Here is a 57371-nt window from a genome sequence, read left to right as displayed (position 1 = left end):
CAGTCTATGAAGCGCGGCGCCTATGACTATATTCAAAAGCCCTTTATTCCTGAAGAGTTGCGTCAGCTCTTAGCTAAGTTGGAAAAAAGTCTTGCTGCCAGCGGGCAGCTCAAAGAGCTGAAGGGCATCATTGCCTCATCGAACCCGACCTTACAGTTTGAGTCAAATGAGCCTGATATGCAGGAGACTTTCCGTATTGCAACTAAGGCAGCTGCCTCTGAAGCAAATATTATGATACTTGGTTCCAGTGGGACCGGTAAGACGATGCTGGCACGGCACATCCATGCCAATAGTTTGCGTCGTGATAAGCCCTTTGTGACTGTTAATTGCCCCAGCTTGTCTAAAGAGTTGCTGGAAAGTGAGCTTTTTGGGCATACGAAAGGTTCCTTTACTGGTGCCACTAAGGATACTTGGGGAAAGGTTTCTGCAGCCGATGGGGGGACACTTTTTTTGGATGAGATTGGTGAAGTGGCACTAGAGATTCAGCCTAAACTATTACGGCTATTGCAAGACCGAGAGTTCGAGCGAGTCGGGGAGACTCGCACTCGTAAAGCGGATGTAAGGGTGTTGGCAGCGACGAATCGTGACCTCTCTCAGGAAGTCGCAGCGGGCAGCTTCAGGGAAGATCTTTATTATCGTTTGAATGTTATTGGACTGTCGATGCCTTCGCTGAGTGCGCGGCCCAGTGATATTTTACCGCTCACGCAGCGCTATGTTGATTTTTACGCTAAGCAACTTGGTCGTGGGAAAGTCGAGCTGTCGGCTGATGCACAGCAGGCGATAGTTGATTATTCCTGGCCTGGGAATCTGCGTGAGTTGAAGAATGTAATTGAGCGTTCATTGATTCTTAGCGAAGGGAGGGAACTGACCAAGGCTGATTTGCCAGTGGAGTTTCATGGTGAGTCTGAAAGTTCTTTCACTACTGGCAGTCTTATTAGTCTGGAAGAATTGGAAGCAGCTCATATCAAGCGAGTTGTCGCTAAAACCAGTAGTCTTGATGAAGCAGCTCATATCCTAGGGATTGATCCCGCCACACTTTATCGAAAACGTAAAAAACTTGGTATCTGTTAGGAATATGAAGTTCTCGCTTCGGTCCCGTATATATCTCGCGATATTACCACTCTTAATTCTGTTTCTCGGCATTATGTACTTCCTGATACTTGATGTGCAGGGACTCTATCGTGATACTCAGGATATTTCTTATACAAAACTGGAGGTCGGGAGAAATTTGGGTGAGGTGCAAAGTTCTTTGTCTGCTCTGGAGTTGATTCTGGATGCTGAGGGAGGCTATCAAGGGCATGATCGGGATAAGGTTAGTCTGAATCGACTGTCGACGCGAATTGGCAGAGGCTCGGAAAGAATCCAGGTTTCGGCGATCATGCAGGCTAAATTGGACCAACTGAAGTACGATGAGAGTAGCTTCGGTGCGAAGCTTCGAGAGATTTCTGCATTGGCCACTCAATTGTCTGATGGGCAGGGGGATCCTGAAATGCTTTATGCGTTGATCAAGGAAACGAGTGGAGTCGCTCAAGAGTTACGCCAATCGATTAATGCATCCTTGCTTGAAACTCAGGAACGAATCGAGGATCGAGTGGAAGTTGTCTATGCGGTCGTGATTGGAGGAATGCTGGTGGCCATCGCATTAACCCTGGCGATTTCGACTATCTTATGGAGGCGTATTATTCGGCCAATCGAAGAAATATCAGCTGGTATGGAAGATTTTAGAGCCGATAGTGAACGGTTTGAAATCGACTACAGTGAAAATGATGAATTGGGACAATTGGCACGTAGTTTAGAAGGTATGACTGCACGGTTAAAGGAATATCAGGAATTAACTAACGAAAAACTGATACGATCGACTAGTGCCATACGCTCGATTTTAGACCAATCACCCGATGCTTTTTTCATCTTCTCTAAAGATTTGCAGCCGACTTACTTTAGTCCTAATGCGAGCCACCTCTATTTGAATTCTGTTTTGAAGGATCAATTGCCTTCCGATGTGCAGGATCGCTTGAGCAGAACGTTCGAGCAAAATTTGCCGCAGCTTTCGAAAGAAATGAATGATGCGATCCGAATTAATGTCGATGGTGAGGAAAAGTGGTATCTGGTCCATGCCTTCCCGTTTGACGCACCAGATTCGACTGACTTCAGTTATAAATCCAATACGGCGCATTCCAGTATTGCTGCAATCTTCCAAGAGGCGACTGTTCTGAAGTTATCGGATAGTTTACGTAAGAACCTTTTGGCAACTGTGAGTCATGAATTAAAGACTCCTATTACGAGTGCCCGTATGAGTCTGTATCTGTTATTAGAGCAGCAGCTTGGTCCCCTTAACGCAGATCAACTTGAATTGGTCGAGACCGCTCGCGATGATGTGAATCGACAATTGTCTACTATTGAGCATTTGCTAGATCTCTCACGTGTTGAGGAGAACACCGATCAGCTTGAGCTCTCTGAGTTTTCGGTGTGTGATTTGGTCGCTGATTCGTTGCATGCGCATCAGGAGATTGCTTCTGCGCATGATGTGCAATTATTGTATACGCCGCCGCAGGTTCCCGTTCAGTTACACGCAGATCAGAAGAAAGTACGTATTGTGCTCAATAATCTGCTTGTGAATGCAATTAAATATTGCGGAGCAGGATTGACCGTCGAGGTTCGAGCTTTCCTTCATGATACATACTGCCGAGTTGAAGTGGTGGATCAGGGGCCTGGAATGGATGAGGAAACTGTAAGTACGATCTTCGATGCTTATACTCGTGGTAATGTTGCAGGCGCAATTAAGGGCACTGGTTTAGGGCTGAAGATCTCTAAAGATATCATCGATGCTCACCATGGAAGAATCGGGTGTCACAGTCAATTGGATGCGGGTAGTACCTTTTTCTTTGAACTACCTATTTGAGTCAGGTTAAGGAGCTCAATTACTTAGTTCAGCTACGAAGGAACTACGACGATTATAGCGGCTCATCGCTAAGCGCCACCACGGCGGCAACGATGCCTGAGGTGCAGTCCAAATTTCCTGGTGTAACTGACTAAGGATTGAAGAATCATTTAGAATGCGATTCTTTTCGTTGCGACTCAAGGCTTGTGCGCCTTCATTCATTAAACGTTGACCAAGATTGCGTAGCTTTTCACTGGTCTTGATTGGCTGATTTTTACGGCGAGGGAGAAAGTGGAGATGCAAGGCCAATATATAGGGGTCTAAGATGGTTTGTAAGAGTGCGAAATCCTCCCTGAGGGATTCAATTGGTAATGGAACCTTGGGTTGAGCATGTTCGGCGATAGATAATTGCTTAAAGATGTCTGAGGGCTCGATTTCATCAGGAATGGCCAGCAAAGTCTTACGCTTGAGCCATTGCGCAAAATCGTCGTGACTACTGGTGACAGAGAGAGGGATCGATAATAACCAGCCTATTAGCACCGGGCACATCCAGTAAAAGAGTCGAGGGTCGATGGCTGCCGCGAGTACTGCCCAACTGATTCCGACTAATGTGTGACCGATGTGAGCGCTGAAGGCCGATTTCCATGTCGTATAACTGAGGCCTCTGTTCTGCGCGTTCCATGTGACACGTTTGCCAGTTAAAGTTGCAAATACGAAGGCGCTATGAAAGAGCATCAGGCTTGGTGCTAATAAGGTGAAGAAAATAACTTCACCTAATATTGAAAGAAGTGAGCGTGCTCCCCCTCCGAAGCGTGCGCGAAAGTTGGGGTCAGAGATCACTTGAATTGCGGTAAATAGCTTTGGTAGAAATATGAGTGAAAAGGTAATCGATAGGATCGTGATGCCATGGATACTCAAGCTGTTGGGGGAGAAGTTGAATAAGGCTGGGCGCGTGAGTAAGCTCAAGCCACTGCTTTCCCAGCTATACGCAATCAAGGTGCTGAGACCGATGAATATTAGCCAAAGTGGTGCTGCCAAATAGGCATAAATCCCATTCAGCATATGGATGCGGTTCAAAAATGGAATTCTGGCAAAGAGTGCAATCCAAGCATGTTGAAGATTGCCCTGACACCAACGACGATCACGTTGTGCGAAATCGAGTAAGGTTTGTGGCAACTCTTCGTAGCTATCTTCGATGTCATAGGCGAGCCAGACCTCATAGCCAGCCTTGCGCATCAGGGCTGCTTCTACAAAGTCATGACTGAGTACGCGTCCGCCAAGTGCACTCCGACCAGGCAGTTCTGGTAGGGCGCATTTTTCAATGAATGGACGTACTCGAATGATTGCATTATGTCCCCAGTAATTACCATTGCCCTGTTGCCAAAAATTGAGTCCAGCCGAACTGATTTCGCCATGGATACGATTGGCAAATTGCTGAAAACGGGCGAAGAGTGTTTTGGCTCCAGTTAAACGGGGGGCGGTTTGAATAATACCGACCTTGGGGTTGGCTTCCATTAAACGAACAAGTTGGATCAGGCTCTCTGCTGACATTAGGCTGTCGGCATCAAAGCATACCATATGTTCAAAGTGTCGTCCCCATCGACGACAGAAATCACTCACATTACCACTCTTTTGATTGATATTTGAAGTTCGGTGTCGGTAGATCACTTTAGCTTTAGCATCTCGCTTGCGAGTGAGTTGTAGCCAATGCCGTTCTTCTTCTATCCAGCGATTGGGGCTGGTTGAGTCACTGAGGACGAAGAATGTGAAATGTTTAATCACGTCAGCTTCTTCAAGCGCTTGATACATCGCTTCAATGCCGCTAAAGAAACGGGTCGGGTCTTCGTTGTATATTGGAAATAGTAATGCCACTGGAGAATGAATTGATTCTCCATCTGTAGTTGCGTCAGGCAGCGTGTTTTTTATATTTAAAGGGTCGCGACCACGTAGGATAACCCAGAAGCCAAATAGTGATTGGCAAAAGCCGAAAGCTAGCCCAGAACTGAGTATTATATAGACACCGAGTAGTGTCCATTTTGCCGGGGATAGCCCTGTGCGATATAGCCAGTCTCCAAAGAGCATTGTCAATACGCACACGATGCAGGCGAATGTCATAAAAAACACGTATCTCCGAGCATGTGAGGAGGGTGTCGTTGGCTCAGTAGCAGTGTTCATTTTGCAAAAATATAAACTAAATATATAATACTCATTACAAGCGTGAGCTTTAATGTGTGTAGTAGCAGTGGATGTTGCTGTAGAAAGCGTTCAGTTGAATCGGTCACTTCGTCTATTGTGTCGAAGCGTAACGATGGAGCCCCCATTGATATTCGTCTTAAAGTGGGTTTCGACTGACTTTCGTAATGCATACGTATTGCTTGAAGCCGTGCCCCATCTGCTGGGCTGTTGCCTAGTATGATTTCAGGTGCGTCTTGTGGGATTCTTGCTGCTTGTAGTGCTAAATAAACATCTTCCACGTTTAGTGATTCGGTGGAAAGCTCTGCCTCGAGCAGTATTTTTTCAACGCCTGTCCGTATCCTTTCGAGAGTGATTGTTGCCGCTAGGCTTTCGAGTGCTTGCTCTGGGTGATTGTTATAATCTGCCAGTGCTTGATCTAATATGTGTAGACAGTATTGGCTACGCGACACAGAGTGACTGAATCCATAGGCGCGTAAGAGTGCGTCGATACGTCCATAAGCCTGGTCGGCATTCGCTGAGTGTTCGAGCTTATTTATGGTTTCCATGTATAGTTCCAGCGTTCAGAAACTTGATGACCCTCGCGTAGTAGCTGCGCTGACATCTGGTAAGGGCGATCCTGTGCACTGGCTCCGGATGTTTTGAAATTGGCAAAGACTCGTATACGATCCTCTGGTTGGCTATATTGAATGATGGGAGCTTCAATGGGTTCCGCACGGCCATAATCGAAGCCTACGCTTAAACTCTCAATTTCATCGAGTGCTATAGATTCGGGACGGCTGAACTCTATTATGAGCGTGGTTGAATGACCATCCAGTGTGCGTTGCCCAACTCTCGTTTCCATTACCTTTGCGAATGTATGTGCCGGATCTTTCGTTTGGAGTGTTATACGATAGGAAAATTCAAGTCCTTCAGTGGGTGCCTCTTGTAGGTCTGGCTTCCAAAAGGCAGTTACGTTGTCAGTTGCTTCTGTATCGGTTCCAAAAGTATAGAGTATGATCTCACCTGGCGACCATTTCCCTTTAGGCTCCACCCATGCGGAAGGACGAAGTTGATAGTGCGCTTCCAGATCTTTGTAATTCCTGAAATCGCGATCCCTCTGTAATAGTCCAAATCCTCGTAGCTTAGCGGTAGGCATACGGCGGATTGTCTGGCCTGGGAGATTTTCTATGGGAAACCAATCCCATTCGCTATTGGCATGAACGAGCATCCCATCTGAGTCATGTACTTCTGGCCGCCAGTCATGAAAGGCCGGGGCATTTGTATTTTCACCATGTACAAACATACTGGTTAGTGGAGCGATGCCGACTTCCGCCTCGCCGCCATCTCTGAAGAATAATCGTGTCCGAACATCAATCTCAGTCACGCCTTTGGAATGTACATCAAATTGATATGCTCCAGTCACTTTCTTTCCTTCCAGCAGTGCAAATAATGTTAGGTGCTTATCCTTTGGTTTTGGCTTCCTAATCCACAGTTTGGTGAAGCGTGGAAAATCTTCTTCGGCTCCAATTGTATTCATGGAAAGTCCTCTGAGTGAGAGTCCGAAATGATGGCCAGCTCCTAATGCGCGGAAATAGGAGGCACCAAGAAATACGATGAGTTCATCGTATATTTCTTCATTGTTTAAGGGATATTTGACTCGAATTCCTGAGTAGCCTTTGGGTTTTTTGAAAAAACCCGGGTCATAGCCACTGTTTCCGTAATCAAATGCTTCTTTCATAAAAGGGATCTCTTGCACATGTGTATTAGAGGTCTCGTAAATATTGATTTGATTATTGAAAAGGTGGCCTGGGTGGAAGAACTCTACACGAAATCTTGAATCCGCATTCCACCATAAGGCCTCCGAGGGACGAAAGCGAATGTCCCGATATTGGTCATAGCTGAGTGCTTTGAGATTCTCGGGTAGTTCCTCTGGCTCGCGTGGAGCTTGTTGAATGAGCGCCTGAGCTTCTTCGGCAACTGTGTCCAAGGTTATATGTTTGCGCTCTTGTTGCCCCGAAAGGGTGCCCAAGGTGCAGATGACTAAAAGTGTTAGGTGGACTTTCATAATAGTGGAGGGCTTACTTCTTAGGTTCGCTTGCTTGAAGGGTGGCAATGTAAGCGGCTACGTTGTGTATGTCATGTTCGTTATAGACGGCCATTGCCATGGGGCGCATCTCTTGGCCCAGTGTGTCATCGTCGTGTTGTCCGCGAATTCCTGCTTGAAAATTACGCAGTTGGCGTACGGTGTACCATGCCGGGAGAGCATTTAGACGCGGCGCTCCTTCAGCCTCGTTTCCTTCGGCATAATCACCGTGGCATCTTGCGCACGAAATGGTATAACGCTCCTTTCCGCTCTCCAAATCATACTGTTGATTGTCTAGTTGCACGGCTTGTGGGGCTGGGAAAGCTTCAATTTCATCCAGTACATTATTGCGTACCGCTTCATCTAACAGAAGTAATGACATCGCGCGCATGCTTGCTCCATATACATCGCGTGCATGCATGCCGCGTAGGCCGTCCTGGTAATTACTGATTTGTCGTTCTAAATACCAACGTGCTTGTCCTGCCAGTGACGGTGCGAATACCGATTGTTTCCCTTGAGCTGCGTCTCCGTGGCAAGGTAGGCAGGATGTATAGTTAATGTGTTCATGCGCGTGTGTCAGGATGCTGACGTCGCTACTGTGACTGAGCGAGTCTTGCAATTGTGTGGCCAGTTGTGCATCTGCCAGTGCAGTTGTGCATGGATAGCTTATGCTGACCGCCCCCAGCAGCATGTGTAAAAATGTGTATGTACTAAACCTTGTATTCATACGCAATGAATCGTATGTGGTCGTGGCGAATACGCCACGACCACAAATCATATTCTAATAAGAAAAGCGAGGTTGTGTTGCAGCGCGATACTCTTCTTGAGATATTTTTCGAACTTCTGAATTTTGAATCGTCACCTGATTTTCGCTTTCTTCGGTTTGGAATGTGACTGATCCACCGTCATTTTCATCGTAGTCCTGAGTGTAGTACACCGTGCCAGTCTGTGGGTCTTTGATTGCATAGTGAGTGGCGCATCCTGTTAGTAATACGAATGCGGCTAAGATGCTTAATGTTAATAGGGGATTCTTCATAGGTGTCCTTTCGTTTTTTATCAGATGTTTATATTTTAGTGTAGAGTTGTTAGTTCTAGCAAAAGCGTCCTAGCGAAAACTGTGCCATCCTGTCGTGACTGCATGTTGCGTGAGTGTTGCTTGGTATTGTGTTGCAATTTGCATTTAGGTGGTGGCGGGTTAGCTGCAATTTGCACGATATTTTCTGTGCTTCGCCATGCGCTATGATTTGATTTGATGGCTGGTTTTATCTGCATGAATTGCGTTCTATTATTCTTGTAAGCTACTTTTACATAGCTTGTTGCGTTTTTTTTATAAGTGTTTTGGGAGGCGTGTATGCGTCGTGCGTTTCCTCAGGTTGGCACGGTGTTTGTTATAGGTTAGTTCGAATCGTTTCTCATTGTCCGATTCTTTAATAGAACCTATATAACAAAGGAAAATACTATGTATCAGAAAATCATTACATTCGCTTCCGTGCTAGCGGTCACATCTATCGGTTTCGCTGAGACTCCTGATTTAGGTGCAGATTTTAAATTAACTACGAGTGATCGTATTCAAAATAAGGTTACAGTTTCCGGTTTAACTGGGGCCTCTGTTGTTGATAAATACGGTGAGACCATCGCGTCGATTAAGGATCTTGAAATCGATCCTACGAGTGGTGAAGTTTTTACCGCCTATTTAGAGGTTGGGGGTGTCATGGGAATTGGCAGTCAGTATATTGCGATTCCCTATACGCAGTTGACTTATGATCAAGCAAAAGCGCGATATAGTATGAAGGTTTCACGTAGTCAAATTCAAGCGCACATGAACGAACAGGAGCGTTCGATGGAAGCGCATCAGGACATGCATTCACAGATTAATCATGAGGATGTGCATGATGAGAAGAGTAGTTTTGCCATTATGTGGGAGCGTGTTAAAGGTAGCCTTGGTGTGAACGAGGATGAACTGGCTGAAGTGCAAGCAGATGTGCGTGGGAATATTCTTTATCTGGAAGGACGCGTGAGTGATGAAGCGGTAAAGAAGGATATTGGAACTGCTTTTGAGGCGTCAACTGAGCTGAAGGTTGTCAATAATATTAAGGTAAGTCAGTAATTGTCTTATTGTGCCTTTCTCTTACACTTCTGCAGGGCGCTTCGGCGCCCTGTTTTGTAGTGTGCATTCTGCGTCTAGGCTCTGCGAATATATGACTGATTCTAAGAAACGTAAGCACTTGAGCCCGCTGGATAAGTCGCGTGCCAAGGGGAATATGGGCATGCCGTCGACGCAAATTTACGAGGTCGTTCGTCGCGAAGGCATGGAAGAGCTTGCGCGGCCAGTATCGTCTCTATTCTGGTCCGGTATTGCAGCTGGAATCGTGTTAAGTCTTTCAATTTATTGTAAGGCCTTTCTTTACGGTAGCCTGGCGGGTAGTTCCTTGCAAGGGGTGTTGTCGAACTGTGGCTATACGGTCGGTTTTATTATCGTTATATTGGGGCGGCTCCAATTGTTTACTGAGAATACTATTTCAGTGGTTTTGCCGGTGCTTGGAAATCGAACACTCTCCAACTTCAAATGTACGGCTCGGCTGTGGGCAGTGGTTTTTATCGCTAATATACTGGGGGCCTGGTTATCAGCCTTTTTTGCTTTTCATGGAGCCATCCTGCCAGCAGAGCACATGGAGGCTGCATTAGCCATTTCGCATCATTTATTAGAGTATTCGGCGATTCAAACATTGCTCTACGGAATACCTGCGGGGTTTATGGTGGCTTCTATTGTATGGGTGTTACCAAGTGCAAAGGGCAATGAGTTTTGGGTGATTTTTATTGTGACGTACATGATTGCGCTGGGTGCCATGACGCACGTTGTGGCTGGTGCGACGGAGTGGTTCCTACTGGCACTAAACCACGAGCTCAGCTGGTTGGATGTGATCTTTAAGTGTATTCTACCTGCGCTGCTGGGAAATATTATTGGAGGCACTGGGCTTTTTGCCTTAATTAGCTATGCCCAAGTTAAGGATGAAATCTAGGTTGTTAGCATGGGGGCGCGCTGGTTGGATCCGCCTCGGTTAAGCCTAGAACTTCGAAAAGTCGCTGTTGAGTGAAGGGTTTTTCGAGGTAGCCGTCGAAGCCTTGCTGCAGAAAATGATCGTGTTGACCAGGCAGAGCGTGGGCGGTAAATGCATAAATCTTGGCCTTTCGCCCCGTCTCTGTTTGACGCAGTTTAGCTAATAATTCTTCACCAACGTCTTGGCCATTTAGATTAATATCTAGAAGTATGACTTCCTGCCCATTTAACTTATCAAAAAGCTCTTGTTCATCGGCTGCTAAATCGAGTTCGTAGCCACGCAGGGATATTTCGAGTATTCGTCGAGTATTTGGATAATCGTCGCAGGCTAATACACGTGGAATACTTGTTTTTGTGTCGCTGGGGATTTTGTTTTTGTGTGGCGCCTGAGTCCTTTGGGCCGGGGCTACGGAAGCTGCCGGGAGGATGACGGTAAAGCAGCTGCCCTTGCCCAGTGTACTGCTTAGGTGGATGTCGCCGCCCATGGCGAGTGCAAGTTGTCGACATATGCCTAAACCGAGACCGCTGCCCCCTAGGGCTGTATCGAGTTTCTCACGTTCTTGGCTAAATGGCTGAAAGATACGTGCTTGAAACTCTTGGCTGATCCCCCGGCCATTGTCAGTTACACTTATTTGGATCTGCCTCTGTGCATTTTTTTCTGCGCGCAGTAAGACAGTGCTATTCTCTGGTGAGAACTTGATCGCATTGTCGAGTAGGTTTGTGAGTATCCGGCCCAAGGCAGAGCGATCAGCGCGAACATAGAGTGACTGCAAGGTATCGACGTTGAGCTGCATCGATTTTTTTTGAGCTTTATGGCTAAACATACTGGCGACGTTGTGTAGCTCTGCGCTGATATCGACATCGACGATTTCAGGTTCTTCACGCACGCCTTCCATTTTTGCGAACTTTAGTACTGAATTTAAAGTTCGGAGTAGATGGGCACCTGCTGCTCTCATTTCTTCAACAATTTCCAGTGGTTCGCCGCTGAGCATACCAGCCAGTAGTTCGGTATAGCCATTGATCGCAGTTAAAGGCGTGCGTATATCATGGCTCATATCTGCCAAAAATGCGGTTTTGGCGCGATTAGCTGCTTCAGCTCGCTCCTTGGCTTGTCTTAGTTCGACCTCTTTTAGGTGGTCTAGCGTCACATCCTCGACGGTGCCTACCAATTTCTGCGCAATTGGGACGGCGTTCCTTTCTGAAAATACAACCACGCCAGTCGCGAAAATGATGCGTTCGGAACTGCCATCCCGCGGGCAGATGCGATATTCAGTTTGATAGTGTTGGCTGGCATTTGGTTTTAAAGCATTGGCGACTTTTTCTTGAACCATTTCCAAGTCGTCCGGATGCAGTAATGCCCAGAAGCCTTCAATGGTGAAGGGCTCTTCCTGGCGTAGAGTTAATATCTCTTTCGCACGTGCATCCATTTTCACTTCACCTGTGGAAATATTGTATTCGTGGATGCCTAGATCCGAGGCTTTGAGGGCTAAGTCCAAGCGTGCCAGTGCATCTTTTAAAGCTGTATCTTCGGGAGTTCCGGATAGATTAGGGTGCTGGTTCATACGACGGCATCAGGGAGGTGGGAGCGCCCTTGTTCGAGCAGCGCATGGGGCAATTCAGCATGGATATCGGTTTAGATTATACATCGGCTGAGGATGTAATCTTCAACCCTCTGGAAAATCATTTTGATTTTGGGAACTAGCAAGTCGTTTTTTCTAATTTTTGAGCCGTTTATTGTAACTCACTATTTTTTGACTTTATCATAGATCCTACGTCCTTTACTGCGGCGATTTGATGCTATTCCTGAGCCGAGGCTGCATGTTCATATACGTGACTCTCGCATCGTGCACTCTGCAATAAGGTGCTGCTTTCTTACGTGCATATTGCCGATATTATTTGGTTTGTTAGAAATTGTGTATTCTGTAAGTTGTTGTTTTTCAGGTGGAAACGCTTTGGTTGTGAGATTGGCATGAGAGATTCTATATCAAAGTCCTCTATAGCATCATTGAACTAATAAACCAAAAGAAAGGCATATATCATGTTATCATGGTCACTCACATTCCTCATCATTGCTCTTATCGCAGCCGTGCTCGGTTTCGGTGGAGTTGCCGGTGCCGCCGCTGGTATCGCTAAAGTTCTCTTCTTCGTATTCCTGATTCTCTTGATCGTTTCTGCGGTTGCTGGAGCGGTTCGGGGAAAGAAACCTATGTAAAATGCTTTTTCAGCGCGAAGATATATAAATAAAAAAAACAAATCATGAAAAAATTAATCAGCTTACTCGTCACACTTGGTGTTTTACTGGCAATGACTGCATGCAACACTGTAGATGGCCTCGGTGAGGACATCGAAGATGCGGGCGAAAGTATGCAAGACGCATCCAATTAGGATGCAGTGGATAGTTTATCCAAGGCGGGGCGCAGGCCCCGCCTTTTTTTATAAAGTAATCCGACTTGGCAAAGGCAGGCAGGTTTGATTCCCTCATTGGTTCTGATGAAAATTACTGCCCAAGATCTTGCTCTTATCGAGAAATACAATCGACCTGGACCACGTTATACCAGCTATCCACCTGCGAATCATTTTCGCGAATATACAGATTATAGCCCCTTAATGCGAGGCGTTGAAGAGGGGGATGCGCCTCTTTCCCTTTATTTTCACCTGCCCTTTTGTGAGACGCTTTGTTGGTTTTGCGGCTGCCATCAAATCACAACTCTGGATCGGGATCGAGGCAATGATTACCTCGATTTATTAGAGAAAGAGCTGGAGATTTTTGCCCAGTATCTGCCTGCTGGGCGCGAAGTGGTACAGATGCACTTCGGGGGAGGAACGCCCAATTTCTTTACCGCTGTGCAAATTGACCGCCTTGCTGGGATGATTGATCGACACTTTAGCTTTGCGGTAGATGCAGAAAAATCGGTTGAATTAGATCCCCGTCGCTTAGCTCCGGAGCATGTCGAAGCATTTGCGCGTATGGGGCTAACGCGTGCCTCCTTCGGTGTGCAAGATAGCAATCCAGAGGTGCAAGAGGTGATTCATCGTGTTCAACCGCAGGCGATGAATGTGGCAGCGATGGACATGCTGCGAGCGAATGGCTTTGACTCTGTTAATCTAGACTTGATCTATGGTTTGCCACTTCAGACCGTTGAGAGTTTTTCGGCTACATTGGACGAGGTCTTGCAGCTTAAGCCAGACCGCTTTGCTATATTTAATTATGCCCATGTACCTTGGATGCGTCCTGCGCAGAAATTGCTGGAAAAAGCAGGTCTGCCCGATGCGAAGACGAAGATGCAACTGTTGAAGTTGTGCATTGAGCGTCTCACTGCGGCAGGATATGTTTACATTGGCTTGGATCATTTCGCACTGCCCAGTGACGAGTTGGTTAAGGCGCAGCGGGAGCAGTCGCTGCAGCGCAACTTTCAGGGCTATAGCACGCGCGCTGGAGTGGAAATCTGTGGGTTCGGTATTTCGAGTATTTCTCAAGGCCGATTTGGTTTTCATCAAAATGTTAAAGACCTGGAGAGTTATCGTAGGTGCCTCGCTCAGGGAAAGTTGCCAATCACCAAGGGCTATGAACTTACCGCAGAAGATCGTATGCGGGCAGATGTGATTATGCGATTGATGTGTGATCTCTCGCTAGATTTTGGAGCGATGTCTGACAGGTGGAATGTCAATTTTAAGGTGCATTTTGCGGATGCCTTGGAGCAGTTAAAAGAATTTGCTGAAGATGGGCTTCTGGTGTGGACGGATCGCGGTTTTGCTGTGACGGAGCGGGGGCGGCTCTTTATTCGTAACCTGGCGATGTGCTTTGACGCCTATCTTCAGCCTACGGAGACGGGGCGTTACTCGAAGACTATATAAAAGGGTTTGTAAGTGAAGACAACGGGGGGCGTTGTAGCCGTGGCAACTTTAATTCAGTCGTGGCTGGCCGGTGTTATCGTATAGAATTGATGAAGGCTTGCGGACCGCCGGATACGTAGCCGCTAGTACGGTATTTTTTACCATTGGAATCCAATACGACGATGGTGGGGAATCCCCGAATTTTATACTTTTCAGCCAGTTCGGTATTCTGAGTTTTTAGATATGCGGGGATTTGGCTGCGTCTTGGGAAATCGAGTTTAACGAGTATATAATGGCTGTTGGCGTAATTGAGAAATGATTGCTGAGAAAAGACTTCTTTATCGAGTTTGATGCACCATCCGCACCAATCTGAGCCAGTGAAGTTGAGTAGGACCTGTTTGTTTTGTGCCTTGGCCATGGCGAGTGCTTGATCGTAGTCAGTGATCCAGTTCCTTGCTGCTGAATTTAATCCACCGTAAGGGGGCTGTTGTTTCTTTTCTTGCGCAATCAAGACGTCGCGTTGGCTAGGGCTCATCCATTTGCCCTTGTAGTTGATGAGTCCGGCAGCACGTTTCGCTTCGACGGAGTCCTGGGCTGAGTCGCGCTCTGCGAGCAATTGATTTAGCTGAGGACTGATCGAGCTGACTCTGCCATTTTTCAATTTTATTTGCGCTTTGCCATAGGTAAGAATCTGTCGATTGCCGGCGTTGATTTCACCGTCTGGTTGCCCCAGTTGGCTGATGACCTCGTTGTAACTAGCTCCCGGCTCGAGAGGTGTGGCATTGCTGATTGTTATGAGTGCGCAGAAAATCCCGAGTAAAAGTGAGCAGCGTAGGAAGTGCATTTCTTTAAATAATATTTTTTATGTAAGCCGTCAAGAATTGCTGGCATGCGCGCTGGGAGTAGTTTCGTAGCCTAGATCGTTTAAGTGAATTAGTGATCTGGTTGTCTAGTTAAAAAGGGGGGCTACTTTGCCTTGTAGACACTACTTTTCCCATCGTGTCCATGTGCCGCTGGGAACGGTGAAACTACTACTGGATCCCGTTAACAGCATTTCGCCGCAGTCTAGTTTGCCTTGGCCAAGTAGCTGCTGTATTAGGTTTTTCAGTACGATTGGAGTGAAGCCTGGTGTGTGGCTAGTTAAATACACAAAGCAGGGGCTTTCGCTCATGACTTTTTGCACTAATTGTAGTGTTTCTAACAGTGCATGTTCAATCTTATAGAGCTCGCCGCCTTTGCCGCGTCCGAACGAGGGCGGATCTAGTAGGATCGCGTCGTAGCGGCGGCCACGTTTAATTTCACGTGTAAGGAATTTATTGACATCGTCTACAATCCAACGAATTGGGTGCTCCGCGAGCCCATTGATTTTCGCGTTTTCGCGAGCCCATGCGACCATGCCTTTGGAGGCATCGACATGGCAGCAGTGTGCGCCACCTTGGGCGGCTGCGAGGGTGGCTCCGCCTGAGTAGGCGAAGAGATTTAAGAAGTTGAGTGGTTCACGGCGACGTTTTGTTTCATTGTTGAGTGTGTCGCGAATCCAGTCCCACATGGCTCGGGTCTCGGGGAAAACGCCTAGGTGACCAAAGTCGGTGGTTGAGAGTTTCATTTTTACGCCGTTGACTTCGGCGATCCATGAGTCGGGTAGCTTGTCACGTCCACGCCATTCGAGACCTTGCTTACGTGTGAAGAAGGCATCGGCCTGTTTCCATATTTGTTTGTTACTGGGATTCCAGACCGCCTGAGCACAAGGACGATCGAGTGTGATTTTACCAAAGCGTTCAAGTTTGCGTCCGTGGCCGCTGTCGAGGAGTTCATATTCGTTCATGGTAGAAGTAGGAAGTAGGGAGTGGGGAGTGGAAAGAAAAACTTCTTATTTTTCACTGCCTGCCTGTCATTTAGACATGGCTTGGACGAAGTGTTTGCGACACATGGCGACGTAGCGTTCATTGCCGCCGATTTCGATTTGTTTGCCTTCTCTGATTGGTTTGCCGTGGGCGTCGGTACGAAGATTCATGGTGGCTTTACGGCCGCAGTGGCAAATTGTTTTGAGTTCGATTAGATTATCAGCCCATCCCAGTAGAGCCGCGCTACCGGGAAAGAGGTTGCCCTTGAAGTCGGTGCGCAGGCCGTAGCAGAGCACGGGGATGCCGAAGTCGTCGGTGATTTGGGCGAGTTGTTCGACTTGCGCACGGGTGAGGAATTGTGCTTCATCGATCAGCACGCAGCCTAGAGTTTTGCTTTGATGGATGCCGTGGATACATGTAAATAAATCGTCCTCTGGCTGGAAAGGGGTGGCGTTTTTACTGAGGCCTATGCGTGAAGCAATTCTTCCGCGGCCAGCGCGTGCATCGATCGCTGGAGTAAGCAGTAGTGTCTTCATGCCACGTTCTTGGTAATTGTGGCTGGATTGCAGCAAGACCGTGCTTTTGCCCGCATTCATCGCGGAGTAGTAGAAGTAAAGCTTGGCCATGTTTACAGTCGTAATAAATTGGCAGCGATTCCGTAGCGTAGGTTGTAGAATGAATGAGTCAGACTGGAGCGGCCAGTGACTTCGAGTAGGACATCGATGGTGATCAATGCGGTTGGTATAATATCGGCACGGGCGGCGGGGAGGTGCGGGATGCTGAGCCGTTCGTGTAGCGAGAGTGGAGCGAGTTTATTTTTGAGCTGATTGAGTGTGCTGCGTTCTAGGCGTGGTGATGACTGCTGGATGTCACAGTCGGTTTGAGCAGCCAGCACTGCGCGACTCACTGTGTAGGCGCCACCTGTGGCGATCAAGGGGAGTTCGCTGCAGCTGAAGTCGAAGCCGCTGTTGTTTAGTTGTTCGGTGACGTGGTGGCGCATCGCACGTTCAATCTCTGCGGACAGTGGGGCTTCTTTGTCCGTGACGAAGCGCTCGGTTAAGCGCACGGCTCCTAGTTGGAGGGAGATGGCTTGCTGAATCTGGCCGTTCTCGAAGCGAATCAGTTCGAGGCTGCCACCGCCGATATCGCTTTGAATAAAGCGTTTCATGCCAGCGATGGCGGGATCACAACTGAGGCCTTGCCCGATATAGGTGGCTTCTTCGGTGCCGCTGAGGATGCGGATTCGTAAGCCTGTGGCTTTGAATACAGAGTTGACGAAGTCGTGGCCGTTGCTGGCATCGCGCACTGCACTGGTGGCAACGATGGCGATTTGACTGGGCTGGTAGCTCTGCGCGATGCGTTGCAGTTCGGCAATGGTTTCTGTGCCAGCTTGAATGGCTGTATCGCTTAAGCGGGGGACTGCGCGGCTGATGCCGGCGCTGATTCGCGTCTCGATCGTTTCGCTGAAAAGTGTTTCCAGGCTCTGGGGCGCAGCGCCTGCGCGGGCGACCAGTAACTTGATGGAGTTACTGCCTACATCGATGACTGCGACTGTTTCTGGCATACGATATGGCACATCGCTGGGCAGTGTGCGTCAAGATTGGATAGGAGCCGGGGAGCGTCTGGCTGTGATCGATGATTATGACTGGCATTCGCCAGGTCTGGACTTTCACGCGGCGAATCGTCAGCCTGTTGGCATGCGTCTATATTGTTTTTTGCTCATATTCTGTTTTGCGTGTGTAGGCCTGTCTGCGGATGAAACGCCCCTCCCGTTGGGCGCCGCGGATTTAGCGACTGATGCACGCCTAGAGGCCTTCAAAACACATACGCTCACATCTCAATTAGAGGTCGCGTTTCAGACCGAAGCTTTGAAACAGTTGGATTTGAAGTATGAGCTGGATCCGCCTTCCGATTTGGAAGTCTTACAGCACGAAAATGCGCAGCTTAAGCTTCGTGTTGCTGAGCTTGAGCGACGTCTGGCTATCGTCGAAGCGAAGCTAAGCGAGACCGAAGGGGAGTGAATACGCGAAGGCTCGTTTAGGCATTTTTGCGACCGGTCACCACTTCCATCAAAGCCTCCACGCATTCGATTTTGGCACTGGGAATCATCCCATGACCTAGGTTGAAGATGAAGCCTGGCTGCTTGCCCGCTTCGTCGAGCACGCGTTGCGCTTCGCGCTGAGTGATTTCGGGCGTGGTGGTGAGTGTGACGGGGTCGAGGTTTCCCTGCACGGCAGCGCCATGACCAATGCTTTGGCGCATGCGGCGGAGGTTCATCGTCCAATCGAGGCTGATGATTTTGGCTCCCGTGTGCATGAGGTCGGCCGCTTTGTGGCCCATGCCCTTGGCATAAAGAATTACGGGCACCCGGCCTTTGAGCTCGTTAATGATGTGATGGATCCAGCGCAGCGACCACGCCTCGTAATGAGTGGCGGGGCAGATGGCACCCCAGGAGTCGAAGATTTGCAGGGCATCCGCTCCGGCGTCGATTTGCATGTGCAAATATTCGACGATGCCGTCGGTCAATTTCTGCATCAATTGTTCAAAGAGCTCAGGCTGATCCCAGGCCAGTTGCTTAATTTTGATGAAGTCCTTGGCAGAGCCGCCTTCCACCATGTAGCAGGCGAGCGTCCATGGGGAACCGCAAAAGCCGAGCAGCGCGGTGTCTTCGCCGAGCTTCGAGCGTGTGAGTGTGAGCGCGTCGGCGACATATTTTAGCTTTTCGGCAATCTTAGTCGCATCCAACGCTTCGATCTTGGCCTTGGTGTCGAGCAGGTAGTCCATGCCGATGCCGCCTTGATCGCGGAAGTGGTAGCCTTGTCCCAGCGCTTCGGGAATGACGAGGATGTCGGAGAAAATAATGGCCGCATCCAGTGGGAAGCGGCGCAGTGGCTGCAGAGTGACTTCGGCGGCCAGCTCGGGCGTGCGCACCATGGTGACAAAGTCGTGCTGCGCTTTCAGCTCCCGGTATTCGGGCAGGTAACGGCCCGCCTGGCGCATCAGCCAGATCGGTGGACGGTCGACAGGTTGTAGATTGGCAGCGGCGAGAAAGCGTTGGCGTGGTGTCATGTGCAATTTAAATTTAGAATGAGGAAACTAGAATTAAGAATTAAGAATTGGGATACTGGGACGTGGTGAAGGCTGAGATTGGTTTTGAATATAAGTGAAAGCGGATCGCTCGACTTGGACAACGTATGTTTTTCCGGCTTTCCGGCTTTCAGGCTTTCATATCGGCCCAGTCTTGAGGCTTTAAATAGACATCGTAGAGCTCCGCCTCGGGGGTGCCGGGCTCGGGCTGCCAGTCGTAGTCCCAGCGCACGAGTGGGGGCAGTGACATCAGGATCGATTCGGTGCGGCCCTTGGACTGCAGTCCGAAGTGGGTGCCGCGGTCATAGACTAGGTTGAACTCGACGTAGCGCCCACGGCGGTAGAGCTGGAATTGGCGCTGAGCATCGCTAAATGGGCTGTCTTTGCGGCGCGCCACAATGGGCTGGTAGGCCGGCACGAAATGATCCCCCACGGATTGCATGAAAGCGAAGGCCTGCTCGAAGCCACCTTCGGAGTAGTCGTCAAAAAAGATGCCGCCGATGCCACGCGGCTCCTCGCGGTGAGGGAGGTAGAAATATTCGTCGCAGATCTGCTTAAATTTCGGGTAGAGTGTTTCGCCGAAGGGAGCGCAGGCTGCTCGCGCAGTTTGGTGCCAGTGGATCGCATCTTCGCGCACGCCGTAGTAAGGCGTCAGATCGAAGCCTCCGCCGAACCACCAGATTGGCTCGCCATCCTTTGGTTCCGCGTAGAAGTAGCGCACGTTCATGTGCGTCGTCGGCACCTGTGGATTGCGTGGGTGCACCACCAGTGATACGCCCATCGCACGAAAGCTGGCACCCGCGAGTTGTGGCCGCTTGGCGGTGGCGGAGGCGGGCAGTTGACTGCCCCGGACATCAGAAAAATTGATGCCTGCTTTTTCAAAAACCTTGCCCTCGGCCATCACGCGTGAGCGTCCACCGCCGCCCTCTTCGCGCGTCCAGCTATCTTCTAGAAAGCTAGCTTGGCCATCTTCGGCTGCTAGTGCGGCACAGATGCGATCTTGTAGATCGAGTAGGTAGGCGCGGACTTTTTCTGGTTGTGCGGTTTGCATTGCGGGCGAATGTTGGCTGAGTCGAAGGCATCCGACAAGCTCTGGAACAATAAAATGGCAAACTCTCATAAACTCCCTGATTCGGTGATTATCTTTGGCTGTGGCTATGTGGGCACGGCCTTGGCTCGCTACCTGCGCGCGCGCGGTGTGCGGGTTGGCGCGTTGACGCGTAACCCGGAGCAGGCGGCTGCGCTGCGTGAACTGAGTCTAGATGAAGTGCTCGTTGCCGAATTGGATGCCCACGAGTGGCACACACGAGTGGTCGGGCGCTATCAAGCGGTGGTGAATTGTGTCAGCTCGGGCGGTGGGGGGCTGGCAGGCTATCGTAAATCGTACCTTGCGGGGCAGCAGTCGATTTTGGACTGGGCCCGATCGCAGTCGATCGACAGTTATGTCTATACCAGCAGCACATCGGTGTACCCGCAGGATGGCGGAGTGACGGTGGATGAAGCGGTCGATACCAGTGGAGCACCGGCAACGGGGCAGGTGTTGTTGGAGTCTGAGGCTTTGTTGGCCGCTGCGGCTGATTTGCCGAATTGGTATGTGCTACGCCTGGCTGGCATCTATGGGCCAGGGCGCCACTATTTGTTGGATCAAGTCCGCATGGCCCGTGGCGAGATCCCGGCCCGTGGCGAGATCCCGGGCCGCGGCGATTACGCGCTCAATATGATTCATCGTGAGGACATTGTAGCCGCGATTGTTGCGGTCATCACTGGCAGCGCGCCTGCTGGCATTTATAACATCGCCGACGATACGCCCACGCTGAAGGCCGAGGTGCTGCACTATTTGGCAGAGCAGCTCGGTTTGCCGGCGCCTGTCTTTAATCCCGAGAATGTTTCTGAGCGTTTGCGACGCCGTGGCGGGCGGATGCCGCACCGATTTATCAGCAACAAAAAAGCCCGGAAGGCTTTGGACTGGTGTCCAAAGTTTCCGAGCTTTCGTGAAGGTTATGCTGAATTGTTGTGATTAGACGATCTCTTCGACGCCGACTTCAATTTGCTTGCCGTTAATCGTCAGGCCGTAGCGCTTTTGGGGGCCATTGCTGCTGGCTGCCGGTGCGGCGGTTGCAGGGGCTGCTTTGGGAGCTTCCGCAGGCATGGCCACTGGCTTGGGCTTGGGGCCTTCGCCTTTTAGATGCTTTTCCAGCTGTGGTGGGAACATGGCGTGGATGACGCAGTGCTCGTCGTCGCTAGGGAAGTTCTTAGCTTTGAGCTCCTTGCGTAGGTCGTCCATGTGCTTGTGCTGGGCGCCTGGGGCCTCCACGGGGCGGCAGCTGATCGGCTCTTTGCCCGCTTGCTTGGCAGCGATCTTTTGCACTTCGGGGTCCACCTCGGCAGGGCATTGACCATAGTAGCCCAGCGCGATGTCGGCAGCTTGCGGCGACATTTGCTTCCAGCGACCAAACTTGACGTTGAGGAAGGCTTGCATGCCAACGATTTGAGAGGTCGGTGTGACGAGTGGAATCCAGCCGAGTGCTTTACGCACGACAGGGATCTCACGGAAGACGTCTTCGAACTTATCTTCCATCTTCTGCTCTTTTAGTTGTGTGCGGAAGTTAGAGAGCATGCCGCCGGGCACTTGATATTCAAGCGTATCGACGTCGATCACCTCATTCTTGTGACTGGTGAACTCGCCCATCTCGGCGTAGACTTTCTCCAGGTGGGTGCGCACTTCCCGCAGCGACTTGCGTTGTTCGTCGGAAATTTGTGGGCAGCGCTCGTGGCCTTGCAAGATCGCGAGCATGCGCGTGGTGTCGGGCTGGCCAGTGCCGTTGGCGAAGGGCGAAACGGAGAGGTCGATGGCGTCTACACCAGCGTCGATGGCCGACATGTAGGTGTTGGTGCCGAGGCCGGCAGTGTCGTGGGTGTGGATCCAGACGGGGATTTTAACCTTCTTCTTGAGACCGTCGATGATGGCAAAGGCTTCCATTGGCGGGATTAGGCCGGCCATGTCTTTCAATACGATCGCATGGGCTCCCATCTTTTCGAGCTCGACCCCCATCTCGATGAATTTGGCGACTGTGTGCACGGGGCTGCTGGTGTAGCAAATCGTGCCGTGGGCCTGAGCCCCGGCCGCGCGGCAGGCGTCGATCGCGCACTTCATGTTGCGCGTGTCGTTGAGCGCGTCGAAAATGCGGAAAATGTTCATCCCGTGATCGGCGCTGGTCTTAATGAAGGCCGTCACCACATCGTCGGGGAAGTGGGCGTATTGCACAATATTCTGGCCGCGTAACAGCATCATGTGCGGCGTCTTGGGGCAGGCCTTTTTAAGTGCATCCAAACGGTCGAATGGGAATTCATCCAGGAAGCGCAGGCCGGAGTCGATTGTGGCGCCGCCCCAGGTTTCCAGAGCGCCAAAGCCCCAGTTGTCGAGTTGCTCACAAACTGGGAGCATTTGCTCGGTGCGCATACGGGTGGCGGCGAGGCTTTGGTGGCCGTCGCGCAGGACGTTGTTGTTAAGCTGAACTGATTTCATAATGTGAGATTATTAGATAAACTTTAATAATGAACTTGTGTTGATCAAGCCTTTTCTTTGAGATTCCCGTAACGATGAAAGCCAAACAGCCATTCCATGTAATGACGAAGCCCGCGGGGCCGTTATGCAATTTAGACTGCACCTACTGTTTTTATCTAGAAAAGGTGAAGCTTTTTCCGAAAAACCATCCGTTCAAGATGAGCGATGATTTATTAGAAGCTTATATCAAGGGCTACATTGAAGCGCAACCCGGGCCTGAAGTCAGTTTTGCCTGGCAGGGCGGGGAGCCGACTTTAGCAGGTTTAGCATTTTTCGAGAAGGTTGTGGCCCTGCAGGCACGTTATGGGCTCGGCAAAAAGATTGAGAATGCCTTTCAGACCAATGGCACGCGTTTGACTGACGCGTGGTGTGCTTTTCTCAAGGCGCATAACTTCCTAGTTGGGATCAGCATCGACGGTCCGGAGCACTTGCATGATGCCTATCGTGTCGATCGCAAGGGGCGTGGCACCTACCGTGAAGTCGTGCGTGGGATCGAGCTCTGTAAGAAGCACGGCGTCGAGTTTAACACGTTGACGGTGGTGAATGCCAAGAACGTGCAATATCCCTTAGAGGTCTATCGCTTCCTGCGCGAGATCGGTTCGCAATTTATACAGTTCATCCCGCTGGTTGAGCGCCGTGCCGACAGCGACTCCAGTCAACTCGGGCTAGGCCTGTCGCATCCGCCCGATCTATCAGCTGCCAGCACGCTGCAGTTTGAGCCGCAAGTGACCGAGTGGTCGGTGCCCTCGCGTGCCTTGGGCGACTTTTACAATAAGATCTTTGATCGCTGGGTGCGGCGCGATGTCGGCCGAGTCTACGTGCAGCTCTTTGATGTGACGCTCGGCAAGTGGGTGGGAGCGCCCGGCGGTGTGTGCATGTATGCGGAAACCTGTGGTTGCGCGCTCGCGATGGAGCACAATGGCGATCTTTACGCTTGTGATCACTACGTGTATCCGCGCTACCGACTCGGCAATGTGATGAACCAAAGTATCGCCTCGATGGTGGATAGTGACCAAATGCGTGAATTCGGCGAAGCCAAGCGCAGTCGCCTGCCCAAGCAGTGCCGTGAGTGTGAGGTGCGCTTCTGTTGTAATGGCGATTGCCCGAAACATCGCTTTGCGCGGACCAAGGACGGGGAATACGGAATCAGTTACCTCTGTGCAGGGCTCAAGCAATTTTTCAAGCATTCAGGGCCCGCGATGAAGCAGATGGCGGAGCTCTATCGACAGCAGCGTTCGCCGATGGAAATCATGAAGAAATAAAAAACTGCAAAAAAGGCCGAACGCGCTCTTGACAAGAAGGCTGTGAGAAAGAGCATGTCCGTTCTTTCGCAGAAAGGATCAAGAGATATTTCTCTGTATGGTGGCTATAGCTCAGTTGGTTAGAGCATCGGCTTGTGATGCCGAGGGTCGCGGGTTCGAATCCCGTTAGCCACCCCATTTTCGCTATAAGCCGTTGATTTTTAAACGGCTTATTTTTTTTATTAGACGGCGTGGTGCTTGCAAATGGCTACTTCATGTGAAAATCGCTTTGCAACTATACGGGAGAGTGCTTGTCTTCGAAGTATCTGTATGTATTTCGATTGGATTTTTCGGTATCGGCTGTTGGCTTTGTGTATTCTCCCGTTTTTTGGAGGGGCAGAGCTGTGGGCCCAGGTCCCGCTGACGGCAGATCGTATTGCAGAGGTCGATTCAGAGCAACAAATTGAATTGGAGTGGCGGATTGACAGTGCGGAGCGCGCGTTACAAGCAGGCTTGCCAGCTATGGCAGAATCAATTTTTCGTTCGCTACTCAGTTCTACGCTCGAACTGTCTCCTGCGCGTAAAGCGGTGCTACAGATGGGCTTAGCAAAGGCTTTGATAGGACAAGGCCGCTATGCTGCGGCGCGTGAGCAACTAGATGCTGTGCCAACAGCATTACAAGCGGGAGCACATTCGCTCTATCTCGCGATCGCGATTTATGGAGATGGGGGCGACGGAATGGATGTGGGGGCCTTCCGGGCTGCCTTGCAAAAGGTGGAGAAACCTGCCTTGGCGCCGTCGGATTTGCCATGGCTGGCTTTATTGCAAGGTCTGCGGGCGGAACTGGATGCGCAACCTGGGAAGGCGAATGAGGCATTTAAACGCGCTGCCGAATTGGCCGAGTTGCCGCTGTTGCGTTCTCATTTTGAAGGCTTGGTTTTACGACAGAAACTGCTGACCGCTCCGGCTGACGAGGCATTGGCTGCCGAGTTGCGGGCGAAGATGACTAAGCTCGATGGACAAGCTGCTGCATATCCCTATGTGCGTGAATATGCAGTGACGCTTTATCGTCTTGGGCGTATCGGAGAGGCTGTGGGCGCGATTGAGCGTGAGCTAGAGAATATCACGGCTGGCTATGGTGCCGGGGAGCGTGAGCAGTTGCGTTTGTTGAAGGGGATTATTTTGGGGGCTGATTCAGAGAGTGGACGTGCCGCATTGAAGCAGTTGATTCAAAATGGTAAAAATCGGGAAGCGATGGGAATTGCCCTGCAACTGTTGGCTCGTGCGCCAGAGCAAGAGGCGGATCTGCTGGATTTCTTAAAGGTGATTATTTCGCGTACCGAGCCGCATCCATTGCTGGGGCAGATCTACTACTTACGCAGTCAAATCGCGATGAAAGATCCTTCGATGATGGACATTGCAGAGAGTGATGCGGGGATCCTGTTGGAGCAGTTCCCGGGCTTGAGTGGAATTGCCAATGTGTATCGTTTGCTTGCCTACGCTGCTTTGGAGCGGCAACCCCCGCAGTATCGTGCGGCAGCTGATTTTTTAATCCAGCTGCGGGATCAATCAGAGGATTCGGAGGACCTGGTAGAGCTGAACCGTTTAATCGGCGACTGTTACTTTCTAAATCGAGATTTTGCTAATGCAGTCGATTTCTATTCGGCCGCGCGTAGCCGTGAATTGGGGGCCAGTCGCGATGGAGGGCTTTTTCTACGGTTGATTTCAGCTCAGCTGCGAGTCGGTGCAGTTGAGGCTGCTTTGCAGTTGATTGATGAGGCTGATTTTAGTGGCCGCGTATCGCTTTTGGATCGTTGGCGTGCGGAGTGGAATGTTGCGCAGGCGCTTCAGGTCAATGGCGAACTGGATCGAGCGCTGAAACGGGTTCGTTTACTACTTAAGGATTCGATGACTGCGTCGATTCCGCCCACGGCTTTGGATATCCGGCTACGTTGGCTGGAGGCCTACCTCTCTTTGGAGGCGCAAGAGATGGAAGGGCTTGAGGAGCGGGTATCACATCTACTGGCCCGCTTGGATTCATTACCCAAGGAGGGGACTAATGCATTGAGTGATCAGGATGCACTCTTGCTAAGAACAGAGATTCTGCTGTTGCAAGGCGATGTGCGTATGCGTGGTGGCCATGTCAGTGCTGGGATGGAGGTCTTGACTCAATTGCGGGATGGGTATGCTAACACTGCAGCCGCCCAGCGTTCCTATTTAATAGAGGCTGCATATCATGGTCTGGTGGGTGATTTTGTCGATGCGCAGGCTACGCTGACAAATTTAGCTCAGATTTATCCGGAGAGTCCGCTCGCTCCGCAGGCGTTGTTTGAGGCAGCCCTGTATTGTGAGCGCCGTGGTTCGGAGTTTTATCCGCAGGCGGTGATTTTACACAATGATTTAGCTGAGCGTTATGCATCGGACCCTTTGTTTTATTTTGCGCGTTTGAAACAGGGGAACTTACTGCGCTCGATGAATGATTTTGCTGGTGCGCAGATCTTATATGAGAATTTAATCAATGGCTTCCCGGCGCATGACTTGCGTTATTTGGCGGAGTTGTCGCGTGCCGATTGTATGTTGGCCTTGGCGGGGAATGAATCCAGCGCCCTGGCCGATGTTGTGGTGATCTTGGAGCGTTTGCTTGATTTACCAAATCTGCCGCTGGATTTTCAGGCAGAGGCGGCTCATAAGTGGGCATTTGCATTGGTTAAAAGAGGTTCATTGGAAAAGGCCAAAGAGGTGCTTTCACTGGGGGTCTCTCGTTTCTTGTTAGATGGACAGGAGGCCGAAGATTTAGGCCCAGCTGGCCGTTATTGGGTCGCACGGTCGATGTTACAGTTAGGAGAGATCTTCGAGGGTGAGGGCTTGCAAGTTGAGGCGCGCCGTGTGTATCGGACCTTGATTGCATACGATTTGCCCGGGCGCCATATCGCGCTATCTCGAGCCGATCGTCTGCTGGATGTTAAATAGTATATTAGGAGAATAGATCAGTTTAAAACATGGATTACTTTCAGAACAATTTCATCTTACAAGGCGGCCCCGTCATGTATCCACTGCTGTTTGTGAGTCTGCTCGGTTTTGTCATTTTTATAGAGCGTGCCTTGTATTTACACAAGGGGCAGATTGGCACTGAGGACTTTCTAAGTGGGATTAAAAATTTAGTGCGTAAGAAGCGTTTAGTGGAGGCTTTGACGCTTTGTGAAGATACGCCCGGGCCGATGGCGCGTATCGTGAAGTCAGCCTTATTGCATTATGGAGAATCGCGTGAGTCGATTCGAGCGGCCATTCAATCGGCTGCCATTGTTGAGATTCCGACACTGGAACGCCGTATTGGTACCCTTGCTGCGCTTGCACGCGTGGCCCCTCTGTTGGGTTTTTTGGGGACTTTGATTGCAGCTTTGCAGGCCTTGTATTCATTGGAATCGTTTAACGGTGATAGTGGAGTACTCAGTCGTCTGCTGGCAGAGGCGCTGGTGACATCGGCTTCTGGGCTGGCGATTTCTGTGATGGCGATGTTGGCCTACCACTTCTTGTCTGGTCGCGTGCGGGCCTTGGTGCATGACTTTGAATGGATGGGACATGATATACATGAGTTTTTGAGTACTGAGCCTCGTTTGGAGCAGGGCACGTCTAAGAATCAGAGCGAGTAAGATGGAAGCTCAGAAAATAGATAAAAAAGAGGTCGACGGGGCGAGTCACGGCTATACGGAACCGCTTGGCTTGATGGCGCAGTTACAGCGTCCCTCAATTAAGTTGGATGTGGTGCCAGTGCTGGATCTACTATTGATCACATTGCTTTTTAGTTTGCTGTTCACTCGTTTTGTCATGGTGCCGGGCGTGCGGGTCGATTTGCCTGATTCGGAAATGCAAATGCAGCCGAGTAACCTACCCGTGGCTGTGTTGACAATTGGTAATCGCGGTATGCTTTTTTTTGATGGTGCTGTTTTTGAACTTAGTTCAATCCAGCGGGGCTTTCAGCAGCACATTCAGAATACACCGGCTCAGGAGGTTGTTCTGTTGGTGAAGACAGAGGGGTCAATGGACCTGCAGCTCTTTTTAAAGCTATGTCGTATGGCTCAAGATGCTGGTTTTGTTCAAGTTCAAGTCGCCGGAGAGCGTGAAGCTTTGCCAAATTCAGGGGCGCCGTTGCCAGCTGTTCCCACCGGTCCTACTGCTGATTCTGGCTTTCTTTCTGTGATGTGATGCCTACTGGAAACATCCAGTCTAATCAACGATCAAAGCCTGCACGCCAGCTCGTCTCTCCTTTTCTGCGTATTTCCTTATTGTTGGGCGTGTGCGTGCATCTGGCTGGCTTTTTGGTGTTTCGTGTGATTTCAAACCCCATTCCAACTCGCGAAGAGCAGCGTCCTTTTGTGCAATACGTTTCGCCTGATACACTGTTATCCGGGGCGGAACTGGAAGAGCAGGTCGCTTTATTTGACTCAGCTCCACTCTTCGTGCCAGGCATTTGGAATGCAGCGCATAATTTGCAGCCGCCCTCGCGTGATCAGGGGCTTTTGCGCTTCCCCGCTTATGAGCCGAGTATCGACTTTTCGACTGCCTTGGTTGCCGATGGCTTGCAGGACGGACTGAACTATCCTGTGAGTGAGCCTATTGACCTCTTAGCGCTGCGCTATTGGGACTTGTTCCGTGACTTTGGAAAAGAAGCCGTAGTGCCTCAAAAATTACAAGTGAGTGGTGCTTTCGCAGAAGTGCGTACGCTTGCTGGAGCAGTGCTCTGTACGGTGCCATTTGAGCTCGAGCAGCTCTCGAGTCAGACGCTGCAGCCCGCTAGCTACTATTTGCGGGTAGAAGCCTCTGGGCGTATGTTGGGGCGTCCGACACTGGCAGCGAGCTCTGGTGACACTTCTTTTGATGCCAGCGCCTATACCTGGCTGCTGGAGGAGGGCTTTTCCGTGCGCTTGCCTGCTGGATTTTTCGAAGTCCGGGTATATCCCTAAATGGAGCTACGCCAGTGCAGCCTCATTTACGTGCGGCCGTTTCATTTTATTGCAGAGCCTGGATGTAATTCTTAGAACTGATGCTTAAGCGATGGTGCTTAGGTGAAGAACTTTTCAAGCTCTTCTTCGGTGCCCAGGTATTTGCCTTCGTTGAAAATCTGCGGTGCGGTTTCGTCACCAGAAATAGCTTTTAAGCCTGCGAGTGTGATATCCTTACCTACGATGATTTCTTCGAATGGGTGGTTTTCTTCGCGTAAACGCGCCTTCGCCTTCTCGCAGTAGGGGCAACCGATTTTAGTAAAAATCGCCATTGGCTCACGCACCTGTGCTTTCGGGGCCAAATATTTGAGCATGGTATCTGCATCGGAAACCTCGAAGGGGTCGCCGGGTTGGTCTGGCTCGATGAACATTTTCTCGATGATGCCATCTTTAACCAACATGGAGTAGCGCCATGAGCGTTTGCCGAACCCCAGATCCTTTTTATCCACAAGCATGCCCATTTGTTCTGAAAATTCGCCATTCCCGTCGGGGATCACAGTGATGTTTTCAGCTTCTTGATGCTCTTTCCAAGCATCCATAACGAAACAGTCGTTGACTGAAATACAAACGATATCGTCGATGCCATTCTCTTTGAATACACTGGCGAGTTGATTGTAGCGTGGTAAGTGGGTTGAGGAGCAAGTTGGCGTAAATGCACCTGGTAACGAGAATACTACAACATTCTTGCCAGAAAAAAGCGAGTCGCTGGTGATGTCTACCCATTCATCGTCACAACGTGTGCGGAACGTAACTTTAGGGATGGTGGAGCCTTCTTTATTTTGTAACATAATTGATCAGTATCTTTGTCGATTGATTTGAAGAAAGGCTGTGTGTAGGGCTTTTGTGTATAAGATCAAATGATGAATACAAAAATGCGAAATATATTGCTCTAGGATTTGAGTATGAAAACTTTAGCTTATGACTAAAAGCAGCCACAACAGAGACGCCGTGATGCTGGACCAGTTAGAGTCCTTGACCCAGTCCTGGACGGAGCGTCCGTCATGGGATGCCTATTTTATGGCGACGGCTTTATTAATGGCGTCACGTTCGAGTTGTGAGCGTTTGAATGTGGGCTGTGTCATTGTTTCCGGCGGTGCACAGAAAAATCGTATCGTCGCGGCGGGCTACAATGGCTTTTTACCTGGTGCCTCGCATACCTCTCGAATGCGAGATGGGCATGAGCAAGCAACTGTGCATGCGGAGCAAAATGCGATCAGTGATGCCGCACGCAGAGGGGTTTCTTTGGAGGGGGCAACTATTTATATTACCCACTTCCCCTGTATTAATTGCGCTAAGATTTTGGCGGCTGCAGGGATTCACTGTATCAAATATCATCGCGATTATCGTAATGATGATCTGGTTAAGGACATTCTTGCTGAGAGTGGCGTGGAGTTGATACAACTATAGCTATGGATCGAATGCGAATAAACCGTAGTCATCTCGATAATACAGAGCCGAGCCCGCATGCAGGGGCTTTGCTGTTAGCTCATCCCAGCTTACTAGACCCTAATTTTCGGCGTAGTGTTATATTGCTGACCGCTTATGGCGAATCAGAGGGTGCGATGGGGGTCGTTGTGAATCGTCCCTTGGGGCACACTCTTGGCGAGTATGATGCTGATTGGGTTGATTCTCCTTTGTCAACTGTCCCACTGTTTGCAGGTGGGCCAGTGGCACAGGATCAATTGATATTGGTGGCATGGAAGTGGTCGGCGGAGGCAGGCACTTTTCAGCTTTATTTTGGTATTGATGGCGAGAAGGTGCAGCAGTTACTGGCCAAGGATCCGGAGTTTCAGATCCGAGGTTTCTTAGGGCACGCTGGCTGGAGTGCGGGGCAACTGGATGTTGAACTGGAGCAGAAGTCCTGGGTGCTGTCGGCTTGCTTGCCTATCCTCAATACGACGCCGGAGAAGATTGATTGGCATGAGCTACTCTGTCATGAAAGGCCGGATTTACGTTTACTGGCGGACGCGCCGGACGATCCCTCGCTCAATTAAGTCTTTTCGGCTAGATGAAATATTTCCGCCTTTGCCATTGACAGCGCGCTGGACGGAGCCTTTTTTCTCCCATTCTTCAAATTTTCGCTATGAAAGTCGTATCTTCACTCAAATCTCTCAAAGGCCGCCACCCGGACTGTCAAGTCGTTCGTCGTAAGGGTCGTGTCTACGTAATCTGCAAGTCCAATCCTCGCTTCAAAGCGCGTCAGGGTTAGATTCTGCCAGACAAACTGCGCCAATCCGCAATAACTTTATTAGAAGGCATCTTACTGTGAAAGCTGATCTACATCCTAAGCTCAATCCTGTCGCATTCGTCGACGTCTCCACGGGACACAAGTTCCTGACGCAATCCACTATGCGTGGTAGCAAGACGGAAACAATCGACGGAACTGAATATCAAGTCGTGATCTGCGACATCACTGCGGACTCGCACCCAGCTTTTACTGGTGAAAAGCGTTTCGTCGATACTGCTGGTCGCGTCGAAAAGTTCCAAAACAAGTTCAGTCGTCGCCGCTAATTGGCTTGGGCCTAGCTTCCGTCTCGCTTCCGCTTGGCGTTCGTTTTACGCGCGTCTGCATTGGAATCAGCACGGTGCCTTTACACCGGGTATTAAGTATTTACTAAAGCCTCGCTGAATTAGCGGGGCTTTTTTTCTGGGCGCACTGATGATTTGAAACCTGTGAATTGAGCGACTCCTACCGTGTAATGCCCATTAGTAGCGAGAGTAAAATCACTGTGGGTGGGAGCAGCCAGGCCACAGGCGATCGTTGGGCGCGTGTGTGGTGTAACCAAAAAAGTGCAATGAAGTAGCCCGCCAGTCCCATATAGGCGACCCACTTGGCAAAAGTCTCGCAGGCTATAATCATACCAGGGATTTGAGTGCTCGCGATTACGCATCGGTCCATTAAATGAATGCTGAGCCATGCTGCATGATTGATGAAGGCCGCGATGTTTTCTATCCCGAGTAGTCCTAATGAGAGAGTGATGACGCCTGTGCTAATGGCAAGTGCGGCTAGATTGACTAGCAGCATGTTCAGTAGTATCGCCCCTGGGGAGAAGAAGCCGAAAAAGGCTGCACTGAGTGGTGCACTGGCAAGCCAGGCTGAGACGCTAATGGCAAAAAGTAAGAGTGAGAACTCCAGTGCCCATGCGTAAATGTGCTGCAGGCGCGACCAATCTGGTTTAGGGAGGGCGCGGAAGGGGGCTAATCGCTCTGTGAGTATTTGGGACAATGGGAGGCCAAATAGTAGAATGCTGAGGACGACCGTATAGGATAATTGAAATCCGATGCTCCAGAGTTGATCTGGTTTGATCAATAGTACGAAGACAGCAGAGGCCGCAAGAGCTGCGAGTGGCGAACGCTGTCGGGTAAAGGCGAAACTCATCCAGAAGAATAGTGCCATTAGAAATGCACGTACTGCGGAGGGAGCGGCACCGGTAATTTCTACGTAAAGGTAGAGAAGTGGTAGGCCAATGAAAGGGCTGATCTTGCTGGGAACACGGATGAGTCGTAGGAATTGAGCAATCACTGTGGCGATTACGCCAATGTGTAGGCCACTGATTGCGAAGAAGTGCATGGTACCGGTCATTTGAAAGCGATCCTTTTGTGCTGAGTTGAGTTCAGTTTTGCGACCCAGCAGCATGGCGACGTAAATACTGTCGATGCCGCTCTCCGTAGGGGCGCCCAATCTTAGGTAATTTTGAAAGCGTGTATTCATTCGCTGGCAGAACTGATCAAATTGGGACGGAGCTTGTAGTCGTTCTAGCCCGCTGGTGCGTTCGAATCGATAGTGAATGCCAGTACTGCTGAGGTACGACTCAAAACTATCTGGTGCTACGTGAGGTGAGATCGGGGTGAGTACGCCTGTAGCTCTAATGGCGCAGCCTCGTGATATTTCAAAGTGCTCCTTTGGGCTGCGCTCCAGGCTAAAAAAGATCTGATCGCCGGGCTGTAGCCGACTGGTGGCACTTGCCTGAAGAATGCGTCCGATACCTGTGCTTTTTCCATAGTTGTTGCGTGCTTGCATGATGCGTTCGACCTTTAAGTCCAGATGTGCCTCGCGGATTGGGCGTTCGAGTAGTTCTACCGGCGGCTTGGCGGGAAGGCGCAGGCTTCCGTAGGCCCATGCTGTTAGAGTGGCTGCTGTAATAAAGCTCACTAGCCAAAGTAGCCGCTGCTGTGTGCACCATCTGAGGCTCAGTGCAGTCAAAAGTATAGCGATGGCAAGTGTCCATGCTATGGGTGCGGTTACCTGGCGTGCCAGGCTGAGTCCCGTAATTATGCCCAGTAGGATTAGCAACGAGGGTGCGCGAGTCGGTATCTGGTTGTCACAAGACATGGGGTATTGACGTTAGGATTGGAATGTGCCGACATTTGTTCACACTTGCAAGAACCTAGCGCAGCGCTGAGAGTCGTCGCATGCCAACAGATGTGGATCAGGCCGATATTTTTGCCGACTCCGGGGAGCGACCCTCAGAGCCTAAGCACCGTCCCTTGGCGGTGCGGATGCGACCGCGTGCACTCAGTGAGGTGATCGGGCAAGATCATATTGTGGGCGATGACTGCTTATTGCCGCGGTTGATTCAGGCGGACAATTTTGGGAGCCTTATCTTTTATGGACCGCCGGGGTGCGGGAAGACTTCCTTGGCAGAGGTGATTGCTGCTGAAACTCAGAGCAAGTTTGTGCGAATTAATGCGGTGCTTTCCAATGTGGCTGAGATGCGTGATATACTGCGCCTTGCTCGCTATGAGACGAGTGTGAACACAATCCTGTTTATTGATGAGATTCACCGTTTCAATAAATCGCAGCAGGATCTTTTATTGCCCGATGTAGAGGCAGGTAATATTCGTCTGATCGGGGCGACTACGCATAATCCCGGATTTTACGTAAACCCTCCCTTGCTGAGTCGCAGTCACTTGTTTCGTCTTGAGCCAGTGAATGCTGAGGCCTTGACGACGGTGTTGGCGCGGGCCATGGAGGATTGTGAGCGGGGCTTGGGCAGTTTTCGCTGCACAGCGGATGATTTTGTGTTCCAGGCTGTTGCCGATTTCTCGGGAGGTGACCTGCGGCGCGCGCTCAATGCATTGGAGACGCTGGTTCTGAGCCAACCTATTGGTGCGCATTTAGATGTGGATGCAGTTGAAGTTTTTGCCCGGGAGCGTCAGATCCGTTATGATCGCGATGAAGATGAGCATTATGATCATGCTTCTGCCATGATTAAGAGTATTCGAGGCTCGGATCCAGATGCAGCTTTATATTGGGCATTCAAAATGTTGCAGGGCGGGGAGGATCCACGTTTCTTAGCACGTCGACTCACCATTCTAGCATCTGAAGATGTCGGGCTTGCGAACTCGCATGCACTCACTGTTGCGGTGGCTGCGTTTGAGGCCTGTGAAAAAGTGGGAATGCCTGAATGTGAGTATGCATTGGCACATGCCATCCTTTATTTAGCGACTTCGCCTAAGAGTAATTCTGTCACACGTGCTATTAGTGCTGTGAAGAAAAGTCTCCGCGATCAGCCCATTCAAGCGGTTCCTTTATGGCTGCGCGATGCACATACTAAAACAAATAAGGCACTCGGGCACGGTGCGGGCTACCGCTACAGTCATGACTATCCGCAGGCGGTATCGGGCCAAGAATATATGTTGGAACCAATGACATTTTATCAGCCCGGCCAAGCTGGCGCGGAAGTTGCCACAGCGCAGCGTATGCAGCAGCTAAAAAAACTTAAATCCGAGATTCAAGCACGAGAGTCGGCGAGTGAAGGTTGATCTTCGTCGGCGACTGCACATATTTAAACAATGAAATTTTTATCCACCGCCTTGCTCGTTTTGCTGACGACTCTCTCTATGTCTGCCCAAATCCAAGTGGGGGCTATACCTACAGAGGTCTCTGAAGCACCGTACGAAGTCGGAGATCTTGTCACGGAGCAAGGGTATTATATTGAGCGCGGTGAGAATGAGCCGCGGGTTAATTTGCGAATTGTTGCAAATAAGCTACGCTTGTATTGGATTGATGCGAATGGCCTGATTGCAGAGCCTGAGCATTCTTCTGCCACTGTGCGCTTTACTGGTTCGGTACGTGGCCGTGCCTATCATCATCTGGATGCCTTGCCTTCTGGCGCTGGCTTGGGTGCTGCCGGTATTCTAGTTCCGCCACATTTATATAACGTTATTCTAGTTTTTCCCGCCGTCGATGGTCAGGAACCTGTCACTCATAGCTTTCGCTATACGCCTAGTATGGATGTCGAGGTCGACCCGACCGCTGACACTAATTCTTAAATTATGGATTTAAAACGACTATTTAAAAGCTGGTTGCTGATTGCACTCGGTGTGCTGATTGCTTCGCATATATTTGCAGGTATTCACTACACAGATACCAGCTCGCTTATTGTTGCTGTGTTCTTGTTGAGCCTGTGTAACATTTTTCTTAAGCCCTTATTGATGGTTTTTGCGCTACCATTTATAATATTAAGTTTCGGGCTGGGCATTTGGTTGATCAACGCATTGCTGTTTTTACTCGTCGGTAATTTGGTGGAGGGCTTTGCTGTCGACAGTTTTGGCTACGCTCTTGCCGGGGCACTTGTGGTGAGCCTGACCGGGGCCGCTGCGAGCTTATTTTTTGGCAAGAATAAGGTACAGGTGAGTGCGTCTTTCAGTGGGGGGAGGGGCCTTTCACCTCGTTCAAGCAAGAGTTCTCAGGCGAATTCTCATTCGCGAAAGCCTCTAAAGGATGATGATGTGATAGATATTTAGTGAGTTCTGCTTCGAATGACTCTCAATCGTCGAGCCGAGAGTTGAGCTTAGTCGAGCATCTTTAGGACTGCTATAATCTGATTGTGGGCTGGAGGCACGATACTTTCTTGCTTGAAAGCCATCGCTGCAGCGACACTTTGAGCTGCTTTCCAAATTTTCCGCTATGTCTGAGATCTCAAAAGCCTACGAACCGAAAGAAGTTGAACAACGCTGGTATGCCAACTGGCTGGAAGCTGGATGCTTCAAAGCAGTGGCCGACGCGGAGCGTGAGCCGTATGCGATCATGATCCCGCCCCCGAATGTGACGGGGATGCTGCACATGGGCCACGTCTTGGACAATACCTTGCAGGACATCTTCGTGCGTCGCGCGCGTCTCGAAGGTAAGGCTGTGCTCTGGCAGCCGGGCACCGACCATGCCGGCATCGCTACGCAGACCAAGGTTGAAAAGCAGATTCGTGAGGCCACCGGCCAAACGAAATACGATCTGGGGCGGGAAGCTTTCTTGGATAAAGTCTGGGAGTTTCGCGAGCAGTCGGGCGGTGTCATTTTAAATCAATTACAGAAATTGGGCGCGTCCTGCGACTGGGACCGCACTAGTTTCACGCTCGACGAGGACTACAGTAAGGCCGTTTTGGATGCCTTTGTTAAGTTTTACAAACGCGGCTATATTTATCGTGGCAAGCGCATGGTTAACTGGTGCCCCGCTACTCACACCGCACTCTCGGACGAAGAGGTGAATATGAAGCCGCAGAATGGCTTCTTTTACAAAATGCGCTATGAGTTGGTCGAGGCCGATGGTGAGCGCACGCATTTGGAAATTTCCACCACGCGTCCGGAAACACTGATGGGGGACTCTGCGGTGGCGGTGCATCCTGAGGATGAGCGTTATAAGCATTTGATCGGTAAAACCGTCTGGCGCCCCTTCCCGAAGGCAGAAATTCCGATCATTGGCGACGAGTATGTCGACCGTGAGTTCGGCACCGGTTGCTTGAAGGTGACACCTGCGCACGATAAGAATGACTTCGAGATCGGGCAGCGTCACAATCTTGAAATGATCGAAGTGATCGATGCCCAAGGAAAGCTCAACGAGCTGGCGGGAGAAGAGTTTAACGGAATGGACCGCTTTAAGGCTCGCAAAGTCGCGGCGCAGAAGTTGGAAGACATGGGGCTCTTGATCGAGCGTGAGCCTTATGAAAACACGGTTGGATTCTCTGAACGTGGCGATGTGCCGATCGAGCCGCGTCTCTCGGAGCAGTGGTTCCTCAAGTATCCTAAGGTGGAAGAAGCGAAGCGTGCGGTCGAAAACGGCACCATCAAATTTCACCCGGATCGTTGGAAGAAGACTTACCTACATTGGCTCAATGGCATTCAGGACTGGTGCATCAGCCGCCAACTCTGGTGGGGCCACCGTATCCCGGTCTGGTACAAGAAAGGCTTCGAGCGCACGGAGCTTGATTTTGAGAATCCGGAGCACGTGCACGTATCGGTCGAAGGTCCCGCTGATCCTGAAAACTGGGAGCAGGAAGAAGACGTGCTCGATACCTGGGCCTCCTCGTATCTTTGGCCAATGGCCAACCTTGGTTGGCCCGAGCCGACTGCGGAACAGCAAAAGGAACTCGATTTCTGGTATCCGACGTCCACCTTGGTCACCGGCTTCGACATCATTTTCTTCTGGGTGGCCCGCATGATCATGGCTGGCATCGAGCTTTACGGTGAGGATGCCAAGGACTTGTCCGACGAAGAGATCGCCAAGCGTATTCCGTTTAAGAATATCTTTATCCACGGCCTGATCCGTGATGAGAAGGGGCGTAAAATGTCGAAATCGCTCGGCAACTCGCCAGATCCGCTCGACTTGATCGCTAAGTATGGCGCCGACGGCCTACGCTTTGGTATCTGCAATATCGCGCCGTCGGGGTCGGATATTCTCTTCTCGGAAGAGCGCATTCAGATCGGCCGTAACTTCTGTAATAAGCTTTGGAACGCGGTGCGCTTCCGTCAAATGTCAGGCCCGATGGCTGACAATTCTAGCTTCGAAGCCATTATTAGCCGCATCCATTCGGACCTGTTCGACGATTACGATCACTGGATCCTGGGCCGTTTGCAGCAGGTAACTGCCGATGTCGAAAAGTGCTTTGCTAATTATGAAATCTCGCCACTCACACACCAGATTTACGCATTCTTCTGGGGCGATTTCTGTGATTGGTATGTGGAAGCTTCCAAGGGCAAACTCAAGGGCAGCGAAGAGCTGCGGGATAACTGCCTCGCCATTCAAGACTTGGTCATTCGCCAAGTGCTGCAACTTGCGAACCCGATCATTCCTCACATCACGGAAGAACTTTGGAAGGGCTTGGGCTACGATGAAGTGGTGCCCTACATTCAAAATACTACGCTGACGACGGCGTTGACGCTGGAAGAGCGCGTATCCGTGGATTTCGATTCTATCGAACGTGTGACTCAGCTGCAGGAGCTGATCTCGCAAGCACGTGCGCTTAAGGCGCAATACAACCTAGCTAGCAAGCGCGATGTCGCTGTGTTCTACGGTGCCGAAGGTGCCGCGGCCGCAGTGATCGCAGATAACGCCAGCCTGATTCAAACGCTGGCGGGCTTGGGCACTTTAGATGCGATCGGCGATAAGTCTTCCGACGGCTTGCCTGCGGTGGTGACGCCGCTGAGTTCGCTCTACTTAGATCTGAGCAGCAGTATCGACGTCGAGGCCGAGAAAGCGCGCCTAACTAAGGAGCTGGAGAAGCTTAATAAGTTGGTCGCGGTCGGTGAAAATAAGTTGAAGAACCCGAAGTTTGTTGAAAGCGCCCCCGCGAAAGTGGTCGAAGGGGCTCGTAAGCAACTGGCGGAGACCACCGAAAAGCGCGATGAAACGCTGCGCATTTTGGAGAGCTTGTAGACGCTGAAAACGCTCCTTCAAGAAAATCGTAAAACACTGGCTCTAGCACTGCCCATGATTGCTGGGCAGCTGAGTCAGATGCTGCTCGGCTTGGCCGATACTATGATGATCGGCCGAGTCGGCACCGTTGAGCTGGCGGCTGTGGCCTTTGTAAATTCGCTTTTCTTTTTAGGCTTTGCGCTCGCGAGTGGTCTCTTTGCGGCGGTTTCGGTGCGGGTTTCACACGCCTTTGGCAGTGCTCGGCCTGAGTCCATCAGCGGCTCGCTGCGGCATGGCTTGTTGCTGTCGCTGCTCTTTGGGCTCTTTCTCTCGCTGGCCTATCTCGGCTTGAGCTTTCGGCTCGACTGGTTTCGACAGCCGCCTGAAGTCACGGAATTGAGCGGCTCTTACTTTCGCTGGCTGGCGCTTTCTTATCTTCCGATGGTGCCGATGCTGACTTTGAAGAGCTTTTCCGAGGCGCTGAATAAGCCCTGGCCGGTGCTCTGGCTGATGCTGGGCACCGTGGTGCTGAATGTGTGGCTTAACTATCTGCTTATCTTTGGCAATGCCGGCTTGCCCGCCATGGGCTTGGATGGGGCCGGCTGTGCCACCTTCTTGGCGCGCTGCGCCGGTTTTGTGGCAGTATTTGTTTATATTTGTAAATCACCACAGATGCGTCCGCGCTTGCCCGCGCGTTGGTGCGCGCCTATCGATTGGTCGGTCGTCCGTTATCTAGTGAAATTAGGGCTGCCGATCTCCTTGCAAGTTTCTTTGGAGTTTGCGGTGTTTGCCGCCTGTTCACTGCTAATGGGGCAATTTGGCAGCACCACCTTGGCGGCGCATCAGATCGCTTTCACTTGTTCCTCGACTGCGTTCATGCTGCCCTTGGGCTTGTCTATGGCTTTGACCATTCGGGTGGGGCATGCTGTGGGCGCGCAGCAGTGGGTGAGTTGCCGTCGTATGATTTTGGGAGCACTCTTAATGATTACGGGCGCGATGTCGCTGACTGGCGCAGTGTTTGTTGGCTTTGGCAGTGAGCTGGCGGAGAGCTTTACGCTCGATCAAGATGTGGTACGTATGACCGCTGCCTTCTTAGTGGTGGTGGCGATTTATCAAGGTTTTGATGGGATTCAAGTGATTAGTATGTCGGCGCTGCGGGGGATGCATGATGTCTATGTGCCGACTTGGATTAACTTCGGGAATTTCTTTTTGTTCGCGGTGCCACTCGGGATCGTGCTGGCCTTTTTTGTTGGTCTGGGCGGCATCGGCCTGTGGTATGGCGTGGCCACCGGAATGTGTGTGTCGGCGATTGTGCTTACGACACGGCTGCGGCTGATTCTAAGACGGCAGTCGGCGCCAACATCCTAACAGTGGGCCGGTCAAAATATGACCTGTTGGTGCTGCTTGCGTTTTTCACTTAGCTGCACATTTACTCAGTGCGACATCCGCTATGAAAAAGATCCGTATCCACCACATCACAGAGTACACGTTTTCGACACCCGTGGAGTTGACGGAACACCGTCTACTGCTGCGCCCACGCGAGGGGCACGATATTCGGATACAATCATCGCGCCTGGATGTGAGCCCGCATGCCCAAACCAAGTGGTACCGCGATATTTATGGAAATTCGGTCGGGCTGTTGTCTTTAAAAGAGCGCGCCGATACACTCCGAATTGAGAGTGAAGTGGTGATTGAGCACTATGCCGAGCGCCCGCTGGACTTTGTGGTGGATCAACGTGCGGTGACCTTTCCATTCCCATTTGAGCCGGAAGATCGCTTGGATCTGTTGCCCTATTGTACGCATAACTGGCCTAACCATACCCAGCAGTTGAAGCAATGGGTTGCTCGCTTTTGGCAGCCGGGGCAATCGATCGAGACCTTTTTGCTGCTAGATCGTATGAATAAGGCCATCGTGTCTGACTTTGGCTACGGCATGCGCGAAGAGCCCGGTGTGCAAAATCCAAATGACACCTTGCGCTTGCGAACGGGGAGTTGCCGTGACTTTGCCGCCTTCTTTATCGAGGCCTGCCGCTATCTGGGGCTTGCCGCGCGCTTTGTGAGCGGGTATCTGCACAATCCTGGTTCCAATCAGCATGGCTCGACGCATGCCTGGTCCGAGGTGTATTTGCCAGGCGCTGGTTGGGTCGGATTTGATAATACCAGCGGCCTGGTTGCTGGCACCGAGCATATTGCCACCGCGGTACATCGCCACCCTGAGGCTGTGCCGCCAGTGGCGGGCTCCTATCTGAGTCAGCAGCCAATTGATTCGAGCCTACGGGTTACAGTTGACGTCTCTCAAATCTAACACAGGGGTTGGAGGGCTATGATCGATTCGTTGGAAGGTTACAGTTATGCTGCATTGGAACAAGTGCTGGCGGATGCCGGGGTCAACCCTGTGCATGCCAAGCCGCTCTTTGGTGCGGTGCAGCGTCGGCTGGTAACTGGTGATTTGAGCGCCGCCGAGGGGATTTTGCCGCCTGTGGCGCGTTGGTTGGATTCGGAGGGCGCGCCCACACTTTGTCCCACTGAGCAGACGGATTGCACCCCCAGTAGCGATGGTTTTACCGAGAAGTATCTCTTGCGCCTGGCCGATGGTGCTGAGGTGGAAGCAGTCCGTATGGGCTTCCCCGGGCGCTTTACCGCCTGTCTGAGTAGTCAGGTTGGCTGCGCGATGGGCTGCGTGTTTTGTGCCACCGGGCAGATGGGCTTTTCGCGGCATTTGACCGCGGGCGAAATCGTGGCGCAGGCACACCATGTGGAGCGCAGTTTGCGTGCGAGTCATGGGGAGCGCTTGCGTAACATCGTGATGATGGGCATGGGCGAGCCATTGCACAATTTTGAACCATTGATGGAAGCGCTGGGGATTTTAACCGACAACCGCGGCCTGAATATCGGCCCTGCACGTGTGGCCATCAGCACCGTCGGACATATTCCAGGCATTCAAAAGCTAGCTCGCCACCCCAAGCGCTATTCACTCGCAGTGAGCTTGCACGGCGCCAGCGATGAAGAGCGCGGTAAGCTGATCCCTGTGAATAAGAAGTGGCCACTGGCCGACCTGATCGAGGCCTGCCGTGAATATACGCAGATCAAACGGGCGCGGGTGTTCTTTGCGTGGACTTTGATCGGTGGCGTCAATGACACGGCCGATCACGCGCGACGCTTAGCCGAATTGCTGAAGGGCATCGATGCGCATGTGAACTTGATCCCGCTCAACGCGACCGAAGGCTACGAGGGGCAAGCGCCCGCAGAGACGAATGTGCGCGAGTTTCAGCAAATCATTCAAGACTCCGGTCTGCCCAGCACCGTGCGCCAACGCCGCGGCATCGATGTCGCCGCCGGCTGCGGTCAGCTGAAGGCCAAGCGTATACGAAGGTAGGAAACCCAACCCTTCGCCGTCGCGCTTGATTGAGGCCTCCAGGCTTTACTGACGTCGCTTTCGCACTGCAGTAGCGAGTTCTTCGAAGATGGCTTCGGTGGCGGGGAAGTCAATGCAGGCATCCGTGATGCTTTGGCCGTAGGTGTTCTTGCCGTCGATTGTGTAGTCTTGTCGGCCAGCGACTAGATGACTTTCCAGCATGACGCCAGCGATGCCTTTTTGGCCGGCAGCGATTTGTTCAGCCAGCACGTGGGCGACTTCGCTTTGGCGAGTGTAATCTTTGTTACTGTTGCCGTGGCTGCAGTCGACGACTAAATATGGTGGCAGATTGACGGCTGTGAGTTGTTGCAGAATAGGTTCGATGACGTGGGCTTCGTAATTCGGTCCTGTGCGGTTGCCGCCGCGCAAGATCAGGTGCCCGTCAGGGTTGCCTGTGGTTTGAAAAATAGCGGTCACTCCTTGTTTGGTTACAGAGGGAAACCAGTGTGATTGACTGGCTGAGCGCACGGCATCAATGGCGATTTGTACGTTGCCACTGGTGCCGTTTTTAAAGCCAACCGGCATCGAGAGGCCGGAGGCCAGTTCGCGATGGATTTGACTTTCAGTGGTGCGCGCGCCGATGGCACACCATGCGATCGCGTCGGCTATGAATTGCGGGATAATGGTGTCGAGAAATTCTGCAGCGGTGGGCAGGCCCATTTCACAAATGTCAACCAGCAGCTTGCGACCAAGGCGCAGCCCTTGATTGATTTCAAAACTATCGTCGAGTGTTGGATCGTTGATGAGCCCCTTCCAGCCGACCACTGTGCGGGGCTTTTCGAAATAGGTGCGCATGATGATCTGTAGATCATTCTTATATTTTTCACGTAGTGGTAAGAGTCGTTCTGCGTATTCCATGGCGGCCTTAGTGTCGTGAATGGAGCAGGGGCCACAAATGACACAGAGACGATCGTCGTCACCACGTAAAATTGCGCTGCTTTCATGGCGTCCTTGTTCGACGACTTTGATTGCTGATTCTGAGAGGGGTATTTCTTCAATCAGAATCGCGGGCGGAAGCAATGGACGTGTTTGCGCGATGCGGGCGTTGTCGTGTGGTGTGTTCATTTAATTTAAGTTACTGCGGTATGGCTTGGGACATACTTGTGATGAAGAGCATGCATAAGCTGAAGGCATTGAAAAAAGCGTGAAATGAAATCGAGACCATGAGGTTACCCGATTTTTCATAAAGGCGGGCTAGCACGATTCCGACGATCACGAGCGGAACAAAGGACATTAGGTTGGCGTGCATCATTGAAAAAATGCAGCTGCTCAGGATTTGTGCGGGCAGGCGGGTGGTTTGGCTTTTCAGGAAGCGATAAATACATCCGCGAAAGATGATTTCTTCAACTATGGGAGCGAGCACGATGGCCATGATGACTAAGATCCCGATTGCCAGTGGACTACCGCCTGCCTGAAAGAGAGTGATTAGTTCTTGAGGTGCAAAGGACTCGATGGCGCCTGCGGCTTCAAGCGCGTTGAGTAGGCTTGTCCACAGTAATGTGACAATCCAAATGACCGGGAGGTACATTAGGAAGTACGGTAGTGCTTGACGTAAAGCTGTAACGGCCGAGAGCGTACTGACATTGAGTTCGCTGGCATAGTGGCCCGGGTAGAAGCGTCGGGCCCCGTAAAAGGTTGCCAGCATTGGTAGCTGTAGCAGTAGCACTGCTAAGACTGCAATCCAGGGCGTGAGCTCACGGGGAGCTTCGCCCTCGCTGGAGGCTTCGAAAAATAGAGCAACGCCGATGTTCTGAGCCATGAACACTGCGATGACCATGGCACAAATAAAGATTCCAAAATTGACCCATCCGATTGACCAGGCTGGGATGCCGGGAGATTCGTTGATGGTATCGCGCGGTTTCTGAATGTGCCGGATCCAAAGGGTTAGACTGCAGCCGAGAATACCTAGTATGATTAATGATGCTAGGATTAGGGGCGCATCAACTTGTGACTCAGGTGGCATCGTTTAAATAGTGATCGAGGTGCCGTCGAAAACCTGTTGGCCTCCTACGTAGGTTGCTTTGACCACGCCTTTTAAGCTTTTGCCATGCCATGGGCAGTTGCGTGATTTGCTGAAAAATTGATTCGCATCGACCGTCCAGCTCTCATCGGGATCGAAGAGGCAGATGTCTGCGGGAGCACCGATACTGAGCGTGCCGGCATTGAGTTTGCAAAGTTCTGCGCCTTTATGTGTCATTAGCGCAATCACTTCGCTCAGGCCGAGACGTTTACTGTGGTAGAGTGTGGTCAAGCAGCTTGCGAGTGAGTTTTCCAGGCCGATGACTCCGAAGGGCGCGTAATCGAACTCTTGATCCTTTTCGGTCGGGGAGTGGGGGGCGTGATCGGTGGCGATACAGCAGAGTGTGCCATCGATCAGACCTTCGATGAGCGCTTCGCGGTCTGCATCCGTACGAAGCGGTGGATTCATCTTAAACACGGTGTCGTAGTCGTGCAGGTCTGCATCTGTAAATTCGATGTGGTGAGGGCTGACTTCGCCACTCACGGAGACCCCGCGATGGATGGCGCGCCGCAGGATGTCGACAGAACTGGCCGAGCTAATGTGCTGCATGTGAATGTGGGTGCCAGTCAGCTCTGCGAGAATGACATTGCGCGCCACGATGATATCTTCAGCGGCTTTGGGCCAACCTTGTAGGCCAAGACGCAGTGACCATTCGCCTTCGTTCATCATGGCACCTTCAGTCAAGCTGGCATCCTGGCAGTGGTCCATGATTGGGAGGTCAAACATTTTGGCATATTCGACCGCACGGCGCATGATCTCATTACTTTGCACGCACTGCCCATCGTCAGTCATGGCGACGACACCGGCTTTTTTGAGTTGTCCAGTTGGAGCTAATTGCTCGCCCTGCATGCCGACCGTTAAGCAACCTGTTGGATATACCCGGACCACCGCCTCGCGGGCGACTTTATCCATGATGCGCTGAATTGTGCCGGCGTTATCGCAGACCGGGCTGGTGTTGGGCATGCAAACTACTGAAGTGAAACCACCCGCTGCTGCCGCTTTGCTGCCGCTGCGGATGTCTTCTTTATGCGTTTGTCCGGGATCGCGGAAATGTACATGAATGTCGACGAGTCCGGGGGCCACGACCAGGCCTTTGGCGTCGATCACGGTCGCTTCAGCCTGTTGCGCTTCGTTGAGGCTGGCGACGATTTTACCATCGACGGCAAAGACATCACCTGCGGCGTCGCGTTGGTTGGCCGGGTCGATGACGCGACCATTTTGTATCCAAAGAATGTTTGTCATTGTAAAGTATTGATTCTTTCAGTCCCTAGTTAGGCAACTCGATGGCTTGTTTGTGATAGGCGCAGGAGCAGAGGTGTAGAATCGCCATGCGTACCACGATGCCGTTGGTGACCTGTTGCAAAATTACAGATTGAGAGGAGTCGGCCAGCTCAGAGTCGATCTCGACGCCGCGATTAATCGGTCCGGGGTGCATGATGATCGCGCCAGATTTTAGCCATTTGGCGCGGTCTTTATTGAGCCCGAAAGAGCTGGTGTACTCACCGATGGATGGAAAGTGGGTGGCGGTCTGGCGTTCGTGCTGAATGCGTAGTAGCATTACCGCATCTGCATCCTCCAAGGCAGGCTGTAACTTGTGACTGACTGTGACGCCCATGCCCTCAAATGCTTTTGGTACGAGTGTGCTGGGCCCTGCGATCGTGACGTGGGCACCTAACTTTTGCAGGCAAATGATATTTGAGCGTGCCACTCGGCTAAACAAAATATCGCCTAAGATTGTGATTTTCTTGCCGTCGAGAGAGCCGAACTTTTCGAGTAGTGTGAAAGAGTCGAGTAATGCTTGAGTGGGGTGGGCGTGGGAGCCATCGCCTGCGTTGATCACTGGGATGTCGACGACTTTACTTAAATAGTTGGGCGCGCCTGATGCGGAGTGGCGCATAATAATGATGTCGGCCTTGAGCGCTTCCATATTACGTGCGGTGTCGCGGAGCGTTTCACCTTTAGTCAAGCTACTTGCGGCCCCCGTCACGGTGATGGTGTCGGCGCTCAGTCGACTTGCGGCGACTTCGAAGGCGAGTCGCGTGCGGGTGCTGGGCTCTAGGAAGAGGTTCACCACCGTGCGCCCGTTGAGATAGGGCTGCTTCATATTATCCGCGTCCATCGCTTTTTTGAAGGCGGTTGCGGCGGTAAAAATCGTTTCAATCTCAGCGCGGGAGAGGGGCTCCACATCGATCAGATCTTTTCGGTTCCAGGATAGGCTTTGGCTCATGAGTTATAATTATAGGCTCCGAGCTCGGAAATGTGCCCCGCGATCGTGAAAGGGCAACGAGAAATCGGTTGTATTCTGGCTTTTCGTTACTGAGGACGACCGGGAGCCGTTGCGATGCTACGGCGAGATACAGTAGAGGAGCGTTCGTGGTTCGTAAATGCGCAAGAGCCCTTCGTCGCTGTATCGCGATGAAGGGCTCGTTCTAAATTTAATAGTGAATTGATTATTCCTCCTGTAAGGGCAGATCAATCACCTGCCAGGGGAGGCCGCGCAGGTTGAGCTCTTCCATGAAGGGATCGGGATCGCGCTGCTCCATGTTCCAAACGCCGGGCTCTTGCCATAGGCCTTTTAAGATCATTTGTGCGCCGATCATCGCAGGCACGCCGGTGGTGTAGCTGATTGCTTGGCTGGATACCTCTTGGTAGCACTCTTGGTGATCGCAGGTGTTGTAAATGAAGACGCGCTTCTTTTGGCCGTCTTTGATGCCGACGATGTCGCAACCGATGCAGGTCTTGCCCTTGGTGCGGGGGCCGAGGCTGGCTGGGTCGGGCAGCACGGCTTTGAGGAATTCGATGGGCTTGATCTGCTGGCCTTGGAAATCAATTGGCTCGATCGAGGTCATGCCGACGTTTTCCAACACCCGTAGGTGGGTGAGGTACTTTTGTGAGAAAGTCATCCAGAAACGAATGCGCTTGAGGCCCTTAATGTTCTGGCACAGCGATTCCATCTCTTCGTGGTAGAGCAGGTAGGCATCTTGTTCGCCGACGACGGGGAAGTCGTAGACCTGGTGCACGCTCATGGGCTCGACTTCCTTCCACTCGCCTTCTTCCCAGTAGCGGCCGTTGGCGGTGATCTCGCGGATGTTGATCTCGGGGTTGAAGTTGGTGGCAAAGTGGTAGCCGTGGTCGCCGGCGTTGGCGTCGAGGATGTCGATGGTCTCGATCTCGTCGAAGAGGTGCTTTTGTGCGTAGGCGCAGAAGACATTGGTCACGCCGGGATCGAAGCCGGAGCCGAGTAGGGCGGTGAGCCCTGCTTCTTTGAAACGGTCCTGGTAGGCCCATTGCCATTTGTATTCGAACTTGGCTTCGTCCAAGGGCTCGTAGTTGGCGGTGTCCATGTAGTGCACGCCAGCTGCAAGGCAGGCGTCCATGAGTGTCAGGTCTTGATAGGGCAGCGCGACATTGATTAGTAGCTCTGGCTTTTCGGCCTGGAGGAAAGTGGTGGTCTCGGCGACGTTGTCGGCATCGATGGCGGCGGTGCGAATGGTGACGCCCGTCTTGGCGAGCACATCGGCTGCGATGGCATCGCATTTAGAGACTGTGCGCGAAGCGAGCACGATTTCGGTGAAAATATCTGTGAGTTGGGCGCATTTTTGCGCAACTACATTACCTACACCCCCGGCACCGATGATAATAACTTTAGACATGCGCGTACATAAGTCTTAGTGCTGCGTATTCTTCAAGTTTATTTCGCATGGGATGGACACTTGTCTGGGGGGACTGTTGGGCGCCTTTGTTGGGTGAGAGGCGGGGGACTCTCTGGGTGACAGGCGGGGCGCTTTATTGGTGACAGGCGTGGCGCTTTATTGGGGACAGGCGGGGCGCCTGTCTTACGCTGGCTTCGTGATTTGCATTCGTGGGAATACTGGCTAGTTTGGGGGCTCTTAGGTTTTATGAATATGAATCTTAAATTCCGCAGTGTCGGCCCTGTGGTCCTTCTTCTCTTGTTGGCCGGTGCACTCTTTTCTTTTGCTATGCCTGATCATAATACTCCTCCCGCAACGACTGATGTGAATGTCAACGAATGCGCGTCGGCCTGCGGCCTACCTTCGCATGTGGATTTGACCAGGGGTGAGTATCCGGTGCAACGCACGGAGGCAGAGTGGCGGGAGCGCCTGACGGATCTGCAGTATCATGTCGCGCGTGAGCAGGGGACGGAGCGTCCTTTTCAAAATCCCTACAATTCCAATAAGCAAACCGGGCTCTACCGTTGCATCGGCTGCGATACGCCGCTGTTCAGTAGCACCGATAAGTTTGACTCCGGCACGGGCTGGCCGAGTTTTGTGCGTCCGATCGATGAGCGCACTCTGGGGGAGACACGCGACATGAGCTACGGGATGGTGCGTGTCGAAGTGCACTGCAACGTCTGTGGCTCGCATCAGGGGCACGTTTTTCCCGATGGGCCCAAGCCGACCGGACTGCGTTACTGCATCAATTCGGCCTCGCTGAGCTTTGAGGCGGCGGAGTCACCCGAAGCGGTGAAAGCGCTGGTTGAAGCGTGGTATCACGAGTAGTCGCGTGTGTGTCATTGAACGTGGCGTGAGATACCAATTCTAGAATAGTTTGATCCATTAGGAATTAACCGGTAGCGCAGCTCTGTATCGGACCACATTTAAGGAGATTTTGAGTCTTGATTGAAGCATGGGTAGGGAGCTTTCGCCGAAAGCGCCGTCTTGCAGATGATAACTTTGACCCGTATAAATGGTCACCGCCAGGCGATCCCACATGGCGAATGGCAGTTTTGGCAAAACAGCCCTACCATATAACGAACTCTCTGAGTGCCTCTTGCAGGAGAGCCATTCGGCCTGTCTCGGAGAGCATCAAACGTTCGAGACAAATCGCCAACAGAACCTGAATACGCACAGAGACGGTGCTGCGATACCGGTTCAAATATTCTTAGAAATGGTATAAGCGAAGGGCATTTTATCCGCTGGTCGAGCGCCTGTGTGATGAGTCGGTCTAGGGCATTTTTGTCGGCTTTGTACACAAGCAAGCTCCCCTGGGAGGAGGAGCTTGCTGAAAACTTCGGACTGTTTGACTAGTAGACGTCGCGTAGGTAGCGCTTGTCGTCTTTAAGCTTTTTGACGTAGGCCTTGGCATCGTCTTCGCTGAGGCCACCTTCTTGTTGGAGGATGTCGTGCAGCGCAACGTCGACGTCGGTCGCCATGCGGCTGGCATCGCCGCAGACGTAGAAGTAAGCGCCTTTTTCCAGCCAAGCGTAGAGCTCTTTGCTGTTCTCGCGCATGCGGTCTTGCACGTAGACTTTTTCCTTTTGGTCGCGTGAGAAGGCCAGGTCGAGCTTAGTCAAAATGCCGTCGGCGAGGTAGTCCTGCCACTCGGTCTGATATAGGAAGTCGGTCAAGTAGTGTTGATCGCCGAAGAAGAGCCAGTTGTCGCCCTTGGCGCCGAGTTCCTTGCGCTCTTCGATGAAGGCGCGGAAGGGAGCGATGCCAGTGCCGGGGCCAACCATGATCATCGGCAGGTCATTGTCGGCGGGCACCTTGAAGTGCTTGTTGGGGGTGACGAAGACGTCGGCCTTTTCGCCCTCAGCGATCCGTTCCGCCAAGTAGGTGGAGCAGACGCCCTTGCGGTTGCGGCCGTGGGCATCGTAACGCACCACGCCGACAGTCAGGTGCACTTCGCCCGGGTGTGCCTTGGGGCTGGATGCGATCGAGTAGAGGCGGGGTGGTAGCTTGCGCATGATGCCGACCAGGGCATCGGCGCTGATTTCCTTGGCAGGAAACTCGTGTAAGAGATCGATGATCTCGCGGCCGTAAATGTAGCTCTGTAGCTCTGCCTTGTTGCTGGGATCTAGTAGCTCGGCAAGCTTCGGGTCCTTGGCGATCTCGTTGTAGCGCTTGATGACGGGCATCGAGAGGGAAGTGATGTCCAGCTGACTGGTGAGTGCTTCGCGCAGTGTGAATTCGCGCTCCTTAATTAGGACGGGGCCCTCGGCGTCAAGTTTTGCGGTCTGGATGAAGTCCTCGACCACATCTTCCGCATTGTGGGGAACCACGGCGAGTGCGTCGCCAGCCTGGTATTCGAGGCCGGAACCTTCCAGGCTGAATTCGAGGTGGATGGTTTCCTTGGCCGAACCTTCGCCGTTGAGCATCACGCGTTCGTTGAGCTCGGCAGGGAAGGGGTTCTTGCGAGAGTATTTGATCGGGGCGGCCGGCTGGGCTGCCGGTGCTGGGGCGCTGGCTGGGGCGCTGGCTGGGGCGGCGGCCGGTTGTGCGGCGGCTTTAAGCGCTTTTAGCGCCGCTTTGTGCCATTTGGCGAAGTCGTCGTCGTAGTCCACATCAGCGTCGACGCGGTCTGCGATTCGCTTGCCGCCCAGTGCTTCCAGGCGCGCGTCGAAGTCTTTGCCCATTTTGCAAAAGTCCTCGTAGCTGGTGTCGCCGAGGCCCATTACCGAGAAGCGGGTGTCGGCGAGCTTGGGCGCTTTATCGCTCATGAATGCTTCGTAGAAATCGGCTGCTGTTTCGGGGGGATCGCCCTCGCCCCAGGTGCTCACAATGACGAGCAAGTTTTGAATGTCTTTGAGCTTGCCGAGCTTGAGGTCGGCCATGTTGACCGCTTTGGATTTGAAGCCTGCTGCCTTGGCTGCTTTCACAGTCAGATCGGCCAAGCTCTCGGAGTTGCCGGACTCGGTGCCATAGAGCACGGTCAGTTCTGGTGTGGCTACGGGGGCCGCAGCCGGTGCTACTGTGGCAGGCGTCGCGCTGCCACTTCCGGCGCGTAGGCCGCTGATGAAGCCCTCTATCCAGAGTAACTGGTCGGCTTGGAGGCCCTTGAGGAGGCTGTTCAACGAGGCGACTTGCTCAGGGGCAAGCGGCGCTGTTTGCGGAACGACTGGATCGGTGGTGCTCATATTTCTGCTTTTTGAAAAGCTGGTATGAAACCACGCATCGACCGAAATGCTAGACTTTTTCTGCTTTTTCGGTCTTTTCTTAGGTTTTTGAGTGACAAACCTAAGAAAAGAATCAGTTTACGAGTAGATTTCTTTTTCCCTGGCGGTGTTTCTACGTTTGCAACACTGAACGGGAGACACTTACTAAGAGGTTTATTATGATTTCTGACAGCCAATCAGCTCCGCAACTCCACAAAAATGAGGGTATCAAGACTCGCAGTAACTATCTGCGTGGCACGATCCTTGAAGGTCTGGCCGATGTATCCACGGGCTCCATTTCTGCTGATGACCAGCAGGTTTCCAAGTTCCATGGTATTTATCAGCAGGACGACCGCGATGTGCGCGCGAATCGCCGTAAGCATAAGCTGGATAAAGCCTACTCCTTTCTTGCTCGTATTTGCTTGCCGGGTGGCGTGTGCACGCCCGAACAGTGGATCGTGATGGATGACCTGGCGAATTATTGCGCTTTTAACACGCTTAAGATCACCACGCGTCAGGCTTTTCAATTGCACGGCATCTTGAAGGGGAACCTCAAGAATGTGATCAATTCTTGCAACGAGGTGGCGATGACGACCTTGGCCGCCTGTGGTGATGTGAATCGCAACGTAATGTGCAATCCCAACCCTTTTGCTTCCGAAGTGCATGCGGCGGTGCAGCAAGTGGCGCTCGAGGTGGATGCGCATTTGAAGCCGCAGACACCTGCATTTTCTGAAATGTGGTTGGACGGTAAGCCGATCCAGCTGACTGTGCCGCAGGCAGCGGAGCGCTCGCAGGACTGCAAGGGCGATGAGGTTGAGCCACTTTATGGGCCGACTTATTTGCCGCGTAAATTTAAGATCGCGATCGCGATTCCTCCATACAATGACGTCGACGTCTTTGCGCATTGCCTCGGGTTCATCGCGATTGTTGAAGATGGCAAACTGCTCGGTTTCAACGTCAGCGTCGGTGGTGGCATGGGCATGACTCATGGTAACGAAAAGACTTTCCCGCGCTTGGGTGAAGTCATCGCTTTCTGCACACCGGAGCAAGTTGTCGCTGTGGCCGAAAAGATCGTCACGATTCAGCGCGACCATGGTAACCGCGAAGACCGCGCCAACGCCCGTTTCAAATACACCGTGGAGCGCCTCGGTAAGGAGTGGATTCGCGAAGAGTTGGAAAACCGTCTCGGCTATAAGCTGGAAGAGGCTCGCGAATACAAATTTGTCAGTAATTGCGACCGCTATGGTTGGACTGAAGGTGCGGATGGCAAATGGCACCTCGGTCTCTTCATCGAAGGTGGGCGTGTCGTCGACCTCGCAGATAAGCCACTTAAGACCGGCTTGCTGGAGATCGCTAAAGTGCACAAGGGCGAGTTCCGCCTGACTGCCAATCAGAATTTGATCATCAGTAACGTCGCGGCCGAAGACAAGGCGACCATCGATGCGATGGTCGAGCAATACGGTCTGGACGGCTACAAGAGCGCGTCCGGCATGCGTCGCAGTCAGATTGCCTGTGTGGCGCTGCCTACTTGCGGTCTCGCGCTGGCAGAGTCGGAGCGTTATTTGCCGACACTGGTTTCCGACTTGGAAGTGATTCTCGAAGAAGCGGGTCTGCAAAATGACGAGATCGTGATTCGCTCCACAGGTTGCCCCAATGGTTGTGGTCGCCCGTATTTGGGTGAGATCGGCCTCGTGGGCAAGGTGCCTGGTAAATACAATCTCTACCTAGGTGCCGGCTTTGACGGTGAGCGTTTAAACAAGCTCTACCGCACATCCGTCACCCACGAGCAGATCATCGATGAGCTCAAGCCGATCCTACTTGCATACGCCAAAGAGCGCGAAGAGGGCGAACGCTTCGGCGACTTCACCATCCGCAAGGGTTATGTTCAAGCGACCACTGCCGGCAACAACTTCCACGCCAACATCGGCGCGGAGGCATAGTTAGTTCGCTATTGTGGTCTCATGAGTCCACCCATTTCTTGATTGTGCGCTGGTCGACTTCTAGCCGCTCGGCGGCTTGTTTGTAGCTGCCGAGCTGTTGGTAGGCCTGCTTCGCATAGGCCTGCATCCATTCGGCCATGGTCATACTGCTGCGCTGATAGGCTTGGCTGATTTGCTGTGTGGGGCTCTGCGATAGCGGGTGCCTGACTGCTTGATATTCGTTGCGGACCACGATGTTGCGCACCGCTTGCTCGAGCTCGCGGAAGTTACCGGGCCAGTCGTAATCGACTGGCACTTGGCTTTGCAGGCTGCTGACGATGCGTGGGCTGAGTGCCTCGGCGCCTGCGGCGCCAAATAATTTGCGACAGATGTAGTGCACGGAGTTGTCCAGTTCCTCGGGGCGATCTTGGAGGATTTCGCGCAGAGCGACGGTTTGCACCTGATCGCCGCAGAGGCGGTAAAAGAAGTCTTCGCGGAAGCGGCCAGCCTGCATCTCGGCATGTAGATCCTTGTGTGTCGCGGCGAGTATTTTACCCGAGTAGTGTTGTGTCTGATTGTCGCCCACGGCTTGGTATTCGCCCGACTGTAAGAGACGCAGGAGCTTGACCTGAGTCGAGTGGCTAACGTCGCCGATCTCGTCGAGGAAGATTGTGCCATAATTTCCGGCCGAAGCGAAGAGGCCCGCGCGATCCTGGTTGGCTCCGGTGAAGGCGCCTTTGCGGTGTCCGAATAGTTCTGACTCGATCAGTGTTTCCGAGAGTGCCGAAAGGTTGACTGGGTGAAAGCTGGTCTGGGCAGTCGCCTCAAACCGGCCTGCTTTGATATCGTAAGGGATGAAGCGCGACAGACCGATTGCTCGCGCCACAATTTCCTTGCCCGAGCCGGAGGGGCCGAGAATCAGGGTGGGGAAGCGACCGACGGCATGATACATCCATTGCTGATAGCTCATCATGTCTTTAGTGAAGACGCTTTCCCATACTTGCATCCGTAGACGGCGGATAGGGGTGCTATCTCCGATGATCTCACTGTGAATGTAGTGGAAGGCGCGCCGCAATTGATAAAAGCAGGCGAATAAATGGTCCGGCTGATTCCAGATGCGATCCGTCATGCCCTCGATCAGGCGATGGCGCGCGGCCACGCCTTGTTGGATTTTTGAATAAAGTTGCCGGTTTTGCCGGTTGTCCTCATCGGGCGCAGAGATGAGTAGGTCCAGATCATTGGCGACTTCATGGTAGAGCGCGAAAAAGGCTAAGCAGGATGCGTGATCCTTCCATTGTTCCTCCAGTGCATGTGATTTGAGCCGCTTTAACAGTGCCGCTTCTGTCTTGCATATCCAGGGCAATAACTGTCGAAAATTTGATGAGGCGCGTTTGAGTGGGTGGGTCGCGCCTGTGTGTGATCCGAGTTTTTGCAGCATTCGGCTTTCTCTTTCAGCACGCTCGTGTCCGAAGGGATTTTCAAAAGTGAGTTTGCGCACTTCAGTGAGCACATATTCAATCTGCTGCTTATTCATATTACATTAAATGTAATAGGTAAATGCATTAAATGTAACTAATATTTGCAGGGATTTATGTTTTTATATTTTCTAATTCCTTAACTTATTGTAGTTGAATGGCTTGTGTGTTTGTTGGTTTTGTTGGCATAGTAGCTGTTAAGTAATGTTTTGTTATGAAAAACAAAACACGAATACAGACCACATTCACCAGCCGAGGGCTATTTACCGGATTGCTTTGCGCGATCTCTAGCCTCTTAGCTGTTTCTAATTCTCAAGCTGCTGGCATTTTGACACCCGTTAGTTCGACGGACCAAGCTGTCGAAATTCAGGATCACCATGTCGATGTGCGCATCACGGATGGCTTTGCGCGAACCTTGATCCAGCAGACTTTTAGTAATCCGAATCCGCACGAGGTGGAAGCGATTTACGCCTTTCCGGTGCCAGAGTCGGCCAGCCTTTCGGAGATCACGATTCACTCGGGCGAGACTGTGCTGGAGGGCGAAGTGATCCCGCGCGCTGAGGCCGAGCGGATCTACCAGGAAGAAAAGGCTCAGGGCAACGATGTCGGCATGGGCTCGAAGGAAAGCTATCAACGCTATGAGTTTCGCGTCTTTCCCATCCGCCCGGGAGTGGAGACGCGCATCGAGGTGGTTTATTACCAACCCTTGAAAATCGATCTTGGGGTCGGGCGCTATGTCTATCCGATCGAGGAGGGCGGCACCGATGAAGAGAGTGAATCGTTTTGGACGCGTAACGAGCGCGTGGCACGCTCCTTTTCGGCCGAGGTCTCGGTGCGTTCCAGCTATCCGCTGGATGACTTGCGCGTCAAAGGCTTTCCCGGCACTCCTGTGCAAGAAGACTCGAATCACTATACCTGGCGCTTCGACAGTGCGGGTGGCACGCTGAATCAGGATCTAGTGGTATATTATCGTTTGGCTCAAGACCTGCCAGGTCGCGTGGATTTGCTCAGTTACAAGCCCAGCGAAGCCGAACCAGGTTACTTCATGTTGACGCTGACCCCCGGTGTGGATCTACAGCCGATCACCCAAGGCACGGACTATTTATTCATTCTCGACCTCTCGGGCAGTATGAATGGAAAAATGGCCACGCTCACTTCTGGCGTGGAAAAAGCGCTCGGTAAATTGCGTCCTGAAGACCGTGTGCACGTCGTTACGTTCTCGGACAAGGCACGTAAACTCACACTTGATTGGGTGACGCTTTCACCGGACAATGCCGCTGGCCTGATTCAACAAGTGTCTGGGCTAACTGCCGGCGGCAGTACCAATCTGTATGATGGCCTGCGTCTTGGCTTGCAGCAAATTGATGACGACCGTCCGACCAATGTGGTTTTGATTACCGATGCCGTGACGAATCAAGGCTCGCTGGATCCTGCGGATTTCCATGCCTTGCTCAAACAACATGATGTGCGTCTATTCGGATTCTTAATGGGCAATAGTGCTAACTGGCCATTGATGCGTGCTATATGCGATGCCTCCGATGGATTCTATTCCAGCGTTTCCAATGCCGATGACATCGTGGGTAAGGTCCTGGTCGCTAAAGAAAAGATCGCTTATGAGTCCTTGCTGGATGTCGACGTCAAGATCGACGGTGTCCGTACCAGCGAACTTACTAAGGACTTTAGCGGCAAAGTATTTCGCGGACAGCAACTCGTCACCTTTGGTCGTTACGCACAAGGCGGTGAGGCTGAGTTGCGCTTGCAAGCTCGAAAAACCACTGGCGATTTGGATTACCAAACCCGCATTCAGTTTTCGGAGCAGAGCGTCGAGTATCCTGAACTCGAACGTCTGTGGGCCATGAGCCGGATTGAGCAAATCGAATTGCTACAAAGCATCGGAAAAGTTTCCGGGCAGGAGTCCAAAGAGAGCATTCGCGACCTCGGGGTGGCCTATCAATTGGTGACTGACGAGACTTCGATGATCGTGATGGCTGAAGAGGGCTTTCAACGCCATGGTATCGAGCGTACCAATCAAGAGCGTATTGAACGCGAGCGAGTCGCACAATCACAGCGCCAAACCAGTGTGAGTTCGACGCGTGTCGATAGCAAGCAACCCATGTTTAAAATGCCCGCTCCACGCATCGGCGGCGGTGGAGGCGGTGGCGGGGCCATGGGTTTGGAGGTGATTGGGATTATCGTATTCCTCGGAGCCGGCGCCTTACTGCGTCGTCGCTGAGTTTAGTTCTAACGTGCCCGCAGGGAGATTCTCTCCTTGCGGGTGCCTTCGGCGGGGAGAGCGTTTTGTTGGAGATTGTAGGACAGCCGCCCCGCCTGTCAGCAATGGGCAGGTGGTAGAGGCAGACAAGTGTCTGTCTTAGGTAGGACGCCAATCCATTGAACTTATTTAAATGATGGACTTCGAAATATTTAATACCGTCCGACTGCGCGCTACGGTTTTAACGTCTTTTTATCTGTATGAAAAAGCATCCAACACTCTCTCTATTCGCTCGAAAAAGTGACGCTTTGGGGTGGGTTCTCTGTCTCTTGATTCCCGCCTTGGCGTTCTTCTTTCTACAAGATGCAGACGGCTTGCGTCTGACATCAGAGAGCTTCACTGCTGGCGCATGGTATCAATTGTGGACGGGGCATTTACTGCATTTTACCTATGATCATTTTCTTTGGGACGCGGTGATGTTTGCCTTCCTGGCTTTGCTATTGTGGCGCGAAGAGAGGTGGTGCTTGTGGGCTTGGCTCTTATTGGTCGCTCCCTTGCTTTCGATTTTATTGTTCTATTTGGATCCTGCGCTCACAGAGTATCGCGGCCTGTCTGCCTTGGATAGTATGCTCTATGCTCGCGTCTGTTGCGGGCTCTGCCGCATAGGTGACCGCTGGCAGCGGATGTTCTTTGCTTGGCTGCCTTTGCTCGGTTTTTTGGGCAAAGTTTTCTTTGAGCTGCTCAGCGGCACCACACTGTTCGTGAGTGACCTCGGTGTCGGCGTGGTGCCCTTGCCACTTGCACATTTGCTTGGCTTCCTTGCCGGGTGCCTCTGGGCCTTGTCTAGTTGGTGGATGAAATGTAGTTTTGGGGCGTATCGTCGGGCTCTATTGCTATGGAATAGGGCTCTGGGTGGTTCGCGCTTCGGTTGTGTGTGATATTTTCGCTTACATAATTAGTTGAATTCAAGGTTGTTGTGACTTTGTTGTAAAATAAATGCAATTTTTGATAAAAAGTACTTGAACGTACGAAGTACTTT

General features: G+C 51.8%; 51 protein-coding genes and 1 tRNA gene (1 of these 52 running past the window's edge). 30 read left to right on the top strand and 22 right to left on the bottom strand.

All coding sequences use genetic code 11. The features are described 5' to 3' along the window. Positions 1 to 1071, top strand: partial view of a sigma-54-dependent transcriptional regulator gene (locus tag QEH59_RS12305; RefSeq protein ID WP_308985674.1) — the 3' portion only. The gene continues 264 nt to the left of window position 1, outside the view; only the last 1071 of its 1335 coding nucleotides appear in the window; the start codon falls outside the window, past its left edge; it ends in the stop codon at positions 1069 to 1071. A 73-nt stretch (positions 1072 to 1144) separates the two neighbouring features. Next, complete coding sequence (locus tag QEH59_RS12300; protein WP_308985673.1) at positions 1145 to 2899, top strand: sensor histidine kinase; 1755 nt, start codon at positions 1145 to 1147, stop codon at positions 2897 to 2899. 15 nt (positions 2900 to 2914) lie between these two features. Here QEH59_RS12300 and mdoH read toward each other — a convergent pair whose 3' ends face one another. The 5 genes from mdoH to QEH59_RS12275 are packed head-to-tail and all read right to left on the bottom strand — an operon-like array spanning position 2915 to position 8172. Beyond that, positions 2915 to 5053, bottom strand: coding sequence for a glucans biosynthesis glucosyltransferase MdoH (gene mdoH, locus QEH59_RS12295; RefSeq protein WP_308985672.1), 2139 nt, complete (start codon positions 5051 to 5053; stop codon positions 2915 to 2917). Further along, positions 5050 to 5619: a hypothetical protein gene (locus tag QEH59_RS12290; RefSeq protein WP_308985671.1), complete on the bottom strand. Its 570-nt coding sequence runs from the start codon at positions 5617 to 5619 to the stop codon at positions 5050 to 5052. Before QEH59_RS12290 ends, mdoH begins: the two co-directional genes overlap by 4 nt. Continuing rightward, entirely contained in the window at positions 5607 to 7118 is a 1512-nt protein-coding gene (locus QEH59_RS12285; protein ID WP_308985670.1) for a glucan biosynthesis protein, read from the bottom strand. The genes QEH59_RS12290 and QEH59_RS12285 overlap by 13 nt, the downstream gene beginning before the upstream one ends. A gap of 13 nt (positions 7119 to 7131) precedes the next feature. Beyond that, on the bottom strand, positions 7132 to 7863 hold the full coding sequence (locus tag QEH59_RS12280) for a c-type cytochrome (RefSeq protein WP_308985669.1): 732 nt from the start codon (positions 7861 to 7863) through the stop codon (positions 7132 to 7134). Positions 7864 to 7917: 54 nt separating this feature from the next. Beyond that, entirely contained in the window at positions 7918 to 8172 is a 255-nt protein-coding gene (locus tag QEH59_RS12275; protein ID WP_308985668.1) for a YgdI/YgdR family lipoprotein, read from the bottom strand. A gap of 423 nt (positions 8173 to 8595) precedes the next feature. Here QEH59_RS12275 and QEH59_RS12270 point away from each other — a divergent pair, with 423 nt between their 5' ends. Continuing rightward, a complete protein-coding gene (locus tag QEH59_RS12270; protein WP_308985667.1) occupies positions 8596 to 9243 on the top strand; it encodes a PRC-barrel domain-containing protein in 648 nt (215 codons plus the stop codon). A gap of 91 nt (positions 9244 to 9334) precedes the next feature. After that, positions 9335 to 10156, top strand: a complete 822-nt coding sequence (locus QEH59_RS12265; protein WP_308985666.1) for a formate/nitrite transporter family protein — start codon at positions 9335 to 9337, stop codon at positions 10154 to 10156. Between the two features lie 4 nt (positions 10157 to 10160). Here QEH59_RS12265 and QEH59_RS12260 read toward each other — a convergent pair whose 3' ends face one another. Beyond that, the gene (locus tag QEH59_RS12260) at positions 10161 to 11756 is read right to left on the bottom strand and encodes a hybrid sensor histidine kinase/response regulator (RefSeq protein ID WP_308985665.1); all 1596 of its coding nucleotides are present in this window, start codon (positions 11754 to 11756) and stop codon (positions 10161 to 10163) included. A gap of 476 nt (positions 11757 to 12232) precedes the next feature. On the opposite strand from QEH59_RS12260, the gene QEH59_RS12255 reads away from it, so the two are divergent. The 3 genes from QEH59_RS12255 to hemN all read left to right on the top strand — a co-directional run bounded on the left by QEH59_RS12255 (position 12233) and on the right by hemN (position 14049). After that, positions 12233 to 12406: a DUF1328 domain-containing protein gene (locus QEH59_RS12255; protein WP_308985664.1), complete on the top strand. Its 174-nt coding sequence runs from the start codon at positions 12233 to 12235 to the stop codon at positions 12404 to 12406. Positions 12407 to 12450: 44 nt separating this feature from the next. Further along, positions 12451 to 12579 carry an entericidin A/B family lipoprotein gene (locus QEH59_RS12250; RefSeq protein ID WP_308985663.1) on the top strand — a complete coding sequence of 43 codons (129 nt, stop codon included), beginning with the start codon at positions 12451 to 12453 and terminating at the stop codon, positions 12577 to 12579. 105 nt (positions 12580 to 12684) lie between these two features. Next, positions 12685 to 14049 carry an oxygen-independent coproporphyrinogen III oxidase gene (hemN, locus tag QEH59_RS12245; RefSeq protein ID WP_308985662.1) on the top strand — a complete coding sequence of 455 codons (1365 nt, stop codon included), beginning with the start codon at positions 12685 to 12687 and terminating at the stop codon, positions 14047 to 14049. Positions 14050 to 14122: 73 nt separating this feature from the next. Here hemN and QEH59_RS12240 read toward each other — a convergent pair whose 3' ends face one another. The 4 genes from QEH59_RS12240 to QEH59_RS12225 form a co-directional block, all read right to left on the bottom strand. Then, complete coding sequence (locus QEH59_RS12240; RefSeq protein WP_308985661.1) at positions 14123 to 14872, bottom strand: thioredoxin family protein; 750 nt, start codon at positions 14870 to 14872, stop codon at positions 14123 to 14125. 141 nt (positions 14873 to 15013) lie between these two features. Continuing rightward, positions 15014 to 15853 (bottom strand): class I SAM-dependent methyltransferase, encoded by an 840-nt coding sequence (locus tag QEH59_RS12235; protein WP_308985660.1) that lies wholly within the window; start codon positions 15851 to 15853, stop codon positions 15014 to 15016. Between the two features lie 66 nt (positions 15854 to 15919). After that, positions 15920 to 16498, bottom strand: a complete 579-nt coding sequence (locus tag QEH59_RS12230) for a thymidine kinase (RefSeq protein WP_308985659.1) — start codon at positions 16496 to 16498, stop codon at positions 15920 to 15922. A 2-nt stretch (positions 16499 to 16500) separates the two neighbouring features. Continuing rightward, positions 16501 to 17436 (bottom strand): Ppx/GppA phosphatase family protein, encoded by a 936-nt coding sequence (locus tag QEH59_RS12225; RefSeq protein WP_308985658.1) that lies wholly within the window; start codon positions 17434 to 17436, stop codon positions 16501 to 16503. On the opposite strand from QEH59_RS12225, the gene QEH59_RS12220 reads away from it, so the two are divergent. Next, positions 17414 to 17893, top strand: coding sequence for a coiled-coil domain-containing protein (locus QEH59_RS12220; RefSeq protein WP_308985657.1), 480 nt, complete (start codon positions 17414 to 17416; stop codon positions 17891 to 17893). The two genes, QEH59_RS12225 and QEH59_RS12220, sit on opposite strands and share 23 nt — an antisense overlap. A gap of 16 nt (positions 17894 to 17909) precedes the next feature. Here the strand turns inward: QEH59_RS12220 and hemE are convergent, their stop codons facing one another. Beyond that, positions 17910 to 18941, bottom strand: a complete 1032-nt coding sequence (gene hemE / locus QEH59_RS12215) for a uroporphyrinogen decarboxylase (RefSeq protein ID WP_308985656.1) — start codon at positions 18939 to 18941, stop codon at positions 17910 to 17912. Between the two features lie 148 nt (positions 18942 to 19089). After that, positions 19090 to 20010, bottom strand: coding sequence for an oxygen-dependent coproporphyrinogen oxidase (gene hemF / locus QEH59_RS12210; RefSeq protein WP_308950430.1), 921 nt, complete (start codon positions 20008 to 20010; stop codon positions 19090 to 19092). 54 nt (positions 20011 to 20064) lie between these two features. On the opposite strand from hemF, the gene QEH59_RS12205 reads away from it, so the two are divergent. Then, positions 20065 to 20976, top strand: coding sequence for an NAD-dependent epimerase/dehydratase family protein (locus QEH59_RS12205; RefSeq protein ID WP_308985655.1), 912 nt, complete (start codon positions 20065 to 20067; stop codon positions 20974 to 20976). Here the strand turns inward: QEH59_RS12205 and QEH59_RS12200 are convergent, their stop codons facing one another. Beyond that, complete coding sequence (locus tag QEH59_RS12200; RefSeq protein WP_308985654.1) at positions 20977 to 22485, bottom strand: pyruvate carboxylase subunit B; 1509 nt, start codon at positions 22483 to 22485, stop codon at positions 20977 to 20979. A gap of 74 nt (positions 22486 to 22559) precedes the next feature. Here QEH59_RS12200 and QEH59_RS12195 point away from each other — a divergent pair, with 74 nt between their 5' ends. From QEH59_RS12195 to QEH59_RS12170, 6 genes are all read left to right on the top strand, one after another. Further along, positions 22560 to 23786 carry an anaerobic sulfatase maturase gene (locus QEH59_RS12195; RefSeq protein ID WP_308985653.1) on the top strand — a complete coding sequence of 409 codons (1227 nt, stop codon included), beginning with the start codon at positions 22560 to 22562 and terminating at the stop codon, positions 23784 to 23786. A gap of 100 nt (positions 23787 to 23886) precedes the next feature. Continuing rightward, positions 23887 to 23963 (top strand) — tRNA-His (locus tag QEH59_RS12190). Positions 23964 to 24095: 132 nt separating this feature from the next. Next, positions 24096 to 26735, top strand: coding sequence for a tetratricopeptide repeat protein (locus tag QEH59_RS12185; protein ID WP_308985652.1), 2640 nt, complete (start codon positions 24096 to 24098; stop codon positions 26733 to 26735). 29 nt (positions 26736 to 26764) lie between these two features. Then, entirely contained in the window at positions 26765 to 27415 is a 651-nt protein-coding gene (locus QEH59_RS12180) for a MotA/TolQ/ExbB proton channel family protein (RefSeq protein ID WP_308985651.1), read from the top strand. A gap of 1 nt (position 27416) precedes the next feature. Then, positions 27417 to 27968, top strand: a complete 552-nt coding sequence (locus QEH59_RS12175) for an ExbD/TolR family protein (protein WP_308985650.1) — start codon at positions 27417 to 27419, stop codon at positions 27966 to 27968. Next, positions 27968 to 28726 carry a hypothetical protein gene (locus QEH59_RS12170; protein ID WP_308985649.1) on the top strand — a complete coding sequence of 253 codons (759 nt, stop codon included), beginning with the start codon at positions 27968 to 27970 and terminating at the stop codon, positions 28724 to 28726. Before QEH59_RS12175 ends, QEH59_RS12170 begins: the two co-directional genes overlap by 1 nt. Positions 28727 to 28824: 98 nt before the next feature. Here QEH59_RS12170 and QEH59_RS12165 read toward each other — a convergent pair whose 3' ends face one another. Continuing rightward, positions 28825 to 29553: a glutathione peroxidase gene (locus tag QEH59_RS12165; protein WP_308985648.1), complete on the bottom strand. Its 729-nt coding sequence runs from the start codon at positions 29551 to 29553 to the stop codon at positions 28825 to 28827. A gap of 163 nt (positions 29554 to 29716) precedes the next feature. Here QEH59_RS12165 and QEH59_RS12160 point away from each other — a divergent pair, with 163 nt between their 5' ends. The 4 genes from QEH59_RS12160 (at position 29717) to QEH59_RS12145 (ending at position 31276) form a co-directional block, all read left to right on the top strand. After that, positions 29717 to 30172 (top strand): deoxycytidylate deaminase, encoded by a 456-nt coding sequence (locus QEH59_RS12160; protein ID WP_345785342.1) that lies wholly within the window; start codon positions 29717 to 29719, stop codon positions 30170 to 30172. Positions 30173 to 30183: 11 nt separating this feature from the next. After that, a complete protein-coding gene (locus QEH59_RS12155) occupies positions 30184 to 30759 on the top strand; it encodes a YqgE/AlgH family protein (protein WP_308985646.1) in 576 nt (191 codons plus the stop codon). Positions 30760 to 30848: 89 nt separating this feature from the next. Next, a complete protein-coding gene (ykgO, locus tag QEH59_RS12150) occupies positions 30849 to 30974 on the top strand; it encodes a type B 50S ribosomal protein L36 (RefSeq protein ID WP_308985645.1) in 126 nt (41 codons plus the stop codon). A gap of 56 nt (positions 30975 to 31030) precedes the next feature. Next, entirely contained in the window at positions 31031 to 31276 is a 246-nt protein-coding gene (locus QEH59_RS12145; RefSeq protein WP_308951296.1) for a type B 50S ribosomal protein L31, read from the top strand. A gap of 178 nt (positions 31277 to 31454) precedes the next feature. Here QEH59_RS12145 and QEH59_RS12140 read toward each other — a convergent pair whose 3' ends face one another. Beyond that, on the bottom strand, positions 31455 to 33098 hold the full coding sequence (locus tag QEH59_RS12140; RefSeq protein ID WP_308985644.1) for a ComEC/Rec2 family competence protein: 1644 nt from the start codon (positions 33096 to 33098) through the stop codon (positions 31455 to 31457). 80 nt (positions 33099 to 33178) lie between these two features. Here QEH59_RS12140 and QEH59_RS12135 point away from each other — a divergent pair, with 80 nt between their 5' ends. From QEH59_RS12135 to rlmN, 7 genes are all read left to right on the top strand, one after another. Continuing rightward, positions 33179 to 34531 (top strand): replication-associated recombination protein A, encoded by a 1353-nt coding sequence (locus tag QEH59_RS12135; protein WP_308985643.1) that lies wholly within the window; start codon positions 33179 to 33181, stop codon positions 34529 to 34531. A gap of 30 nt (positions 34532 to 34561) precedes the next feature. Then, positions 34562 to 35041, top strand: a complete 480-nt coding sequence (locus tag QEH59_RS12130) for a hypothetical protein (protein WP_308985642.1) — start codon at positions 34562 to 34564, stop codon at positions 35039 to 35041. 3 nt (positions 35042 to 35044) lie between these two features. Then, positions 35045 to 35515 carry a phage holin family protein gene (locus QEH59_RS12125; RefSeq protein ID WP_308985641.1) on the top strand — a complete coding sequence of 157 codons (471 nt, stop codon included), beginning with the start codon at positions 35045 to 35047 and terminating at the stop codon, positions 35513 to 35515. Positions 35516 to 35678: 163 nt separating this feature from the next. Then, positions 35679 to 38417, top strand: coding sequence for a valine--tRNA ligase (locus tag QEH59_RS12120; protein WP_308985640.1), 2739 nt, complete (start codon positions 35679 to 35681; stop codon positions 38415 to 38417). A 54-nt stretch (positions 38418 to 38471) separates the two neighbouring features. Then, the gene (locus QEH59_RS12115; RefSeq protein WP_308985639.1) at positions 38472 to 39764 is read left to right on the top strand and encodes an MATE family efflux transporter; all 1293 of its coding nucleotides are present in this window, start codon (positions 38472 to 38474) and stop codon (positions 39762 to 39764) included. Between the two features lie 82 nt (positions 39765 to 39846). Then, positions 39847 to 40701, top strand: a complete 855-nt coding sequence (locus QEH59_RS12110; RefSeq protein ID WP_308948745.1) for a transglutaminase family protein — start codon at positions 39847 to 39849, stop codon at positions 40699 to 40701. Positions 40702 to 40719: 18 nt separating this feature from the next. Next, entirely contained in the window at positions 40720 to 41772 is a 1053-nt protein-coding gene (gene rlmN / locus QEH59_RS12105) for a dual-specificity RNA methyltransferase RlmN (protein ID WP_308985638.1), read from the top strand. Positions 41773 to 41817: 45 nt separating this feature from the next. Here rlmN and QEH59_RS12100 read toward each other — a convergent pair whose 3' ends face one another. The 5 genes from QEH59_RS12100 to QEH59_RS12080 form a co-directional block, all read right to left on the bottom strand. Beyond that, the gene (locus tag QEH59_RS12100) at positions 41818 to 42876 is read right to left on the bottom strand and encodes a 3-deoxy-7-phosphoheptulonate synthase (protein WP_308985637.1); all 1059 of its coding nucleotides are present in this window, start codon (positions 42874 to 42876) and stop codon (positions 41818 to 41820) included. Positions 42877 to 42886: 10 nt separating this feature from the next. Further along, positions 42887 to 43774, bottom strand: coding sequence for a CPBP family intramembrane glutamic endopeptidase (locus tag QEH59_RS12095; RefSeq protein WP_308985636.1), 888 nt, complete (start codon positions 43772 to 43774; stop codon positions 42887 to 42889). Positions 43775 to 43777: 3 nt separating this feature from the next. Next, on the bottom strand, positions 43778 to 45073 hold the full coding sequence (locus QEH59_RS12090; RefSeq protein WP_308985635.1) for a dihydroorotase: 1296 nt from the start codon (positions 45071 to 45073) through the stop codon (positions 43778 to 43780). A 25-nt stretch (positions 45074 to 45098) separates the two neighbouring features. Continuing rightward, the gene (locus QEH59_RS12085) at positions 45099 to 46058 is read right to left on the bottom strand and encodes an aspartate carbamoyltransferase catalytic subunit (RefSeq protein WP_308985634.1); all 960 of its coding nucleotides are present in this window, start codon (positions 46056 to 46058) and stop codon (positions 45099 to 45101) included. Between the two features lie 223 nt (positions 46059 to 46281). Next, complete coding sequence (locus QEH59_RS12080) at positions 46282 to 47484, bottom strand: saccharopine dehydrogenase family protein (protein WP_308985633.1); 1203 nt, start codon at positions 47482 to 47484, stop codon at positions 46282 to 46284. A 252-nt stretch (positions 47485 to 47736) separates the two neighbouring features. Between QEH59_RS12080 and msrB the strand changes: the two genes are divergently transcribed. Further along, positions 47737 to 48351, top strand: coding sequence for a peptide-methionine (R)-S-oxide reductase MsrB (gene msrB, locus QEH59_RS12075; protein ID WP_308985632.1), 615 nt, complete (start codon positions 47737 to 47739; stop codon positions 48349 to 48351). Positions 48352 to 48875: 524 nt separating this feature from the next. Here msrB and QEH59_RS12070 read toward each other — a convergent pair. Continuing rightward, positions 48876 to 50708 carry an assimilatory sulfite reductase (NADPH) flavoprotein subunit gene (locus QEH59_RS12070; protein ID WP_308985631.1) on the bottom strand — a complete coding sequence of 611 codons (1833 nt, stop codon included), beginning with the start codon at positions 50706 to 50708 and terminating at the stop codon, positions 48876 to 48878. A 197-nt stretch (positions 50709 to 50905) separates the two neighbouring features. On the opposite strand from QEH59_RS12070, the gene QEH59_RS12065 reads away from it, so the two are divergent. Beyond that, positions 50906 to 52666, top strand: a complete 1761-nt coding sequence (locus QEH59_RS12065; RefSeq protein WP_308985630.1) for an NADPH-dependent assimilatory sulfite reductase hemoprotein subunit — start codon at positions 50906 to 50908, stop codon at positions 52664 to 52666. A 19-nt stretch (positions 52667 to 52685) separates the two neighbouring features. Here the strand turns inward: QEH59_RS12065 and QEH59_RS12060 are convergent, their stop codons facing one another. Then, positions 52686 to 54179, bottom strand: a complete 1494-nt coding sequence (locus QEH59_RS12060) for a sigma-54-dependent transcriptional regulator (protein WP_308985629.1) — start codon at positions 54177 to 54179, stop codon at positions 52686 to 52688. 155 nt (positions 54180 to 54334) lie between these two features. On the opposite strand from QEH59_RS12060, the gene QEH59_RS12055 reads away from it, so the two are divergent. Next, positions 54335 to 56353 carry a VIT and vWA domain-containing protein gene (locus QEH59_RS12055; RefSeq protein ID WP_308985628.1) on the top strand — a complete coding sequence of 673 codons (2019 nt, stop codon included), beginning with the start codon at positions 54335 to 54337 and terminating at the stop codon, positions 56351 to 56353. Between the two features lie 239 nt (positions 56354 to 56592). Then, the gene (locus tag QEH59_RS12050; RefSeq protein ID WP_308985627.1) at positions 56593 to 57270 is read left to right on the top strand and encodes a rhomboid family protein; all 678 of its coding nucleotides are present in this window, start codon (positions 56593 to 56595) and stop codon (positions 57268 to 57270) included. The last annotated feature ends 101 nt before the right edge of the window (positions 57271 to 57371 follow it).

This window comes from Thalassobacterium sedimentorum, assembly GCF_031127905.1.
Taxonomy (GTDB): Bacteria; Verrucomicrobiota; Verrucomicrobiia; order Opitutales; family Coraliomargaritaceae; genus Thalassobacterium; species Thalassobacterium sedimentorum.
The sequence above is the reverse complement of the archived record's forward strand: the minus strand, read 5'-3'. Positions and strand labels throughout refer to the sequence as shown.

Bases quoted from the DNA above. Each gene is read 5' to 3' on its own strand.
- QEH59_RS12285 (WP_308985670.1), bottom strand. From the start codon at position 7,118: ATGAAAGTCCACCTAACACTTTTAGTCATCTGCACCTTGGGCACCCTT.
- QEH59_RS12135 (WP_308985643.1), top strand. From the start codon at position 33,179: ATGCCAACAGATGTGGATCAGGCCGATATTTTTGCCGACTCCGGGGAG.
- mdoH (WP_308985672.1), bottom strand. From the start codon at position 5,053: ATGAACACTGCTACTGAGCCAACGACACCCTCCTCACATGCTCGGAGA.
- QEH59_RS12290 (WP_308985671.1), bottom strand. From the start codon at position 5,619: ATGGAAACCATAAATAAGCTCGAACACTCAGCGAATGCCGACCAGGCT.
- QEH59_RS12140 (WP_308985644.1), bottom strand. From the start codon at position 33,098: ATGTCTTGTGACAACCAGATACCGACTCGCGCACCCTCGTTGCTAATC.
- QEH59_RS12110 (WP_308948745.1), top strand. From the start codon at position 39,847: ATGAAAAAGATCCGTATCCACCACATCACAGAGTACACGTTTTCGACA.
- QEH59_RS12050 (WP_308985627.1), top strand. From the start codon at position 56,593: ATGAAAAAGCATCCAACACTCTCTCTATTCGCTCGAAAAAGTGACGCT.
- msrB (WP_308985632.1), top strand. From the start codon at position 47,737: ATGAATCTTAAATTCCGCAGTGTCGGCCCTGTGGTCCTTCTTCTCTTG.
- QEH59_RS12100 (WP_308985637.1), bottom strand. From the start codon at position 42,876: ATGAACACACCACACGACAACGCCCGCATCGCGCAAACACGTCCATTG.
- QEH59_RS12240 (WP_308985661.1), bottom strand. From the start codon at position 14,872: ATGCACTTCCTACGCTGCTCACTTTTACTCGGGATTTTCTGCGCACTC.
- ykgO (WP_308985645.1), top strand. From the start codon at position 30,849: ATGAAAGTCGTATCTTCACTCAAATCTCTCAAAGGCCGCCACCCGGAC.
- QEH59_RS12155 (WP_308985646.1), top strand. From the start codon at position 30,184: ATGCGAATAAACCGTAGTCATCTCGATAATACAGAGCCGAGCCCGCAT.
- QEH59_RS12280 (WP_308985669.1), bottom strand. From the start codon at position 7,863: ATGAATACAAGGTTTAGTACATACACATTTTTACACATGCTGCTGGGG.
- QEH59_RS12265 (WP_308985666.1), top strand. From the start codon at position 9,335: ATGACTGATTCTAAGAAACGTAAGCACTTGAGCCCGCTGGATAAGTCG.
- QEH59_RS12185 (WP_308985652.1), top strand. From the start codon at position 24,096: ATGTATTTCGATTGGATTTTTCGGTATCGGCTGTTGGCTTTGTGTATT.
- QEH59_RS12090 (WP_308985635.1), bottom strand. From the start codon at position 45,073: ATGACAAACATTCTTTGGATACAAAATGGTCGCGTCATCGACCCGGCC.
- QEH59_RS12060 (WP_308985629.1), bottom strand. From the start codon at position 54,179: ATGAATAAGCAGCAGATTGAATATGTGCTCACTGAAGTGCGCAAACTC.
- QEH59_RS12115 (WP_308985639.1), top strand. From the start codon at position 38,472: ATGATTGCTGGGCAGCTGAGTCAGATGCTGCTCGGCTTGGCCGATACT.
- hemF (WP_308950430.1), bottom strand. From the start codon at position 20,010: ATGCAAACCGCACAACCAGAAAAAGTCCGCGCCTACCTACTCGATCTA.
- QEH59_RS12070 (WP_308985631.1), bottom strand. From the start codon at position 50,708: ATGAGCACCACCGATCCAGTCGTTCCGCAAACAGCGCCGCTTGCCCCT.
- QEH59_RS12170 (WP_308985649.1), top strand. From the start codon at position 27,968: ATGCCTACTGGAAACATCCAGTCTAATCAACGATCAAAGCCTGCACGC.
- QEH59_RS12085 (WP_308985634.1), bottom strand. From the start codon at position 46,058: ATGAGCCAAAGCCTATCCTGGAACCGAAAAGATCTGATCGATGTGGAG.
- rlmN (WP_308985638.1), top strand. From the start codon at position 40,720: ATGATCGATTCGTTGGAAGGTTACAGTTATGCTGCATTGGAACAAGTG.
- QEH59_RS12250 (WP_308985663.1), top strand. From the start codon at position 12,451: ATGAAAAAATTAATCAGCTTACTCGTCACACTTGGTGTTTTACTGGCA.
- QEH59_RS12235 (WP_308985660.1), bottom strand. From the start codon at position 15,853: ATGAACGAATATGAACTCCTCGACAGCGGCCACGGACGCAAACTTGAA.
- QEH59_RS12130 (WP_308985642.1), top strand. From the start codon at position 34,562: ATGAAATTTTTATCCACCGCCTTGCTCGTTTTGCTGACGACTCTCTCT.
- QEH59_RS12065 (WP_308985630.1), top strand. From the start codon at position 50,906: ATGATTTCTGACAGCCAATCAGCTCCGCAACTCCACAAAAATGAGGGT.
- QEH59_RS12260 (WP_308985665.1), bottom strand. From the start codon at position 11,756: ATGAACCAGCACCCTAATCTATCCGGAACTCCCGAAGATACAGCTTTA.
- QEH59_RS12125 (WP_308985641.1), top strand. From the start codon at position 35,045: ATGGATTTAAAACGACTATTTAAAAGCTGGTTGCTGATTGCACTCGGT.
- QEH59_RS12300 (WP_308985673.1), top strand. From the start codon at position 1,145: ATGTACTTCCTGATACTTGATGTGCAGGGACTCTATCGTGATACTCAG.
- QEH59_RS12225 (WP_308985658.1), bottom strand. From the start codon at position 17,436: ATGCCAGAAACAGTCGCAGTCATCGATGTAGGCAGTAACTCCATCAAG.
- QEH59_RS12200 (WP_308985654.1), bottom strand. From the start codon at position 22,485: ATGAAATCAGTTCAGCTTAACAACAACGTCCTGCGCGACGGCCACCAA.
- QEH59_RS12205 (WP_308985655.1), top strand. From the start codon at position 20,065: ATGGCAAACTCTCATAAACTCCCTGATTCGGTGATTATCTTTGGCTGT.
- hemN (WP_308985662.1), top strand. From the start codon at position 12,685: ATGAAAATTACTGCCCAAGATCTTGCTCTTATCGAGAAATACAATCGA.
- QEH59_RS12255 (WP_308985664.1), top strand. From the start codon at position 12,233: ATGTTATCATGGTCACTCACATTCCTCATCATTGCTCTTATCGCAGCC.
- QEH59_RS12160 (WP_345785342.1), top strand. From the start codon at position 29,717: ATGCTGGACCAGTTAGAGTCCTTGACCCAGTCCTGGACGGAGCGTCCG.
- QEH59_RS12165 (WP_308985648.1), bottom strand. From the start codon at position 29,553: ATGTTACAAAATAAAGAAGGCTCCACCATCCCTAAAGTTACGTTCCGC.
- QEH59_RS12270 (WP_308985667.1), top strand. From the start codon at position 8,596: ATGTATCAGAAAATCATTACATTCGCTTCCGTGCTAGCGGTCACATCT.
- QEH59_RS12195 (WP_308985653.1), top strand. From the start codon at position 22,560: ATGAAAGCCAAACAGCCATTCCATGTAATGACGAAGCCCGCGGGGCCG.
- QEH59_RS12080 (WP_308985633.1), bottom strand. From the start codon at position 47,484: ATGTCTAAAGTTATTATCATCGGTGCCGGGGGTGTAGGTAATGTAGTT.
- hemE (WP_308985656.1), bottom strand. From the start codon at position 18,941: ATGACACCACGCCAACGCTTTCTCGCCGCTGCCAATCTACAACCTGTC.
- QEH59_RS12055 (WP_308985628.1), top strand. From the start codon at position 54,335: ATGAAAAACAAAACACGAATACAGACCACATTCACCAGCCGAGGGCTA.
- QEH59_RS12095 (WP_308985636.1), bottom strand. From the start codon at position 43,774: ATGCCACCTGAGTCACAAGTTGATGCGCCCCTAATCCTAGCATCATTA.
- QEH59_RS12175 (WP_308985650.1), top strand. From the start codon at position 27,417: ATGGAAGCTCAGAAAATAGATAAAAAAGAGGTCGACGGGGCGAGTCAC.
- QEH59_RS12120 (WP_308985640.1), top strand. From the start codon at position 35,679: ATGTCTGAGATCTCAAAAGCCTACGAACCGAAAGAAGTTGAACAACGC.
- QEH59_RS12220 (WP_308985657.1), top strand. From the start codon at position 17,414: ATGACTGCGACTGTTTCTGGCATACGATATGGCACATCGCTGGGCAGT.
- QEH59_RS12180 (WP_308985651.1), top strand. From the start codon at position 26,765: ATGGATTACTTTCAGAACAATTTCATCTTACAAGGCGGCCCCGTCATG.
- QEH59_RS12275 (WP_308985668.1), bottom strand. From the start codon at position 8,172: ATGAAGAATCCCCTATTAACATTAAGCATCTTAGCCGCATTCGTATTA.
- QEH59_RS12230 (WP_308985659.1), bottom strand. From the start codon at position 16,498: ATGGCCAAGCTTTACTTCTACTACTCCGCGATGAATGCGGGCAAAAGC.